The following is a 57,671-nucleotide window of genomic DNA, read 5'->3' as shown; positions in this document are numbered from 1 at the left end:
GCCGCCGTGGCCCTGGTACTCGCCGACCGTCCGGGAATCGCGCCGTCGGGCCGCTGGGCCCGGGCCAGGCACTCGACGGCGGCGACGCCCAAGGGCGTGCGGAGCGGATCCGCTCCCAGGCAGGCCTGGGACATGACGAGTTCCGCGACCAGATCCCACCAGTCGTGCCGGACGCAGTACTCCAGCGTCCGGCGGACCAGTTCCGTCGCGCCCGCCACCGCGTCGTCGGACAGCGCCGGGCCGGTCCGGCCGAAGTCGCTGAAGTAGAAGGCGGAGTGGGTGATGCCGTACGCCTCCGCGATGGTGACCGGCGGCGCGTCGTCCGAAGCCGTGCTGTCCGGCGGCGCGTCACCCGGCGCCGGCTGGTCCGCCTGGTCCGGCCGGTCCGTTCCCGGCGCCGCGGCGGCCAGTGTGACGAGCACGTTCTGCCCGGCGAGCTCCTCGTAGGGTTCGATCGTGTGGCGGACCCCCGCCTTGTCCGCGTAGTACCGGAACTCCAGTCGCTGGTAGGGCGACTTCCCGCGCGGTGACAGGTCGTCGTCGGTCAGCCGCGCCAGCCCGGCCCGGCACTGCGTGTCATCGATCCCGTCGGGTGCCAGCGCGGCGTAGACCAGCGCGTACTGGGCGGCGTACCTGGGACTGCCGGTGATGAGCCGCGGGAAGTCCGGGTGCTGCCAGACCGTGCGGACCACGGCGGTCGCCTTGCCCAGCCGGGCGTCGTCCTCGTCGCCCAGCCGCGCCCAGCAGTGGCAGAGCAGCGCCAGCTCCAGCGCGGCCTTCGCCTTCCCGTGCTCCAGGGGCCGGGCGCTCGCCGAGTACGGATCGAAGTAGTCCAGGTTCCGGACCAGCCAGCCGAGCGCGCCGGCCGACAGCCGGTCGAGATCTGATGACATGTCTACAGTCGCCCCGTCTCATCCAGGTAGTCGAGCAGGGCCGCGTCCACGGTGTCGTGGAAGGCCGCCAGCGTCCGCTCGTCCTCGCCGTGCCGGTACAGGTCCTCGCACCCGACCCACCGCTCCCGGGTCTGTGCGCCGGGCAGGTATCCGCCGGTGACCGTGCCGACCTCCCAGTCGGGCCTGCCCGCGGTCTCCCAGCAGCTCGACAGCGTCCCGTCCGCGCTCACCACCGCGCCGTAGCGGCCGTCACCGTAACCGCAGGTGGAACACGGCTGATGGGACTGCGGGCGGCTCACGCCGAACCCGAGGTCGAGCGCCCGGCGCTGCCACCTGGTGAAGCGGGCCGACAGCTCTCCGCCGTGCAGCAGGTCGTTCCCGTAGCCGACGCCCACGTCCCCCACCTGGGCGAAGTACAGGGTGCACCGGTCGGGGTCGAGCGCCGCGGCGAGCCGGTCGATCAGCGCGTCGACCCCCTGGAAGGTCTCCTGGGAGACGTTCACCCGCAGGATCCACCGGACCGGGGCCGCCTCGGACGCCCGGACGATGTTGCGGACGATCGTGTCGAAGGTCCCGCTGCCGTGCGACCTCCGGACCCGGATCCGGTCGTGGTCGGGGCGGTCGCCGTCGAAGGTGACCTGGATGGACTCCAGCCCGAGCGCGGCCAGTCGGCCGGTCAGCGCCGGGGTGAGCAAGGTGGCGTTGGAGATCATCCAGGCGGACACCAGCCCGTGGTCCGCCGCTCGCTCCAGCAGTTCCAGGCAGCCGCGCGGGTTGAGCAGGGGCTCCCCGCCGAACAGCAGGATCCTGAGCCGCTCCAGGCCGGCCGCGGCCATCTGCCGCTCGGTGAAGTCGAGGATGGAGGTGATGGTCTCCGAGGTCAGACGGGTCTGGGCGATCCGCGGCGGGCGGCTGCCGCCGGCCGGATCCTGCTCGGTGTTCTGGAAGCAGTAGCCGCAGCCCAGATTGCAGTGCGTGCTCGTCAGCACCGTCAGCGCGTAGGTGCGCGGCGGCGCGGCGGGCAGCAGTCCGTGCTCGCGGAGCCGGCGTTCGGTGCCCGGCCGCAGTGCTCCGTCGGCGGTCACCTGCCCGGGACGCAGGCGGGCCACCCCGCCGCCCGGGCCCAGGAACCACCAGTTCCGCTTGCCCTGGAGGATGCGCACGCCGTCGACGCGGTCGGCCTGTGCCCGGCTCACAACGCCTCCCGCACGGCCGGTGACCGCTCCTCGGTGACCACGCCGCCGGCCGGCCGGCCGGCGGCGTGTCCGCGCGAGACGATCACTGCGGCCAGCGCCGTCACCAGGGTCGCCTGGTACGCCACCCGGAAGAACTCCACGGCGGTCGCGGCCGCGTCGGCCCGGTCGGTGGCGGACCGTCCGGGGATCGCACCGCCGGACGACTGGACCTCGGCGAGCATCGACAGACCGGCCGCCCCCGAAGGGGTCCGCAGCGGATCGATGCCGAGGCAGTACTGCGCGAGCACGAGCTTTCCGACGAGGTCCCAGTCCCCGCGGTCCACGCGGTGGTCGGTGAGCCGGCACACCGTGCGGCGGGCCCGCTCCAGGTCCTCGCCGGTCAGTCCGGGATCACGGAAGCCGAAGTCGCTGAGGTAGAAGACGGTGTGGGTCACGTCGCACACGTCCAGGCCGGCCACCGGCCGCCCGTCACCGTGCCGGGCCAGCAGGCTGGCTTCGTACAGCTCCCGGTAGGAGTGCAACCGGTGGCCGACGCCCGCGAGATCGGCGTAGTACCTGGTCTCCAGATGGAGGTACGGCGACTTCCCGCGCGGCGTCAGAAAGCCGTCGTCCTCGACCCGGGCGAGCGCGGCCCGGTGCGGCCCTCCGGCGAGCCCGGCGGGTGCCAGCGCGCCGTATATCAGCTGGAACGCCCGTGCGTAGCGCGGGTCGAGGGTGAGCAGGCGCGCGTGGTCCGGGTTCTGCCAGACCCGTTCGACGGTCGCGGCCACCTGGCCCAGGCCCGGGTCCGACGGCGCGGCCTTCTCCCAGCAGCGGTACAGCAGGGCGAGTTGCAGCAGCGCCTTCACCCGAGGGGTCACCGGCAGCTCGGCACGACCTGCCGCAGAGTCAAGATAGGCCGAGTGCAGCCGTATCCACCGTAGCGCTCCCTCCGACAGCCTCTCCACGGCCGCCTTGTCCAGGCCGGTGGACCGAGTACCCATGCTTCTCCCTAGTCCTGGAGGTCGCGGACCGCTGAGCCGCCCGCTCGATGACATCGGCCGCGCGGACCGGGTTGTTCGCCGCGGCGAGCCGGTGGCCGAGTTCGCGGGCGCGTTCCCGCAACAGGTCGTTCTGCCAAGCCGATTCGAGCGGACCGGAGGGGTCCGGCGTCACCGCTCTCGGGATGTGCGCGGCGACACCGGCCCGCAGACAGGCCCCGGAGAGCAGCGGCTGCTCGGCGCCGTTGGGCGAGACCCCGAGGACCCGGCCGCGCACCAGTGCGGCCAGCACCGGGGCGGACGTGCCGTTGGTCAGCACCAGTCCGGCCAGATCGATGAGCGGCCCCATCCACGGCTTGCGCACGAGCAGGATGTCGGCGCCGGGCGCGGGCCGCGGATCCGTCGACCGCCCCTGCTCGACCACGGCCTGGAACCGGCCGTCGGTGAAGGTGGCGTTGAGGCGGGGCCACGGGGTGCCACCCCCGAAGAAGCGGCCCAGATGCACATAGACGACGGGCTTGCCGGACAGCTCCACCTGGGCCCTGACCGCCGCGAGCTTGGCCTGGTCGGCGGCCGGCTCCCACGCCAGCGGCCCGACGTGGTGCACCCGTTCGGGCAGCACCGCTCCCGGACACTCCAGCACGGGGTCGCCGCGGAGCAGCAGCGCGTCGCCCAGCAGCGGGCTCTCCGGCCACCGGGGACGCCGCCCGGCCAGACCGGCCTGCTCCCGGGTGGCGGTGTACAGCTCCAGGCACGCGTGGGTCCGGTTCTTCCTGGTCCGGCCCAGCTGCGGCTCATCGTCCCCGCCGGTCCGGTAGTTCCACAGGTGGACCGAGAGCCCGATCACCACCACCGGAATGTCCAGCGCCTCGGCGGCGAGCAGGGCGCCGTTGCACAGCACCGAGGTGACCAGCAGGTCGGCCCCGGCCTGCCGGGCGGCGCGCACGGTCGCCCGGTACTGGGCCGGCCCGGTGGTGCCCCAGCAGGCGGCGGAGAAGGCCCGCCGCCCGCCGAAGTCCTCGGCCGCCGCGAACGGCAGGCCGGCCTCGGCCGCGACGGGCGCGGCGGCGGACCGGCCGAGCACGCCAACCTGGTGACCCCGGCGCCGCAGCTCACGCCCGGCCGCGATCGCGGGGTAGAGGTAGCCGCCGTCACTGAGCGGGCAGAGCAGGATGTTCACGGCGCCTCCGGGGCGGTCGGGCGTCGAGCGGGCCACCCGGCCTCCGGCAGCCTGTGCCGGAGGCCGGGCGGCCCGCTCAGTCCTCACGACTCGACGTGTCGGGTCAGAGCGCCGAGCTGTTGTTGACGATGCAGCCGGCGGTGTCGTCGTGCGCACCGTGCGCGACGACGTCGACGTCCTCCTCCTCCGCCTCGACCTCGGTCGGCTCCGGGTTGATGTCCTCGGACATGCTGTCCTCCTCTGCGATGGCGGCGTCCGCTACGCCGGTTCAAGAGAAACCTTGCGGATCTCCGGTTTGACGGCGACTGGTCAGCGGTTTGATATCGGTATGACGATTGGTCAGCGGCTCGACACCGTCCCGCACAACCCGCCCGGCAGGGCCCGGGGATCGACGTGTCGGGTCAGAGCGACGCGGTCAAGTTGACGATGCAGCAGGCGTCGTCGTCGTGCGCACCGTGCGCGACGACGTCGACGTCCTCCTCCTCGGCCTCGACCTCGGCCGGCTCCGGGTTGACGGACTCGGGCATGCTGTCCTCCTCTGCGATGGCGGCGTCCGCTACGCCGGCTCGGGAGACACCGTGCGGGCCCCCGGTATGACGACGGCTGGCCGGCGGTTCGACAGCGGCATGACGATCAGTCAGCGACTCGACGCCGGTACACGGTCGGCCGCGCGGGCCGCCAGCTCCCGCGCGTAGGCGTAGGGCAGCGCCGGCATCTCGTACTGCACCGTGTGCGCGAGCACCTCCACGTTCGGGACGGTGAGCAGGCTGGCCTCCAGCAGGTGCTCCAGCACCCGCACCGCCGTGTCCGGGTCGGAATCCAGCACGGCGGCGGCCTGCTCCAGCGTGAACACCGGCTCCGCGAGCCTGCCGAGCCGCAGGACCGCCCAGTGCGCGGCCTCGGGCAGGTCCTCGATCGACTCGGCCAGCCGGGCGCGCACCGCCGAGTCGCCCCCGCACAACTCGTCCAGCAGAGCCCTGGTGCCCGCCATCCGCGCGCCGTACTCCCGCAAGGGCACATGGCGCAGGAAGGCCAGCCGGTCGGCCACCAGCCGGACGCCGAGGGGCAGCAACCCGGCCGCCCTGACGATCCGCCCGGCGGACTCGCGGTCCGCGTCGACCCGGTCCATGCCGATCACCCGGCCCAGGAACTCCACCGCCTCCTCCGCCGCGAAGGGCGAGAGCCAGAGCCGGTGGGCGCCCTCCAGACCGATCAGCCGGGGCCGGGCCGTCACCACGACGGCGCTCTCCCCGGCCTCCGGCAGCAGCGGCCGCACCTCGCACTCCCGCCGGGCGTCGTCGACGACGACCAGGGCCCGGCGCCCGGTCAGCCAGAGTTGCCAGGCCCACCGCGGGTCCGGCGGGCCCGGCTGTTCCGGCCGGCCGGGCGAGGCCGCGGCCAGCAGCTGGCGCAGCACGTCCTCCAGCGGCCGCAGTCTGCCGTCCTCGCCACGAAGCCGCACGAACAGGCGGCCGTCCGGGAAGTGGTCGCCGAGCCGGTGCGCGACGTGGACCGCCAGCGCGGTCTTGCCCGCGCCGAGCGGGCCGGTCACCACGGCCAGCCGGTTGCCGCCCCGGACCAGCCCGTCCGTCAGGTGCCGGGTGGCCGACACCCGCCCCGTGAAGGCCGGCGGATCGCAGGGCAGCAGGTTCGGCGGGACCTCCCGACGCGGGCGCGGAGCGGCCGGCCGCGGTTCGGCGGGCACCTGCTCGCACAGCAGCGAACGGTAGAACCGGGCCAGCGCCGGGCTGGGCGGCAGCCCGAGCTCGTAGGCCAGCGACTGACGCAGCTCGTCGTAGACCGCCAGGGCCTCGGAGCGCCGCCCCGCCTGGCACAGCGCGGTCATCTGCAGCATGCGCAGCCGCTCCCGGAACGGGTGCTGCTGAGCGATCTCGGTGACGCGCTCGATCGCGGCGGGCCCGCCGCCGGCCGCGATCTCCGCCTCCGTCCAGTCCTCGAAGACCCCGAGGAAGCGCCGGTCCAGCCGTTGAGCGGCGGCGTTGATCAGTGGTACGTCCCGGAACCCGTCCAGGGCCGAGCCGCGCCACAGCGCCAGGGCCTCGGCCAGTTCGCCGGCCCGGGCCCGCTGCTCGAAGCAGAGCGAGTCGAGCTCCCCGACCGCCGCGTGGAGCACGTACCCGCCGGCCTGGTGGCTGATCCGCGAGCCGGACTCCGCGCCGACCAGCCGGCGCAGCGCGGATATGTACACCTGAATGTTCTTGCGGGCCGTTCGCGGCGGCGCGTCGTCCCACAGCGCCTCGACCAGGGCGTCGAACGACACCCGTGAATTCGCCTGGCACAACAGCGCGACCAGGAGAATCTGCTGTTTCCGCGTTCCAGGGTCCACTGAACGGCCGTCGTCCAGCACTCGGAGAGGGCCGAGAATCCCGAAACCAACGGCCATGTCACGCCAACTTGATAGCGGTGGAATGCCCTTCTACCTCGGCGTCCGAAACAGCGTCCAGCCGCTCTTTGACGGAGTTGAGGACCGCCACCTCGTCCTCGGTGAGCCGGGAGAGAACGTCCTGCTGCTCCGGCGTCAGCAGATCGACCGGGTTCCCCGCTTGCCGAAGGGCGGCGAGGGCGTCAAAGGTCATATTCCCCTCCTGTGTCGTGTGCCAGAACGTCATCGTCCTCGGCCCGGGCGACGCCCATGGGACCTCTGGCCACAGGGCGCCACCGGCCGGAGCCGATGCGACAACCAGCGCGAAGAGTCCGGCCTGAAACCTGGACTGAAGTCTCAGTTCCGCCGGCCGCGCTGCCCTCATGCTGACGCCAGTGCCCGGCACCGGCAAGAGGGCGTACCAGCCCTGATCGTGCCAACATATCTGTGAGGCAAAGGGTTTGGGACGTGACCGGACATCCGGAAGGGCCCCTGGACCAAGGCGCGGAGGCCCGCCGGAATCGATCGCGGCTCGTCGGCCGTTCCACACCGGTCGGTGGCGACGAGGGGGGTCAGGAAATGACCTCCCGGCCGGCCCGATCGCCGACTACGGTGCGGTCATGCGCACGCAGCCCCCGGGCGGCGGACCCTCGACGCCCCCGCCGGGCCTGCTCGCGGTCCACGCCCGTCCTGACGCCCCGCACCGGTACGGCCGACCCGCCCGGCCACTTCGCCGGAGGGTGGCCCGGCGGGTGGCCGGACGGGTGGCCCGACGGGTGGAGGCGGTCGGGCATCCCGGCGCCCCCTCGGCCGTTTCACCCGCTCCTTTCCCCCGCGGCCAGAACATGAGGAAAACTCATGTTCGTGATTCGCCGCCGGAACACCGGATGCGGCACAGTGGCCCCATGAGCGCGGACACGAGGAGCCACCAGGCGGCCGGGCGGACCGGGCCTGCCCGGCGGCGGCCGGTGCAACAGCGCAGCCAGGAACGCTACGAGCGGATCCTGGACGCCTGCGCCGGGCTGCTCGACGAGGCCGGCGCCACCGCGCTCACCACCAAGGAGGTCGCGCACCGCGCCCAGGTGCCGATCGGCACGCTCTACCAGTTCTTCTCCGGCAAGGAGGACCTGCTGGCCGCGCTGGCCCACCGCAACCTCGACCACTACCTCCAGCGCCTCGACCGCCGGCTGTCCGCCGGGGCCCCCGCCGGACCGGCCGGGTTCACCGACCTCGCGGTGGACGAGTTCGTCGCGATGAAGCGGGACGTCCCCGGCTTCGGCCAGGTGGACTTCGGCCTGGCCGGCACGAGTGGCCCGACCGGTTTCCAGGGCGACCGGCACCTGCTGGACACCGATCTGGACAACAACGCGGCCGTCGCGCTGCGGCTGCAGGCCCTTGGCGGCGAAGTGTTCGCGGCGGCCGACCCGGTGGCCCTCACCATCGGCCTGCGGGTCGCGCTGGAGGCGGCCGACGCGGTGCTCAATCTCGCCTTCCGGAGCGATCCGGACGGCGACCCGGTGCTGATCGCCGAATGCAAGCGGTTGGTCCGCTGCTACCTTGCGGAGCAGCTGGGACACGATTGAGCCGAGGCGTTGCGAGCCCGCTCCCGCCGCCGCACAGTGGAAGCAGAACGGCCGCCGAGGCGGCCACCGCGACCCGAGGAGCAGACCATGCACGCAGCGGTAGGTGACCAGCTCCACATCCACAGTCGGTCGGTGGGCATGGTGGACCAGAAGGGCGAGATCATCGAGATCCGCGGCACCGAGGGCGAACCGCCGTACGTGGTCCGCTTCGAGGACGGCCACACGGGCCTGATCTACCCAGGCCCCGACTGCGTCGTCGAGACCCGCCAGGCAGGTCACTGACGCGCCCGCCCGCCGGCCGCCGCCCGGTACCACGGAGGCGGCCGGGGGCGGCGGCGTGCGGCAAAGTGGCCGACGTCCGGCGTCAGCGCAGCGGGAACACCTCGAACGGCACGGCGAACCGCACCCCGAGCCGGCAGCCCGCGCCCCGGCCGAAGCCCTCCAGGAACTCCCGCGGGTCGCCCATGGCGCCGCCCAGCCCGGCCAGATAGGCCCGGTGCTCCTCCAGCGAGGCCACACCCCGGTCGAAGTACCCGGTGGTGTCCACCGCGTGCCGCGCCAGCGGCGAGGCGACCGCCCAGATCTCCCGCACCCCGTTCCAGGGCTCGTGGCCCTCGGCGGTCAGCTCGCGGAACACCCACCGGTTGCCGGCGTCCCGCACCGCGTCCAGGGTGGCCCGGCCGACCGCGATGTGGTCGGCCTGGTTGAGGAGCGTCCCGCCGTACGTCTCGCGGAAGTTGCTGGTGATCACGATGTCCGGGCGGTGGCGGCGCACCGCGCGGGCGATATCGCGGCGCAGCGGCAGACCGTACTCCAGCGCACCGTCCGGGTAACCGAGGAACTCGACGGTGTCGACGCCGACCACGGCGGCGGAGGCGATCTGTTCGGCCTCGCGCAGCGGGCCGCACTCCTCCGGGCTCAGCGAGTCGATCCCGGCCTCGCCGCTGGTGACCATGACATAGACGACCTTCTTGCCCTGGGCCGTCCAGCGGGCGACGGCGGCGGCCCCGCCGTACTCCATGTCGTCGGGATGGGCGACGACCGCCAGCGCGGTCTGCCAGTTCTCGGTGACGGGCTCGAACGGCTCGGGTGCCTGCTCGCTCATGGTGGTGCTGCCTTTCCGGGCGGGTGCGGTCGCGCGGTCGTACGGCCTTTCCTTCGGACGGTCGTACCGCAGGTGACTCTAGAAGATCACCGTCCGGTCGGCCGCCGGACACCGCTGCCACCCCGGTGGGCCTGCCCCTGACGCACGGGTCAGGGATTGCGTCCCGGCACCCGCAGCGGCCGGCCGCGCTGAACGCCGAGATCGAGCGGCTCACCCGGCTGCGCGACGGCCTCACCCGCCACGCCGCTACGGGCGGGGCGGGCGAGGCCGACGGGGCAGACGGGGCCGGCCGAGTGGTCGGGGCGGAACCCTAGGAGGCGTCCGGGGTCAGCCGGTCGGCCAGGGCCAGGTCGTCGCCCTGCGTGCCCGCGTCCTTCTCCAGCGACGGCCAGCGGATCTGGGTGGCGCACAGGGAGACGACGACCGCCGAGGCGGCGACCGCGCCCATGCCCCAGACCAGGCTGGTGGCGTTCGCGATGAAGCCGATCACCGCGGGGCCGGCCAGCAGACCGGTCGTCCCCATCGCGGCGACCAGGGCCAGCGCCTCGGAGCCCTGGCGGGCTGCGGCCACGTAGACGCACGGGGTCACGGCCGCGACGCCCAGGCCGACGCAGGCGAACCCGAGCAGCGTCGGCACCACGCCGCCGACCAGCAGGGCGAGCGCCAGCCCGGTACCGGCCAGCACGCTGCCGAACCGGACGATCCGGCCGTCACCGAAGCGGCTGCGCCAGCCGTCGGCGAAGATCCGGGCCAGCACCATCATCACCGAGACGACCGCGATGCCCATCGGGGCCAGCGACGGCGCCGCGTGGACGACGTCCTTGATGTAGAGCGCCGACCAGTCGTTCATGGCGCCCTCGGTGACGGTGCCGAACACCATGGCGGCGCCCATCCAGATCGTCACCCGGGACGGCAGGCTGAGCTTGCGGCGCTCCTTCTTCTCCGCCTTCTCCGCCTTATCGGCCGCCTCGCCGGGCTTCTGATGCTCCGTCAGGAGCCCGGGCCGGGCCAGGCCGAGGAGCAGCACCAGGAGCACGGCCGCCACCGCGAAGTGCACCATCAGGGTGGTGGTGAACGCGTTGACCGCGGAGGCGAGCAGCGCGGCGAGCAGCGAGCCGGCGCTGAACGTCGCGTGCAGCTTGGACATCGCGGTCCGCTGGAACCTCACCTCCAGCGCGGCGCCCTGCGCGTTCATGGCGACGTTCAGACAGCCGACGGCCATGCCGTCGCCGCAGAGGACCAGCAGGGCGACCGGGTAGTTCGGCACCACGGCGAGGGCCAGCAGCAGCAGACCCAGGCAGAGCGCCGACAGCCCGGCCAGGCGCCGGGAGCCCAGCCGCTTCATCAGGACCGCCACGAGCGGGAAGGAGACGGCCGCACCGACGCCGCAGGCCATCAGCAGCAGGCCGATCTCGGCCTCGCTCAGGTCGAGCCGGGTCTTGAGCGCGGGCAGCCGCGACACCCAGGTCGCGTACTGAAAGCCAAGCAGGCAGAACAGTGCTGCGATGGCCAGTAGTGCTCGGTGGAATTCATCGCGAACACGGAACATGTGAATCAGCCCACTTCGTCTTTCGGTGGTGACCCGTACAACGGATCGCTGGTGTGCTTCGAGGGCTCGGCCGGGGCCGCCCCCAGGGCCATGGACATGTAGACCGCGTGGGCGCCGTAGCTCTCCGGGAACGCGACCTCTGGGTGCGCGCTGTACCCCAGCGGGGACCAGAGCACCTCGGTGCCGCCGACCGCCACCATGGAGAGCCGCTCGTACCCCTGCGCCCGGGCGGTCCGGGCGAGGTGGTTCAGCAGCCGCGGGGCCAGCCCCCGGCCGCGCAACTCCTCGGCGATCACCACGTCGTGCACGTGCAGATTGCTCGACCGGAAGCCGGCCCGCTCCTCCCGGGCCAGGTCCGGGCAGTGGAACAGCGGGTAGGGCAGGGACAGCAGATAGCCGCCCAGCCGCCCCCGGCGCTCCACCGCGAAGCAGGTGGTGGGCGAGGAGCGTCCCCGGGACTCCAGCGCGGCCCGCCCCTCGGAGAGACCGCTCGCGCTGTAGGCGCCGGCCTCCAGCGCCGCGACGCCCTCCCAGTCGTCGTCGGCCAGCGGCCGGATGCGGATGTCGTCGTCCATCTACTCAGAACCTCCCGGGGAGTCGCCGGCACCGCGGACGCAGGTGTACGGAAGCGGGTGGAAGCCGTTGAAACCCTGGGTCGCGTAGCTGGTGGCGTAGGCACCGCAGGAGTGGATCCAGACCGGATCACCCGAGGCGGCGGCCTCGGGGACCGGGACCAGGTCGCCCTCGTGGGCGTAGGCGTCGTCGCTGTCGCAGGTGGGGCCCGCGACCACGGCCGGCACCGACGTCCCGCCGGGGTGGGTGGGGAACTCCAGCCGGTACCGCAACTCGTCCATCTCGTACAGGCCGTTGAACTTCCCGCAGCTCAGGTAGAGCCAGTGCTGCCGCTCACCGGTGAGCTGCTGACGGGACGACAGCCGGGACACGTGGGCCCGGATGGCGCCGTGGTCGGCGACCAGGTGCCGCCCCGGCTCCATGAGGAACTCCAGGGGCGACTCCGACACCTCCCGCAGGCGCTGCATGCCCTCCCGGAGCACGGCGAACATCTTGTCCAGCGGCGGGTCCAGCAGCCGGCCCCGCTTGTCGAGACAGCCGAGCGCGGGCAGGCCGCCGCCGAGGTTGACGTGGTCCAGCAGGATCCCGCGCCGGTTCAGCGTCACCAGGACGTCGGCCAGCGAGTCCAGGGCGCTCTGCCAGGCCTCGGAGGTCATCTGCTGCGAGCCGACATGGACCGAGAGGCCGGACGGTGTCAGGCCCGCCGCCCGCGCGGCCTCCAGCACCCGGACGGCGTCGTCGGCCGAGCAGCCGAACTTCTGGCTCAGGCCCCAGAGCGCCCCCTCCCCGGTGGTGGCGAGGCGGCAGAACACCCGGGCGCCGGGGGCGTGGGCGGCGATCGCCGCCACGTCCTCCAGACTGTCGGTGGCGAAGTCCCTGACCCCGAGCCGGTACGCCTCGGCGATGTTCCGGTCGGACTTGATGGTGTTGCCGTAGTGGATCCGGTCGACGGGTACGCCGGTCCGGAGTGCCTGCTCGATCTCGTGCGGGCTGGCCGCGTCGAAGCCGGCGCCCCGCCCCGCGAGGCAGGCCAGGACCTCGTCGACCGGGCACGCCTTCATGGCGAAGCGCACCGCGATACCGGGCAGTTCACGCAGCAGTGCCGCGTACTGGCCCTCGATCCCGGTGAGGTCGAAGACGAGCAGGTCGTCGGTGGCGGCCGCCAGGGCCGCGCGGATGGATGTGTTCTGATGCATGTCGATGCTCCGGGTACGGCTACCGGAGTAGCTGGTCGGTGCCGACGGCCTTGCTCGCCTGCACCAGCGGGCCCCACGCGTCGATCAGCAGCGCGAAGTACTCGATGTCCGCCTGGGCCTCGTCGAGCAGGCGCTCGCGCAGGGACCGCAGGTGGTCGGCGAACTCGGCGTACTTGCCGCCCAGTTGACGGTAGGAACGGTCAAGGACGTCCAGTCGTCGGATGTTCTCCGCCCGGTCCGCCCCGGCGCTGCGCCGGACCGAGCCGGCGATCGCGGCGACCCGCACATGGTGCTGCTCGTCGAGCAGCAGCCCACCGGCCGCCTCCATGTCGTGGTAGACGGGGTAGAAGTAGAGCATCGACAGCAGGAACTTGGTGAACCGCAGCTGATAGGCGGTGAATCCGGGACCGGTCCGCCGCTCGGGGGTGTAGTGGTTCACGATGTTGCGGTTGTGCACGACCCCCGGCAGGGCGGCGTCACGGATCAGGTGCAGCAGGAAGTAGTCGCTGCCGATGGTGGCGGTGGCCGGCGGCAGCGGGACGCGCTCGTAGACCTCGTGGTCGAAGCCGATGTTGCACATGTCCAGCCGCCAGATGTCGGGGCTGCCCAGCGTCGACCGGTCCGCACTGAACGGCTCGGTGCCGGAGCCGACGAACGAGTCGTCGACCAGCTCCCGGCGCTCCTTCTCCGAGGCACCGGCATCGGCCCAGAGGCCGACCACCTCGTAGTAGACGGCGGGGTCCAGCTCCCTGATCTCGCCGATGTCCACCGACAGTTCACCGATGAAGGAACTGCCCACCAGCGACACCGGCCGCTCGGCGAGCGCCGGCTCCAGCTCGACGTCCGTAACGCCCGGCACCGCGTCGGCCGCCCGCTTGCCGAGCGACAGCAGTTCGTGGTGGACCGGGAAGACCGGTTCGCCGTCGAGGACCTGGTAGTCGCTGTCGGAGTCCCGGCGGAGGACGGCCTGGCAGCCGAGCGCGCCGGCGATCAGGAACGCCCGGTTGGTGCAGGCGCCGTAGGAGACGGCGTCCGGCAGCATCAGGTCCAGCACCAGCTCCGGCTCGGCGACCCCGGACCGCTGGATCACCTGCCGCAGGAACGCGCGCTGCCGCTCCTCGTCGACGTGGTGCACGACCACGTTCGCCGCCGCGGGCAACTCGGCGACGGCCTTGGCGTGCAGGGCGAAGGTGGCCTCGTCCGAGGAGTCCAGGATCAGCAGATGCACCTCGACGTCGAAGGTCTCCGCGCCGTACACCGCCTCACCGTGGACGGCCGGGATCGTCGCGACGCACTCCCGGTTGGTCGGAAGAGTCAGGCAGACTCTGCGCATTCCGGCTCCCCCGTCGCCTCGTCGAACTCCTGGCCGCGCCACGACTTCAGCCCCAGCAGCTTCTCGCCGAGCTCGTTCAGCGCGGCGGTGCCGTAGCGGAGGGACTCGTGCCTGGTCGCGTCGCCGACCAGCGTCGCGTTCCAGTCCGGCGTGCTGAGGTGGCGCCAGGAGTCCACCCGGGAGCGGCGCAGCTTCTCGGCCTCCTCCAGGGCGGGCATCATGGACAGGTACTGGACCGAACGGACGCCGCTCTCCGAGGTGTTGCGGGCCACCCCGTGCGCGAGCAGGCCGTTCCAGATCAGCAGGTCGCCGGCCTTGAGCTCGGGCCGCACCACCGGGAACTCGTCCCAGTCGACGGCGGGCCGGATCGGGTCCCGGTCGGCCGGCTGGGAGATCTTCCACGGCTCGAACCGCCGGAACAGCTCGGGCGAGCACTGGAAGCCGCCGTGGTCCGGCTTGGTGTCGTTGAGCGCGATGATGCCCTGCACCCGCTGCGGCAGCACGCCGAGCGTGGTGTCCACGTCCCAGTGCAGCTCGATGTCGAAACCGGTGTCGGTGGGCGCGATCAGCTTGCGGTCGCGGTTCCGGACGTTCGGCGGGTTCAGGTTGAGCCGGTCCAGCGTCACCCACAGCTCTTCGCAGTCCCAGACGTCGACGAACGCGTCGTAGACGCGCCGCGCCTGGCGGCTGTCCCAGACGAGCTGGTGGTGGTAGGCCTCGACGAAGCCGTAGACGTACAGGTCCCGGTCCAGATCGTCGCGGAACTCCCGTTCGGTGTACCAGTCTTCCGGCCGGGTCGGGTCGAGCCCCTGGAAGTCCCAGGTGAACTCCAGCAGGCGGGCCGCCGCCTCGGCGGGGATCGCCTCCTTCACCACGACGTATCCGTAGGTCTGCCAGAACTCGAAGTCCTCTTCGGAGAGCACGCGGAGCGGCCGCGACTTCCGGATGTCCCGCAGCTGCGTCTGCGCCAGGTAGGTCTCGCCGTCCGCGCTGAAGTACGGGACGTCCGAGGCTGCTCGGTGCAGATATCCGTCAGGCGTCGACATGCAATCACTCCAAAGCTAGAAAGTTCTGCGGCCGGACAGCGCGGACCGCTCCCACGAGCGGTACGCGAACGGCCTCGGCACGGCCTTCACCACCAGGCCCGCCGGAAGTACGGTGTTCGAGAGGACGGCTGACACGACATCACCTGTCGCGAAGGGGAATCAGCCGGCCGGGCGCGATCTCATCCGCACACGTTGAAGCAAGGCCCGCCCGAGGGCGGAAAAGGACGGAAACCGACCTGCGGTGGCATATCGCGCCAAGTGGATCGGACCCAGGGACAACGGAATTGCTGGGCACCTCCGGCCGCTTCGGCCGACTGCCCGGTGGAGGTGGCGGTTTTCCGCGCGAAAACAGCCGGAATTCCTACCTCCTCGTACTCGGCGCCCCTCACGGGACGCGGACACCCACAGCAAACTTCGCGAAGCTGGTCGGCCAACTCGCGGATCGGGCAAGGGTCTCGTTCCGTCTTCACCTTGCCGAACTTACGTTCCACTACGGTGGACTAGACCAACTTCCGGTGTCAACCCTCGACCTGGGGAGACTCGGTGACGGGACACCAGAAATCCGGAAACGCACCGCCCCTCATGAACGAACCACGCCCGTCCGCCTTTTGTTCCGTCAAACGACATACACCGGAAGCGGATCGCGCCACTCGACCGGAACCGGGCGGCTCGCCTTTTGTTCCGTTAATCGACATTCATCGAAGACGGGTATGCCATTCACCGCCCATAAGCGGCGAGGCCCGCGTCGCATGCCACGCGCCGCGTGCCGACCGGACGGGCGGAGCGGACGACCTCACCGAACACGCGAAGGCTTCCGCCCCGACGACCGCCACCGCAGGCCTCTCCTCCACAGAGACACCTCTGCAGAGACCTCTATGCAGAGAGTCCTCTGCATCGTAGGATGCCGACATGACCGAGCAACCGGAACAGTCGCCCCCGCCCGCTACCGCCCACCGCCGGATCGACGCCCGCAGCCTGCGCGGGCTCGCCCATCCGCTGCGGATGCAGATCTTCGAACTGCTCAACCTGGACGGCCCCTCCACCGCCACCCGGCTCGCCGAACGCCTCGGCGAGAACACCGGCACCGTCAGCTGGCACCTGCGCCACCTCGCCGAGCACGGCTTCATCGAGGAGGAGACCGGCCGGGGCACCAGGCGCGAGCGCTGGTGGCGGCGGGTGCCCGTCGCCACCCAGCTGAACAGCGCCGACTTCCACGACGACCCCGACAGCCGGGGCGCCCTCTCGCTCTACCTGCACGAGCTGGTGCAGCAGTACTTCACCCGGGTCTCCTCCTACATCAGCGAGGATTGGGAGGACGACTGGCGCAACGTCGGCACCATCTCGGACTGGAGCCACCTGCGACTGACGCCCCAACAACTCAAGGACCTCAACGAGGACTTGGCAGCCGTCATTGCCCGCCACACCCCCGGACCGGGCACCGAGCCCGAGGCCGGCGCGCTGCCGATCGTGGTCCAGCTCCAGTCCTTCCCGCGCAAGCCGCGTGACACCGCATGAGCGCCGACGCACGCGGCGGACTGCTCCGCCGCCACCGGGACTTCCGGCTGCTCTGGTGCGGCGAGACCGCGGGGAGGTTCGGCGCCTCCGTCTCCGGGGTCGCGATGCCGCTGATCGCCGTCACCGACCTGCACGCGAGCACCTTCGAGATCGGCCTGCTGTTCGCCGCCTCCTGGGCCCCCTGGCTGGTCATCGGCCTGCCGGCCGGCGTCTGGGTGGACCGCTTACCGCGCCGCCCGATCATGCTGGCCACGGCCGCGCTCTCGCTCGGGCTGTTCGCCGCCGTCCCGGTGGCCTCCTGGCTCGGTGTGCTCAGCACCGGCCTGCTGCTGGCCGTCGCGCTGCTCAGCGGCACCGCCGCCGTCTTCTTCCAGACCGCCTACACCGCCTACCTCCCCAGCCTGCTCGACCCCGCCGACCAGCCCGAGGGCAACGCCAAGCTGCACGGCAGCGCCTCCGCCGCGCAGATCGCCGGCCTCGGCTCCGGCGGCCTGATCGCGCAACTGGCCGGAGCGGTGAACGGCATGCTCACCAACGCCGCGACCTTCCTGGTCTCCCTCGTCTGTCTGAGCCGCATCCGGCACCGGGAGGCGCCGCCCGCCCGGCCGGACCGGCCCAGGGCGCTCGGCCGCGAGATCGGCGAGGGTCTGCGGCTGGTCGCCGGGGACCGCTGGCTGAGAGCGCTGACACTGTTCGGCGCCGCCTCCAACCTGTCCCTGATGGGGTTTCAGTCCATCCAGGTGGCCTTCCTGGTCCGCGAGGTCGGGCTCGCCCCGGGCACCGTCGGCGGGCTGATCGCGGCCGGGGCGAGCGGCGGCGTCGCCGGGGCCTTCGCCGCCCGCCGGGTCGCCGCCCGGATCGGCACCGCCCGCGCGATGATCCTCTTCGAACTGTGCCTGCCCGTCCTGGCCCTGCTCATCCCGCTCACCACCAAGGGCACGGGCGTACTCGTCTACGTGGCGGGCGGGTTCGGCGTCTCCGCGGGCGTCGTGGCCGGCAATGTGATCAAGTCCGGCTTCCAGCAGCGTTACTGCCCGTCCGATCTGCTGGGCCGCATCACGGCCAGCACCGCCGTCCTCAACTACGGCACCATCCCGCTCGGCGCCCTCCTCGCCGGCGCTCTCGGCACCGCCCTCGGGCTGCGCCCCGCGATGTGGATCACCACCGCCGGAGTCCCGCTCGCCGCGCTCGTCCTGCTCTTCTCCCCGATCGGCCGCACTCGCGACCTCCCGACCTCCCGCACCGGCGAAGCCGCGGCCCCCACCGGCCGGGAAGCGCCCTCGCAGCCGGCGGCCTCGACGTGATCCGCCCCCCGGGACCGGCGTCCGGGCCGCCCCGGGGTCACTTCGGAAGGCACCCCGGGCGGCCGTCGGCCGGGGCGGGGCGCGTAGGCTCGGCGGATGTCCCTGCTCAGCCTGCACGACCGGGCGGCGCTGACCGACCGGTTCCGCGGTGATCCCGGCCTGCATCTCTTCGAACTCGGCGACCTCGACGACCTGTTGTGGCCGCACACCGCCTGGTACACGGTGTCGGACGACGGGCCGGTGGCGCTGCTCTACGCCGTGGGCGAGATCCCGACCCTGCTCGGGTTCGCGCCCGAGGAGCGGTGGCGGTCGCTGGAGGAGCTGCTTCGGGCCATGCTGCCGGTGCTGCCACGGCGGTTCCTGGCCCATCTGTCCGGCCGGGCGGAGGAGGCCCTCACCCCGGTCTACCGCGTGGAGCGGCGGGCGGCGCTGCTGAGAATGACGCTGTCGGACCGGTCGTGCCTCGCACCGCACCTCGATGGCCCGTGGGCCCCGGCTCCGCTGGGGCGGGCCGATCTGCCCGAGTTGCTCGCCCTCTTCTCGGTGGCCTACCCGGGCAACTGGTTCGACGAGCGGATGCTGGACACCGGCCAGTACGTCGGTGTGCGCGAGGGCGGCGCCCTGGTGGCGGTCGCCGGGGTGCACGTCCACTCCCCCGCCCACCGGGTGGCCGCGATCGGCAACGTCGCCACCCACCCGGCGGTGCGCGGCCGGGGCGCGGCCGGCGCCTGTGTCGCGGAGCTGTGCCGCCGCCTGACCGGCACCACCGACCACATCGGGCTCAACGTCCGGGCCGACAACCCGGGCGCCGCCGGCCTCTACCGGCGGCTGGGGTTCACGGTCGTGGCGGAGTTCAACGAGTCGCTGCTCAGCGCCCGTTGACCCCGGTTCCGCCGGGGTGCGGCGGACCCGGGGTCAACGGCAGGTGCTGCGGGGTGGCGCGGGAATCAGGCGAAGGCGGTCAGGGGAGGGTGATCAGGCGAAGGTGTTGGTGCTCCAGATCGCACCGCCGACGCCCTCGCCGCCCTCCTCCTTGTAGATCACGAGGTTGCCGTCGTCCTGGAGCTTCATGAAGGCTCCGGCGCTCCAGAAGGTGCCGGAGCTCCAGACCGAACCGACGCCGTTGCCCTGGCCCGCCGGGTAGACGACCGCGTTGCCGTCGGCCTGCATGACGAAGTAGCCGAAGGTGCTGGCGTAGGTGCCGGTCGACCAGAGGTGGGCGCCGTCGCTCTTGCGGTACAGGGCGAAGTTGCCGTCCCGCTGCATGATCAGCACGGTGGACTTCGACTCGGTCCACTGGGCGGACCAGACCGGCTGGCCGGAGCCGATGGTGCTGCCGATCCGGGTCGAGCCGGCGCCCCAGGCCGCGCCGCCCGAGAGCGGGCCGCCGCCCTTCTTGTAGACGACGATGTTGCCGTCGTCCTGGAGGCTCAGGTAACCGCCCGGGGAGCTCCAGGTGGCGGTGTTCCAGATCGGGTGCTTGTCGGCCGTGTAGACGACGAAGTTGCCGTCGGGCTGCATCTCGGCGTAGGCGCCGGCGTTCCCGCCGGTACCGGTGGCCCAGATGATGCCGTTGGGGGCGTTCTTGTGGGTCAGCGTGAGATTGCCGTCGGCCCGCATGGTCAGCCGCAGGTCGCGGCCGGCGAGCGTCTGGCCGGAGGCGAGCCGCGCGCCGGGGCCGAGCAGGGCCTGGTCGACCGAGGAGCTGTCGAGGATCCACTGGCGGATGTCGTCGACCCGGCTCTCGACCGCGTCGGTGCGGGTCTCGGTGGAGCCGAAGCAGCCGCCCTGCCAGGAGAGGCTGTGGATGCCGGCCAGGACCGCGGTCGCGCCGTTCTCCCGGAAGGTCGGGCCGCCGGTGTCGCCCTTGCAGATCGTGCCGGTGGCCGGGGCCTTGGCGGCGATGCCGACGGTGGTCGCCGCGGTCGACTTGACCGTGACGGCCGCGCCGTGGAGGCGGTTCGGCACCCACTCGTCCTGGGTGCGCCCGTAGCCGGTGGCGCGCAGGGTGTCGCCCACCGCCGGGGCGGTGTCGGCGAGGGTCACCGGGGTGACGCCGAAGACCGGGCCGGCCAGGCGGGCGACGACGAGGTCCCGGTCGGCGCGCGGCTTGAGGTCGATCACGTCGACGGAGACACCGGTCTGGCTGCCCAGGTCGGTACGGCCGACGGTGACGACGGCGTGGTCCTTGGGCTTCCCGGCGGTCACCGTCGAGGGGTCGGCCGGGTCGGCGGCGAAACAGCTGGCGGCGGTGATCACCCAGGTCGGGTTGATCAGGGCCGCCGAGCAGGAGCGCTTGCCGTCGCCGATGTCGAGCTTGGCCGTGAAGGCGTAGCCGCCGTCGGCCACCGGATCGCCGACGACCGCGTTGGCGGGGACCGTGCCGAGGGCACAGACGCCGGCGACGGCGGTGGCGAGAACGCTGGTCATCCACGCGGCGCGTGGACGCTTGAACTGCATCTGTCGATCACCTTCGGGTCGTGGTGGAGGAGCAGGGCTACTGGCATGCGCCTGCCAGACCGGCACTCGGACCGGGGTTCGGACCGGGGAACGGATCAGACGGGCGGGACCTGCTCGTGAAGGCGGCCCGGGGCGCTTCGGAGAACCCTCGGGCGGCGGGGGAACGGAAACGGGCCTACTGCCCCGCGTCCGGCTTTCAGAGAGGGGCGGGCACGGTGGCACGCGTCCGGTCCGGCGACAACCCGGTGTCCGGCGGCCGACCGCCGATATGTGCGTCCATCACGCCACAACCCCCGTTTTCTGGCATGCCGATCAGTGGTGTGGGAGAGCGACGCCCCCCATCACCGGATCGATCTTCATACTGATATCACCCATGACCTGCCCAGCGGCAGATGATCACACGAAATCCATCACCGGCCGGGCGAAAATCGTCCGGTACGTGATCTCCATTCAGATGGGCTCCACACCCGGGCGACTGACCGTTCATCACACTGCGGACGGCCCGGACGCGCGGGGAACCGGCCGGTTCAGGCCACCCGCCGGGCGCTCCACAGCGGCAGGCCCTCGAAGAAGGCCACCGCCTCCGCGCGCCAGTACGGGCGCCAGCCGGCGGCCTCGGCGCGGGCGGCCTCGGCGTAACGGCGCAGGTCCGCGCGAAGGCGCTCGTCCACACCCCGCTGCCGGGCGATGGCGCGGACGCGCTCGACCGTCCCGGGCGGGCAGTGCGGGTCGCCGAGCGCGGACTCCACGACGGCCCGCTCCGCCCCGGCGGTGGCGGCCAGGAGAGCGGTGACGGCGTAACTGCGGCGCCCCGCGCGGAGGTCGGCGCCGGTGGACTTCCCGGTGGCGGCCTCGTCGCCGAACAGGTCGAGGTAGTCGTCGCACAGCTGACCGCCGATGCCGACCAGGGTCGCGTAGCGGCGCAGCCGCCCGTCGTGGGCGGCCAGGTCCTCGCCGGCGGCCAGCAGCCCGAGCCGCAGCGGCGCGAGGACCGAGTACCGGGTGGACTTGTACTCGCAGACGGTGTGCAGCAGTTCCTCGTCCGGCAGGGCGTGGGAGTCGCGCTCCAGGTCGACGATCTGGCCCACGACCGTCTCCGCGCCCGCGCTCAGCTGCACCTCCAGCATGGCGTGCCGCAGCCGCGCCGGCACCTCCGCGTCGAGCAGGACCCGCATGGCCAGGAAGGCCGCGAGATCCCCGGCCAGCACGGCCAGGCCCAGCGCCGTCCGCTCCCCGGCCGGGAACTCCTCGCGGTAGGCGTAGTACGTCGACGGGCCGCCGCGCCGGACGGGCGCGTCGTCGATGATGTCGTCGTGGACGAGCCCGTGCGTCTGGAGCAGTTCGATGCTCAGCGCGGCCTCCGCCAGCCCGGGCACCGGCTCGGCGGTCACCAGCCGGGCCGCCTCGTACAGCAGGGCGACCCGCAGCCGCTTGCCGCCGCGCAGCGAGAGCTCCCGCAGGAGCTCCAGGCAGCGGGGGGTGAAGCGGCTGAGCGCCGGGGTGTCCAGGTGCTCCGGCAGGGCCGCGAAGTACGCCGCGAAGCGGGCGTCGAAGCGGCGCCGGTGGGCGGCGGCCCGTTCGTGGGCGGCGGCCATGATCGTCTCGTCCATGGGCCCACCCTTCCAGCCGGACGGACCGGACCGGCAGCGGGGGCGGGCCCCGGCCGGATGTGTGCCCGGCCGGGGCCCGTCGCGACTACCGCACCATGGCGGCGAGCACGCTGCGCCAGTCCTCGCCGGGCTCCGGGCGGAGCAGGTCCGCCAGCGCCTCGGCCCGGTAGTGCCAGGGTCGCCGCAGCTCCGGTTCGGCGTCCGCCCGCAGCTCGACGGCGCTGGGCGAGCCGAGCAGCCGCACCAGCTCGGCCGCCAGCTCGGCCCAGGCCACCTGGCCGGTGACGGCGTTGACCGTCCGCCCGGACGCCCGGCCGGTCCCGTCGGCGCAGCCGACGACGGCCCGGGCGAGGGCGGCGGAGTGCACCCAGGAGGCGCCGTACCAGCCGTGGCCGTCCGCCGCCGGGGCGGGCAGCACGATCGGCCGGCCGGCCAGCGCGGCCTGGTAGAGCGCGCCGGTGGAGCCCCAGCGGAGCTGGTCGCGCAGCCGCCGGTGCGGGCCCCAGACGATCGGGGACCGCACCACCGTGCCCGCGCCGCGCCCGCCCGTCCCGGCGGCGGCCAGCAGGATCCGCTCGCAGTCCAGCTTGGTCTGCCCGTAGGGGCTGACCGGGGCCTCGGCCGGGGCGCCCTCGGGGACGTCGGCGGCGGCCGGTCGGCCGTAGGCGTCGACGCTGCTGACGAAGACGAACTCGCCGCCCCGCCAGCCGTCCACCAGGGTCCGCATGGCGGCGAGGTCGGTCCGGTGCTCGGTGAAGGTGCACGCGGCGTGGATGACGGCGTCGACGCCCTCGACCGCGCGGCACAGGCTGTCGTGGTCGGCCAGGTCCCCCTCGGCGGCCTCGGCCCCGTTCGCCGCCACCAGGTGCGCCGACTCGGGCCGGACCAGCGCCCGGACCGGGCGGCCCTGGGCGATCAGCTCCTGCAGGACGGCGGCGCCGACCCCGCCGGTGGCGCCGGTGAGCAGCACGGTGCCCGCCCGGGTGGTGCGGTGACGGGCGGCCGGCCGGGCGTGGCCGGTCGGCCGGGCGGCGGTGGCGGCGCGGCGCTCGGCGGCGCGGGTGTCGAGCAGCCCGGCCAGGGCGCGCGCGGTGCGCTGCTCCAGGACGTCGAGCCCGGTCAGCGGGAGGCCGGTGCGGGCCCGCAGCCGCTCCGCCAGCTGAACCGCCATCAGTGAGTGGCCGCCCAGGTGGAAGAAGTCCGCGTCCGCCGTCGGCCGGCCGCTCAGCAGTTCGCCGAAGACGGTCCGCACCGCCGCCAGCGCCTCGGACTCGCGGGCGGCGGGCGCGCCGGGCAGCCGGGCCCGGTCGACCGTGCCGTCGGGGTGCCGGGGCAGCGCGTCGACCAGGGTGACGGCGGCGGGGAGCCGGTCGGCCGGGAGGCGGTGGCGCAGGGCGGCGCGCAGCTCGGTGCCGCTCGGCGAGGCGGGGCCGCGGACCACCGCGTACGCGAGGGCCGGCCGGCCCTCGGCGGCCACCACGGCGGCCTCGACGATCCGGGGGTCGGCCAGCAGCGCGCCGACGGCGGGGTGGTCGGGCCCGGCCGCCGGTCCGCCTGTGCGGTCAGGACCGGACCAGCGACCAGGACCGGACCAGGGACCAGGGGCGGCGGGCAGGCCGGCGAGGGGGCGGTCCGCGTCGGCCGCGACGGCCGTCAGCAGGTCGGCGAACCCGGTGAGCAGTCGGCCCGCGGCGGCCTCGTCGAGCGCCGCGACGTCGTGCTGGACGAGGCAGCGCGGCCGTGGGCCGTCCTCGACCAGCAGGGCGAGGCCGAACTTGGCGAGCCCGAGGTCGATGTCGACGGCCTCCGCCGCCAGGCCGGGCAGCGCGAGGGCCCCGGCCGGCCGGACGAGGTCGCAGCTGACGGCGAGCAGCGGATGGCCGCCCTCGCCCCGGGCGGCGGCCCCGAGCCGTTCGACGACCAGGTCGAACGGGACGTCGCGCCGTTCCTGCGCGTCGAGCAGGGCGCTCCGGACCCGGGTCAGCGCCTCGGTGAAGGTCGGCTCCCCGGAGAGGTCGGCCCGGACCGGCAGGGTGTTGACGCTCAGGCCGACCGTCCGGCGCAGCTCGGGCCGGGCGCGGTGGCCGCTGGCGCAGCCGACGGTGAGGTCGGGCTCGCCGGTGGCGAGGCGCAGGGTGGCGAAGGCCGCCGCCAGCACGACGGTGAACAGGGTGGCGCCGTGCCGGGTGCCGAGCCGCCGCAGGCCGTCCAGGGTCTCCGGAGTGAGCGGCGCGGTGTGCAGGGCGGCCGGCCGGGCGCCCGGGCCGGGTGGGACGGGGCGCAGCAGCGGTACCGGCCGGGCACCGGTGAGCCGGGCGGCCCAGGTGCCGGCGGCGGCGGCGAGTTCGGCGTCGCGGGACCGCTCCCAGCGGGCGTAGTCGGCGTACTGCGGCCCGGCCGGGGGCAGGTCGGCGGGCTGCCCGGTGAGCGCGGCCCGGTACAGGGCGGCGAGGTCGGCGGCGAGCACGGGCAGTGAGCCGCCGTCGACGGCGATGTGGTGCAGCGTCAGCAGCAGGGTGTGGTCGTCCTGGCCGTGCCGCAGGAGCAGGGCCCGCAGGACCGGGCCGGTGGCGAGGTCGAACGGGCGCCCGGCCTCGGTGCGCAGCAGGGCGGGGGCGGCCTCGGGGGTGGCGGGCAGCACCGGGACGGGTACCGGGGTGGCCGGTGCGGCCTCCTGGTAGGGGTGGTCGCCCCGCTGCCCGTAGCGGGTGCGCAGGACGGTGTGGCGGGCGGTGAGCGCGGTGAGGGCGGCGGCCAGCGCCTCGGTGTCGAGCGGGCCGCGCAGGCGGGTGGCGAGCGGTACGTGGTAGCCGGCGCCGCCCTGGCCGAGGCGGTCCATCAGCCACATCCGCTGCTGGGCGTGCGAGAGCGGGGCGGGGCCCTCGGCGGTCTGCCCGGCCGGAACGGAACCGGTCCGGGCGGAACCAGCTGGGGCGGAACCGGTCCGGGCGGGACCGGCGCCGACCCGTCGGCGGGCGAGCCACAGCAGGTCGGCCTGCCGGGCGGCCTGGTCGGTGGCGGTCATCGGGCCGACTCCCCGTGCTCCCCGTGCTCCCCGTGCTGCACGTGCTGCACGGGGCCGGCGGCGGCCGCCTCGCCGTGGGCGGCGAGGAGGGCGCGTTCGATCAGGGCGGCCTGGGCGGCGACGGTGGGGTGGTCGAGGAACTCGGCGAGCGAGAGCTCCACGCCGAGGTCCTCCCGGAGGTCGTCGACCACCCACATGGCCAGCAGCGAGTGGCCGCCCTCGGCGAGGAAGTCGGCGTCCGGCGCGGTCACCGGGCGCTCCAGGGCCCGTGACCAGGCCTCGGCGACGGCCTGCTGGATGGGCGTCAGTGGGGCGGTGGCGGCCGGGCCGGTCCCGGCCGGCGGCTCGTCCGCGGCGAGCGCGCGGCGGTCGACCTTGCCGGTGCCGGTGAACGGCAGGGCGTCCAGCACGGTCCAGGCGGTGGGTACCAGGTGGGCCGGCAGCCGGTCGGCCAGCCGGCGGCGGAGCGTCTCGGCCACCGGCCGCGTGCCCTCGGCGGGGACGACGTACGCGGCGAGCACGGCGTCCTCCTGACCGGGGCGGCGGACCACGACCGCCGCCTCGGCGACCTCGGGGTCCTGCCGCAGGACGTGCTCGATCTCTCCGGGTTCGATCCGGAAGCCGCGGACCTTGACCTGGTCGTCGAGCCGGCCGTGGAACTCCAGGGTGCCGTCCGGGCGCTCCGAGACCAGGTCGCCGCTGCGGTAGGCCCGCCCGAGGCCGGGGATGTCCCGGAAGCGCTCCGCCGTCAGGTCCGGCCGGCCGAGGTAGCCGAGGGCCAGCCGGGCGCCGCCGATCCACAGCTCACCGCGGGTGCCGGGGGGCACCGGGGCCTGCCGCTCGTCCAGGACGACGGTGCGGGCCCCGCCGAACGGGAGGCCGATCGGCACCTGCCCGGTGCGGTCGGCCGGGCCGATCCGGTGCAGGGTGGTGATGGTGGTGGACTCGGTCGGCCCGTAGGCGTTGACCAGGTCGAGCCAGGGGAACGCCCGCAGCACGGTGGCCGCGTGCCCGGGCGACAGGGCCTCGCCGCCGACGAGCAGCGTGCGCAGCACCCCGAAGATCCGCGACTCGCGGGCGGCCAGCCGGTGGAAGAGGGCGGTGGTGAACAGGGCGGTGGTGACGCCGAACCGCTCGATGTCGCGGGCGAGTTCCTCGGCGGTGGGCCGCTCGGCGGGCGAGACCGCGACGGCGGCGCCGCGCACCAGCGGGGCCCAGAGCTCGAAGGTCGAGGCGTCGAAGGTGGCGGGCGAGTGGAAGAGCACGCGGTCGCCTGGGCCGAGCGCGATCGCGTCGGGGGCGGCGACCAGGTCGGCGACCGCGCCGTGCGGTACCTGGACGCCCTTGGGGCGGCCGGTGGAACCGGAGGTGTAGATCACCAGGGCGACCGCCGCCGGGCCGGTCACGGCCGGCGCCTCCGGGCTCTCGGGCGCCTCGAAGGCATCCGGTGCCTCGAAGGCGTCAGGGGCGTCGGTGAGCCCGGCGGCGGCCAGCACGAGGACCTGGCCGGCCGGCAGACCGGCCTCCGCGAGCAGCGCCTTGTCGCCGAGGGTGAGCCGGACCCCGGCGTCCTCGATCATCGCGGCGGTGCGCGGACGCGGGTACGCCGGGTCCAGCGGCACGACGTGGCCGCCCGCCCACCAGACGGCGAGCTGGGCGACGACCAGGCGGGTGGAACGGGCGCAGAGCAGGCCGACGGCGCTGCCGGGGACGATCCCGCGCGCGGCCAGTTCACCGGCCAGCTGTCGTGCGGAAGTGATCAGTTGACGATACGTCAGGACAGTGGAGCCGTCCGTCACGGCGAGCGCCCGCGGACATCGGTCGGCCTGCCGGGCGATCAGGACGGGGACGGAGTCGGCCCCGGCAACGGAGCCGCCCGGCGCGGACAGGGCCGCGGGCCTGGCGGGTGCGGGCATGGTGGCTGAGGGCATGGTGGGTGCGGACATGGTGGTTCCCTTCCGGGCGCCCCGGCTTCGCGCCGGGGCGCCCTGCTACGGCGTGTGGTCAGGAGGCGGCGACGGCGCTCGGGCGTTTCTCCTCGACCAGCCGCCCGACGCCGCGCAGGTCGGGCTGGCGCAGCACCTGGGGGGCGCGCAGCCGGACCTCGTACTCCTCCTCCAGAGCCGCCAGCAGACGGGCGGCGGCGAGCGAATTGCCGCCCGCGTCGAGGAAGTTGTCCAGCGGACCGAGGTCGGGGCGGCCCAGCAGCTCCCGGCAGAGCCGCAGCACGGTCCGCTCGGTGGGCGTGGCACCCTCCTCGGCGGCCCCGGCGCCGCGGGTCTCCTCCTCGGCCGCGAGCAGGGCGGCCCGGTCGACCTTGCCGTTGGCGTCCAGCGGGAATGCGTCGACCACCCGGACGACGGCCGGCACGGCCTGCTCCGGCAGCCAGGCCCGGACCTCCGGCAGCAGCTCGGCACCGGTCGGGCCGCCGGTGCCCAGACCGCCGTCACCCGGCGCCGGCTGGACGAAGGCGACCAGCTGGACCCCGCCCGCCCGGTCCGGCCGCGCCGCGACGACGGCCCGGCGGACCCTGGCGTCACGCTCGAACGCCGCCTCGACCTCGGCGGGTTCGATCCGGACGCCGCTGACCTTGACCTGGTCGTCGAGGCGGCCCAGGAACTCCAGCACGCCGTCCGGCCGCATCAGCACCCGGTCGCCGGTGCGGTAGACGCGGTCGGCGCCCTCCACCCCGTCCGGCGCGGGGACGAAGCGGCGGGCGGTGAGCTCCTCGTCCAGGTAGCCGAGGGAGAGGCAGCGGCCGCCGATCCACAGTTCACCGGAGTGTCCGCGCGGCACCGGCCGGCCGGCCCCGTCGGCGACCAGCAGCACCGCGCCGGGCACCGGCCGGCCGATCGGCGGCGCGCCGGTGCCGTGGTCGGCGCCGGGCGCCATGGTGTGCGTGGTGGTGACCACGGTGGCCTCGGCCGGCCCGTACATGTTGTGCACGGTGGCGGTGACGTCCGGGCCGGGGGCGCGGCGCAGCCGGTCGCCGCCGATGCCGAGGTGGCGCAGCGCCAGCCCGGTGGGCCAGGGCCGGTCGAGCACGGGTTCGGCCAGCGGGGTGGGCAGCACGCTGACGGTGATCCCCGCCGAGCGCCACCAGTCGGTGAGCGCGCCCCGGTCCCAGCGGACGGCTTCGGGGGCCACGACGAGGGCGGCGCCGGAGGTGAGGGTGGCCCAGAGCTCCTTCACGTGCGGGTCGAAGGCGACGCCGATCAGCAGGCTGTGCCGGTCGCCGGGGCCCAGGCCGGTGAGCTCGCGGTACCAGTGCAGCAGGGAGCCGAGGGAGGGCTCCCCGACGGCGACCGCCTTGGGGGTGCCGGTGGAGCCGGAGGTGAGGACGGCGTAGTGGGTGCCGGCCGGGGCGCCGACCGCGCCGGCCGGGGCCGGGGCGAAGGCGGCGACCACGGTGGGGTCGGCGACCGCCCCGGCGAGCGGGGCAGAGAGCGGGAGGTGCTCGCCCCCGGCGTGGGCGGGCGGCAGCAGCGCCGGGTCGCCGACCAGGCAGGCCAGTCGCAGGTTGCGGGCGACGGCCTGGAGCCGGCGTTCGCCGGGGCGCGGGCCGAGCGGCAGGTGGACGGCGCCGAGCCGGGCGACCGCCAGGGTGACGGCGACCAGCCCCGCCGAGTGGTCCAGGCAGACGCCGACCAGGTCGCCGGGACGCACCCGGTCGCGCAGGGAGTCGGCCAGCGCGTCGGCGAGGCGGTCGAGTTCGGCGTAGCTCCAGGTGCGCGCACCGTCGACGAGCGCCGGGGCGTCCGGGGTCCGGCGGACCCAGTCGGTGAAGAGGCCGAGCACGGCGCCGTCCTGGTGCGGGCGGCCGTACGCGACGCTGGAATCAACCTGATTGTTCGTCATATCGCGCCCTCCGGGCGAGTGGTGGTCGGCCGGCCCAGACCCATGGCCTGCGCGACGATCACCTTCTGGACCTCGGAGGTCCCCTCGATGATCGTCATCATCCGGACGTAGCGGTACAGGAACTCCAGCGGGTGCCCGCGCACCCAGCCGGTGGCGCCGTGCACCTGGAGCGAACGGTCCACCGCGCGGACGGCGGTCTCGGAGGCGGTGAGCTTGGCGAGCGCCGCGTTCTCGGGCGCCTCGGTGCCGTCGTCGACCAGCCGGGCGCAGGCCAGGGTGAGCAGCTTGGCGGCCTCCACCTCGGCCCGGGTGCTCACCAGGTGCTCCTGGACGTGCTGGTAGCTCCCGATCCGTTCGCCGAAGGCCTGCCGTTCCCGGGCGTACTCGACGCCGAGCCGCAGCGCGTACTCGGCGACGCCGTTGCACATCGCGGCGACCACCAGGCGGCCCCGGGAGAGGCTCTCCATGGCGAGGGCCGTGGCGGCGCCGACACCCTCGGCTCCGCCGATCACCGCGTCCATCGGCACCCGGACCCGGTCGAGCGTCAGCTCGAACAGCGGCTCGCCGGACATGCCCTCGTACCGCTGGCCGATCCGCAGTCCCGGCTGGTCCATCGGGAGGGCGAAGGCGGTGGCTCCGGCGGTCGGGCCGGCGCCCCGCCCGAGGTCGGTGGCGGTGACGACGAGGGCGAGGTCGGCGCGGTCGGCGTTGCTGACGAAGGTCTTGCGGCCGTCGATCACCCAGCCGTCGCCGTCGCGGACGGCGGTGGTGGTGAGCCGGAACGCGTCGGATCCGGCGTGCGGTTCGGTGAGGGCCAGGCAGCGGGCCGCCTCACCCCGCACCAGCGGCAGCAGCCAGCGCTCGATCTGCTCGGGCGTGCCGTGCCGCAGCAGCGGGCTCGGGCCGTCCGAACCGGCCAGCGCGTACGGCGCCAGCGGGCAGCCGCTGCGGCCCGCCGCGTGGTGCAGCAGCACCACGGCCGTGAACGGCATGCCGGAGCCGCCGAGTTCCTCCGGGTAGTCGCCGGCGTAGAAGCCGAGCGCGGCCGAGCGCTTGCGGACGTACGCGCGCAGCTCGGCGGGCGGCTGGTCGGCGGTCTCGGGCAGTTCGGCGGCCAGCGGGACGAGTTCGCGGCGGACGAAGCTCTCGAACGCGTCGACCAGTTCGCGGTGGTCGCGTTCCAGGACGGCGGAGGGTGCGGCGTTCACCGGGCGCCTCCGGTCAGGGCGCGGGCCTGGTCGGCGAGGACGGGGTGCTGGAACAGCGTGCGCAGCGCCGGTCGGCCGCCCAGGTGCGGCTCCAGCCAGGCGGCCAGCCGGGCGGCGAGCAGCGAGTGGCCGCCGACCTCGAAGAAGTGCGAGTCGGCGGTGAAGCGGTCGTGGCCGAGCACCTCGCGCCAGGCCTCGGCGACCAGGTGCTGGCCGGGGTCGGCGAAGGCGGTGGCCGTCGGCGCGGTCCGCTCGCCGGGGGCGGGCAGTTCGGCGGCGATCCGGGCGAGGGCGGCCCGGTCGGGCTTGCCGCCGGGCAGGGTCGGCATGGTGTCCAGCGCCGTCCAGACGGCCGGGACGAGCCCGCCGGGCAGCCGCAGCGCGAGGGCGGCGTGCAGCGCGGCCTGGTCGGGCTGTTCGGTGCCCTCCAGGAACCCGAGCAGACGGGGGCCGACGTCCTGCCCCTGACTCTGCTCCCGGTCCCGGTCCTGGTCCTGGTCCTGGTGCAGCACCACCGCGCAGGACCGGCCGCCGAGTTCGGCCGAGGCGGCCGCCTCGATCTCCTCCAGCTCGATCCGGTGACCGCGGAGCTTGACCTGGTTGTCCCGGCGGCCGAGGAACCAGAGCCGGCCGGTCAGGTCGCGGTACCCGCGGTCGCCGGTGCGGTACACCCGCTCGCCGCCGAGCGCCGGCACCGCGACGAACCGGGCGTCCGTGAGATCGGGGAGGCCGAGGTAGCCGTCGGCCAGCGCGGCGCCGCCGACCGCCAGCTCGCCGACGCACCCGGCGGGCAGCGGCTGGAGCCCCTCGTCCACGACGTGCACCCGCACGCCCGGCAGCTCGACGCCGAGCGGGATCTCGGCGTCCCCGGCCAGGTCGGCCGCGGTGACCTCGTGCACGGTGGAGGTGACGGTCGCCTCGGTGACGCCGTAGGCGTTCAGCACCGTGGTGGCGGTGCCGTCGGTCAGACCGCGCAGCGCCCGGGCGGGCAGCCGCTCACCGCCCAGCACGAGCAGTCGCGGGGACCACCGCCCGTCCGCCAGCGCCTCCCGCAGGTCCTCCCGGACGGCCAGGAAGTAACTGGTCGGCAGGTTGGCGACGGTGACGCCGCGGGCGGCCAGCACCGCGACCAGCTCCGGCCCGGTCGGCACCTCGCGCTGCGGCAGGACGAGGGTGGCGCCGGCCGCCAGCGAGGGCAGTACCTCCTCCAGCGCCACGTCGAAGGAGGGCCGGGCGAACAGCAGCACCCGGTCGGCGGGGCTCAGCCCGTACCGGCGGGCGAGGGCGGCGACCCAGCCGGCCAGCGCCTCCCGGCCGACCAGCACCGGCTTGGGCACACCGGTCGAGCCCGAGGTGTGGATCAGGTACGCGGCGCCGTCGAGCACCGCGGCCGGCTCCGCCTTCGGGAACGCCGGACCGTCCAGCAGCGCCGGGGTGACGCCCTCGGCGGGCAGGGCGAGCGCGCTCTGCCGGGTGGCCAGGACGAGGGCGGGGCTCAGCCGTTCCAGCAGCAGGCCGAGGCGGGCCGCCGGGTCCTCGGCGGACAGCGGGGCGTACACCGCGCCGTGGCGCAGACAGGCGAGCAGGGCGACCACGCTGTCCACCCCGCGCGGCAGCACGGCGGCCACCGGCTGGCCGGGGGTCACTCCGGCGGCGCTCAGCCGGTCGGCGAGCGCGCCGACCCGGCGGTCGAGGTCGCCGTAGGTGAGCCGCTCGGCGCCGGCGACCAGGGCGAGCGCGGCCGGGTCCTGCGCGGCGGCCGGGTCGAGGACGACGGGGGCGGCGGCCTCGACCACGGGCCCGGCGGCGGGGACGGGCCCGGCCGCCAGCTCGGCCAGGGCCGCCTGCGGCCGGTCGAGGTAGCAGCGCAGCAGCTCCAGCAGGCGTTCGGCCAGCAGCCCGGCGGTCTCCTCGCCGAAGAGGTCCGCGTCGTAGTCCCAGACCAGGGTCATCCCGGCGGCGCCGTGCTTCTCGCCGACCACCCGGCGGTCGTCCGGCAGCAGCACCAGGTCCAGGTCGAAGCGGGTGGTGCCGGTGTTGAAGCCCTCGTACAGCGAGACCTCCAGGCCCGGCGCCTGGACGTCGGGCAGCGCCGCGTCGTGCGCGCTGAACATCACGCTGAACAGCGGGTTGTCCGCCCCGGTGGTGTGCAGCCCGAGCAGCCGCGTCAGCTCCTGGACCGGCACGTCCTGGTGGGGCAGGGCGCGGAGCAGGACGTCGGTCGCCTCGTCCACCGCCTCGGTACCGGGCGCGGCCGGGTCCAGCCGCAGCCGCAGCGGCACCGTGTTGACGAACATGCCGACGGTGCCCTCGAAGCCGGGCGGCCGGTTGCCGACGGCGGTGCCGACCACCAGCTCCCGGTGGCCGCTGTGGCGGCGCAGCAGCTCGGCGAAGAGGGTGAGGAGGGTGCTGAACGGCGTGTGGCCGTCCTGCCGGCCGCGGTCGCGCAGCCGCTCGGCCAGGTCGGCGCCGATCGACTGGCGCAGCTGGCCGCCCCGGTGGCGGCGGACCGCCCCCGGGCGGGCCAGCCCGGGCAGGGCCAGGGCGAGCGGGGCGTCCGTCAGCTCGCGGCGCCAGAACTCCAGGCCGCGGGCACGGTCCCCGTCCCGGGAGCCGTCGGTGCCGGTCCGGACGTGCTCCTCGTAGGAGGGGGCGGCGGGCAGTTCGGCCGGCTCGCCGAGGACGTGCCCGCGGTAGACCGTGAACAGGTCGCGCAGCAGGATCGCGAACGAGTGCCCGTCGTGGACCAGGTGGTGTTCGACGTGGATCAGCCGGTGGTGGTCCTCGCCGAGCCGGACGAGGTGCCAGCGCAGCAGGGGCGCCTGCGTGGTGTCCAGCGGCTCCTCGGCCTCGGCGGCGAGCAGCGCGCGGAAGGCGCCTTCGGGGTCGGCCTCGCCGGAGAGGTCGCTGGTGCGCAGCCGCGGTTCGGTCCGGGCGCCGACCCGCTGGCCGGGCACGCCCTCCGGCCGGGCGACGAGCTCCAGCCGGAGGCCGGGGTGGTGGGCGAGCACGGCGGTGAGCCCGGCGCGCAGCGCGTCGGGGTCGAGCGCGCCCCAGAGGTCGAGGGCGGCGGTGAAGTTGTAGGCGCGGCTGCCCGGCAGCATCTGCTCGTGCAGCCAGACGATCTCCTGCGAGGAGGAGAGAGCGAACATGGACGGTCCCTTGGCTGTGGCGGGTGGGTGTTCGTTCGGGATCGGACGGCGGGCGGGCGTGGTGGACCCGCCCCTCGGGTCGGTGCGGGCGCCGGGGGTGGTGGCGCCGGACACCGGTGGTTCGGGCGGACGGTGGTCGCGGGCGGACGGAGGGTCGGAGGAAGGCGGGCGCGCCCGGGTGGGATCAGGCGGCGCCCAGGTGGTGGCGGAGCGTGGACAGCAGCGCCTCGAACGCGGCCTCGGCGGCGGCGTCCGGGCAGCGGTCGCGGTCCCAGGCGAGGCGGACCAGCAGGTCGTCCCCGTGCGAGGCCGAGACCGCGAGCGGGGCGGCGAGCGGCCGCCCGGCCAGGTGGGTCTCCCGGCCCGCCGTCCCGGCGAGCACCAGCGGCGGGCGCCGGTCCAGGTCCTCGAAGGTCAGCGCCGCGTCCAGGGCTCCCGTCCAGGGCGCCCCGGCGGACCGGGCGGCGCGCACCAGCTCGTCGAACGGGGTGTCGGCGTGGTCGAGGTCGTCCCACCAGGCGGCGCCGAGCGCGCCGAGGTCGCCGGCCGTTCCGGCGGCGGCCGGGTGCACCAGGGTGTTCAGGAAGCAGCCGAGGACCGGCGGCGCACCGGGCGGACGGCCGCCCCACGGGTAGCCGAGCGCGAGCGCGCGGTCCGGGCGGAACGCCCGGTGCGCGGCGACCGAGACGGCGTCCAGCAGGGCGGGGAAGAGCGCGGCGCGGGCCGCGCCGGTCACGGCGGGCAGCCGGTGGACGACCATGCCGGTGGGGCGCGGCGCCGCGCCGGAGGGCGCCGGGCCGCCGCTCAGTCCGCCGAGCCGGGCGGCCCAGTGGGCGTGCGCGGCGGGGCTCGCGGCGGCGGCCTCGGCGGCCAGCTGGAGCTCCACCGCCTCCCGGTAGGCGGCCAGGCCGTCGGCAGCCGGCCCCGGCCCGGACAGCCGCCCGTCCTCCGCGGTCTCCGTGGCCGCTGTGACCGCCGCGCCGTCCGCCGTGTAGGCCGCGCCGAGTTCCGCCGTGGCGAGGCCGAGCGACTGCTCGTCACAGACCGCGTGGTCCAGCGCGAGCGCCAGCAGTTCCTCGTCGTCGTCCGGCCCGGCCGCGAGCAGCAGGCGCAGCGCCGGCCCGTCGGCCGGCCAGTCGAGCAGGGCGCGGCGCAGCGCCTCCCGCGCCGTGTCGCCGGGCCCGACCGTCACCCGGGCCACCTCGACGGACGGTTGGCCGAGCCGCAGCACGGGCGTGCCGCGGACGGTCGCGAAGCCGCCGCGAAGCGCCGGGTGGCGGGACGCCAGCCGGGTGGCGGCACGGCGCAGCCGGGGCAGGTCCACGGCGCCGCGCGGATAGCCGAAGAACAGCGGCACGACGTCCGGGCAGCCCTGCGGGTCGAGCCGGCGGGAGATCAGGAAGCGGCGCTGGGCTCCGGTGAGCGGAAGCAGGCCGGCCGGCCCGCCGGAGGCGGCGACGGACCGGTACCGGGCGAGGTAGGCGGCGGTGATGCTGGGCTGCACGGAAGGGTGCCCGCTTTCGGTTCGAGGCGTGTCGGGGCGTGTAAAGGCGTGTCGGGGCGGCCACCGGGCCGTCCGGCGGCACGCGGCCGGTCGGAGTCGGCGGGCGGGCGGGTCAGCGGATGTGGCCGGTGAACGTGGTCAGTGGGCAGGTCCCGCCCCGTCGGCGCCGGTCGCCGGCCCGGCCACGGTCTCGGCCACCGGCCCGGTCTCGGGCCCGGCCGCCCCGGAATCCGCCGGCCCCGCCCCGTCCGCCCCACCGGTCGGCAGCTCCCGCAGGCCGCGCAGCGGCGACAGCAGCAGCGGCACCGGGACGGCCAGGAACCCGACGGCGCAGACCCAGAGGGCCGTCCGCGGTCCGGCCGCGGCGGCGACGGCGCCCCCGGCCAGGGCGCCCAGCGGCAGGGTGCCCCAGACCAGGAAGCGCATGGTGGCGTTCATCCGGCCGAGCAGCTCGGGCGGGCAGACGCTCTGGCGGAAGCTCACCTGGGCGACGTTGTAGACCACCGCGCCGAACAGCACCACCCCCGAGCCCAGCCCGAACAGCACCGCCCCCGCTCCCCCGCCGGACAGCGGCCAGAGCATCGCGAACGGCGCCGTGGCAACCGCCGAGAGCCAGATCAGCCGGGCCTGGCCGACCCGCCCGGCCAGCCACCCCGCGCACAGCGCGCCGGCCAGGCCGCCGACGGCCGAGACCGAGAGCAGCGCGCCGATGGCGGCGGGCGAGAGCTCCAGCACCCTGACCCAGAAAACGGTCTGAACGGCCATCAGCACGGCGCCGAAGAGGTTGGAGACGGCGGTGGCGGTGGCGATCGCCCGCAGCAGCGGGTGCCGCAGCACGAACCGGACGCCTTCGGCGACCTCCGCGCGCAGCGACCGCCCGGGCACCGGCCGGGGCGCGGGTTCCTCGGTCCGGATACCGGACAGCAGCACCGCCGAGGCCAGGTAGCCGACCGCGTCCGCGGCGATCGCGAGCGGCGCGCCGAGCAGCTGGACCAGCCCGCCGCCCAGTCCTGGGCCGGCCACCTGGGCGGAGGAGCGGACGGTCTCGATCGCCCCGTTGCCGCCGACCAGGTGCTCGCGCGGGAGCAGCGCGGGCAGGAAGGACTGGTGGGCCACGTCGAAGAAGACCGTGGCCACCCCGGTGACCAGGGCAACCAGGTAGAGCTGGGTCATCGTCAGCACGCCGAGCGCGGCGGCCGCCGGGATCGACCCGACGGCGAGGCAGCGCACCACGTCCGCGCGGATCAGTACGGGCCGTTTGCGCGTCCGGTCGAGCCAGGCGCCCGCGGGCAGGCCGACCAGCAGGAAGGCGGCGGTCTCGGCGGCGGTCAGCAGACCGACCTGGAACGGTGTGGCGTCCAGCTCCAGGACCGCGGCCAGTGGGAGCGCGACCAGGGTCACCTGGCTGCCCACCTGGGCGGCGGCGGCGCCGGAGAGCAGGAGGCGGAAGTCGCGGTGGCCCAGCAGGCGGTCCCGTGCCGGACGACGAGGAATGTCGTTCATCAGTACGACTCTCGGTGACGGATCCGATACGGAGCAACCGGCGGGAATGTTTCCGGACGCCTCCCGGAACGGCCGGATCGCGCCACCGTCCCCAGCTGCCCCAGGGGTCGCCTCCGCCCCAGCCGCCCCACCGGGGCCGTCCGCGCCGCCGGGACCAGCAAGGTCATGACTTGGCAAAGGAAACGGCCCGACGCCCAACAGCGGGTCCGATATTCGGACATGCGTGTTCACGCCACCGGACACACTCCCGCAACTTGGCCGGATCCGGTGAATCCCTGACGGAGCATCACCCTCCGTTGGCGCTGCCGTGATACCGGCGCACGCCCGCGCGAGCGCCCCCGGCCGCATCCCGAACGTGCGGCTGTCTGGCCGTCAACTGCCTCCCCGACCTACCATGTTGGTGGTCGGAGGAGGTGGCGCCGGTGGCACGCGGAGACGGGGAGCCCGGACGGCGACTGGAGGCCGCGATCGCCTGGGCGCTCAGGAACTCGGACGGTGTGATCGCCTTCTGCGGCGCCCTGGTCGTCGGACTCCTCGACATGCTCGGGGGCGCCATCGACGACAACGTCGTCTCCGGGGCCACCCTGCTGGTGCTGGCGGCGGTGGTCTACGGATCGCTGGCCGAGCGCAAGCGGCGGATCACCGACATCCGGGAGGCGACGGCCGGCGCCAGGCAGGCGCTGGACAGCCTGGCCTCGGTGCGCGAGCTGGCCGGCGTGGACCTCGAACGGGCCCTGGAGCTGGCGCGACAGGACACCGACCGCTGGGTGTTCAAGGGCGGCACCGGCACCTACCTGCGGGCCGTCACCCTGCCCGAGTGCGTGCGCGAGGCGCAGCGCAGGCGCCGTTCCCTCACCGTCAAGATCGACATCGTGCACCCCGGAGACGAGCGGGCCTGCGCCTCCTACGCGCGGTTCCGGCAGACCTTCGGCCACCGGCCGGAGGTCCTGCCCGCCGACGGCTGGAGCGTGGAGCGCACCCGCAAGGAGTCGTACGCCACGGTGTTCGCCGCGTGCTGGTACCGGCAGCGGCTCGACACCCTGGAGATCGACGTCCACCTCTCCGCCGTCGTCCCGACGCTGCGCTTCGACCTCTCCGCCTCGTGCCTGATCATCACCCAGGACGATCCGCGCCGGGTCAGCCTGTACGTGGAGCGCGGCCGTCCCCTGTACGACTACTACCTCACCGAGCTGCACCACTACCGGGAGCAGGCCGTCAAGCTCGACCTGCGGGACACCGAGCCGCTCAGCGACGACCCGACCGTCGACGAGGCCCGGCGCCTCTTCGAGCAGCTCCGGCTCCCGCTCCCCGCGGCCTTCGCCGACCGGGACGTCAGCGACATCATCGACCGGGCGCTGCGCGCGGAGAACCCCTACCGCAGGTAGGGCTTGTCTGACAATTCCCGCCGCGCCGCGAACTGTCGGACAATCCCCAGCCCTCGAAGGCAGGAGACGATGGAGGACCTCTTCACCACGCTCGACCGGGCCACCGGCCGCGACCGGGCGGCCCCCGGACTGGAGGGGCTGGTCCGCGGGATCCTGGCGGACGTCGCCTCGGGGGCGCTGGCCCTGCGCGCGGTGGCCCACCCGCTCGGGTTCTACTGCCTGCCGGTCCTGCGCGAGGGGGCGCACGGGGTGTGCGTGCACGTCTTCGGCCGCGCCCCGCAGGACCCGCGCCGGGCCGCCGACCCCCAGCAGATCCACTGCCACAGCTGGGAGTTGACGAGCAGCGTGCTCTACGGCCGGGTCGGCAACCTGCGGATCGGGGTGTTCGACGAGCCGCGGCGGCCGACGCACCGCGCGTTCGAGGTGCACAGCGCGGCGGGGACGGACGAGATCCGGCCCACCCCCCGGCTGGTGCGCTGGGAGCCCGGCGAGGAGCGGACCAGCGCGCGCGGCGAGACGTACACGCTGCCGGCGGGTGACTTCCACGCGACCCTGTTGCCGGGCGGCGCACCGGCCGCCACCCTGCTCCTGGGGCGGTCCGTGCCCGGGCCGGTGGACATCGTCCTGGGGCCGGTCGACGGCCCCGCCCACCGGGTGGTGCGCCGGCTCTGCAGCGTCGCCCAGACGGTTCGAATCGCCGGCGAGACAGCCAGGAGGATCAGTGAACACGCTCCGGCCGAATGACCCCGCACCCGATCTCTCGTTCGAGTGCCGGATCGCGGTGAAGGCCGCCGAGGAGGCCGGCACGCTGCTGCGGCGCCGCTTCCGGCGGGACTTCGGCGTCCGGCCGAAGGGCGCGGACGGCGATGTGGTCACCGAACTCGACCTGCTGGCCGAGGCCCTGGTCACCCGGCGGCTCGCCGAGTCCTTCCCCGACGACCTGATCGTCGCCGAGGAGGGCGGCCGGACCGACGGACGGAAGGAAGGCCCGCCCTCCGGCCGGACCTGGCTGGTGGACCCGCTCGACGGGAGCAACAACGTGGTGATCGGCCTGCCCGCCTATGTGGTGGGCATCGCGCTCTGCGTCGACGACCTGCCCGTCCTCGGCGTCGTCCACGACCCGGTGGCCGGTCGGACCTGGCGGGCGGTGCGCGGCGGCGGCGCGTTCGGCCCGGGCGGGCCGCTGCGGCCGGCGGCCGGTCCGGTCGCCGCGCCCAGACCGCTGCTCGGCTGGACCCAGGGGCACGGGGTGCCGGCCGGCGATCCGGTGGTCCGGTCGCTGAAGGCGGAGCTGGAGACGGGCTCGCGGCGGCTGCTCCAGCTCTGGGCACCGCTCCTCACCTGGTCGATGCTGGCCCGCGGGGACATCGACGGTTTCGTCGGCTACCGGGCGGAGGAGATCGACCTGCCCGCCGGATACCTGCTCGCGGCGGAGGCCGGCCTGGTGGTCCTGGGGCTGGACGGCACCGGGTTCAGCCCCCGGATCGGACAGCCGGAGACCGCGCGCAGCTTCGTCGCGGGGCGGCCCGAGGTGATCCCGTACCTGCTGGACCTGGTGGCCCGCACGGCCGCCCCGGACCAGGGCTGACCGGAGCAGGGCCGACCGGAGCCGCCGGGCCGCGGGGTCAGTTGGCGACGGCGAGAGCGCCGGTCGCCAGCAGCACCGCGCCGGCCGCCAGCACCGCGCCGGTCCCGGCCACGCTCCGCAGCGGCACCCGCAGGCCGTGCGCGCGGCACCGCTCGTACCAGAGCAGGGTCGCGAGGGAGGCCCACGGCGCCACCAGCGGACCGACGTTGGTCCCGATCAGCAGCGCCAGCAGCTGCTGGTGGTTGCCGGCCGGGACGGCGGCCTCCCCGGCCAGGTACACCGGCAGGTTGTTGAGCAGGTTGGCCAGGCCCGCGCCGACCGCCGAGGCCCGGAACATCCCGACCACCCCGCCGTCCGTCCCGATCGCCCCGGCCAGCACCCGGTGCAGCCCGTGCGCGTCCACCGTCTGCACCACCAGGAACATCCCCGGCACCATCACCAGCAGCCGCCACGGCACCAGGGAGGTCCGCAGCGCCGCCGGCCGCCGCACCGCGAAGGCCAGCACCGCGACGGCCGCGGCCACCCCCGAGGCCGCCCAGAGCGGGAGGTCGGCCAGCAGGGTCGACAGCAGGAAGCCCGCGCAGGCCAGCCCGCAGATCCCGAACAGCACCCGGTCCGCCGGCCGGTGGGCCGGCGGCGGCAGGTAGTCGGCCGCGCCCCGGCGGCCGCGCCGCCAGTAGAACAGCCAGAGGCAGACCATGGTGACCAGGACGGAGGCCAGTTGCGGCGCCCACATCACCCGGGCCAGCCCGGACGGCGACAGCGCGACCCGCTCGGCCGCCAGCAGGTTGGTCAGGTTCGACACCGGCAGCAGCAGGCTCGCGGTGTTGGCCAGCCAGACCGTGGTCATCGCCAGGGGCAGCGGCGCGATCCCCACCCGGGACGCCAGGGCCAGCATCACCGGGGTCAGCAGGACGGCCGTGGTGTCCAGGTTGAGGGTGACGGTGGTGACGGCGGCGAAGGCCACACAGAGCAGGAACAGCAGCGGGTAGCTGCCCCGGCCGGCCCGCGCCACGCCCGCCGCCACGACGTCGAACACCTCGGCGGCACTGGTGAGTTCGGCGAGCACGATGACCGTGCCGAGAAAGGCCAGCAGCGGCGCGATCCGGGAGAGCGCCGACCCGGCCGCCGCGGTCGGGAGCAGGCCGGTGGCGAGGCAGAGCAACCCGCAGGCGAGCAGCCCCGCGGCCACCCAGTCCAGCGGATGAAGGCGTCTGACGGCAACGGGGTAGGCGAACACGGGGGTCAGGGTCGCACACGAGCGGACATTGGTCGAGAGCGCCGAACCTGGTGTAAGGGCGGCCGATTGGTCATAGTCTGTGCCCATGGCGGCTCTTGACGCGATCCCGGGTGAACCCGGACCGATGGACTTCTTCATCAGCTACTCGCCGGCCGACGAACGCTGGGCGGCCTGGATCGCCTGGACGCTGGAGGAGGCCGGCTACCGGGCCTTCCTCCAGGCGTGGGACTTCGTCCCCGGGACCAACTTCGTCGACTTCATGGACCGGGGCGTCACCGAGTCCGCCGCCGTCATCGCCCTGCTCTCGCGCAACTACGAACGCTCGCGCTACGGCCGGATGGAGTGGCAGGCCGCCCTGCGCGCCGACCCCGACGCGCCGGAGCGCAGGCTGCTGACCGTCCGGATCGAGGACATCCCGGTGGACGGTCTGCTCGCCACCCTCACCTACATCGACCTGGTGGGCGTCACCGAACCCGCGCGCGCCCGGCAGCTGCTGCTCACCAGGGTCACCCAGGCGCTGGACGGCCGGGCCCGCCCGGAGCTGCGGCCGGGTTACCCGGGCGGCGGTGCCCCCGGCGGCCCGTCACCCGCCGCGCTGCCGCCGCTCAGACCGGTCGGCGGTACCGGCTGGGCCGGCCGGCGCAGGCCCTCCGTCCAGCCCGAGTACCCGGTCGCGGCCGCCGGCGCGGGCGGGCGCGAGGCGGTCACCGTCCTCCATGTGGCCGGTCCCTCGTTCGGCCGCGGCCACGACCCGGTGGACCTCCAGGCCGCCATCTGGGGCGACCTGGTGGAGCTCGCCGACGCCGGCGCCCCGGCCCCCGAACTGGTCGTCGTCACCGGCGATCTGACCGCCTCCGGCAGCCCCCGCGAGTGCGAGCAGGCGCTCGCCTTCCTGACCGGCCTGCGCGCCCTGCTCGGCCTGGAACCCCACCGGGTGGCGATCGTGCCCGGCGGCCAGGACGTCAGCCAGGCGGCCTCGCGCGCCTACTTCAGCACCTGCGAGGCCGACGAACTGCGGCCCACCCCGCCCTACTGGCCCAAGTGGCGCCACTACGCCCGGCTGTTCCAGGAGTTCTACCAGGGCCTGGACGTCGTCTTCGACAGCGCCCAGCCGTGGACGCTCTTCCCCGTCCCCGAACTCGGCACGGTGATCGCGGGCCTGAACTCCTCGATGGCCTACAGCCACCGGGCCGACGACCGGTACGGCTGGCTCGGCCCCGAGCAGGCGGCCTGGTTCGCGCAGGCGCTGCGCCCGTACGAGGCGGAGGGCTGGCTGCGGATCGGCGCGGTGCGCCACCCGGTCCTCACCCGGCCCGCGGCCGCCCGCCCGGGCCGCGGCGGACAGGACCTCGAACCGCTCAGGGACCTCGACCGCTTCACCCGGCTGACCGCGCCCCGGCTGCATCTGCTGCTGCACGGCCCGGCCGCCGGACGGACGGCGCTCCAGAGCCTGCCCACCTCCGTCGGCGAGGTGCGCGTGGCCGGCGCCGCCGCCCCCGGCACGCACCAGTTGCTCCGGCTCACCCGCGACGGCCTCACCCACTGGGCGGCCCCGGACGCCGGACCCCAGCGGCTGACCGCCGACTGGCACCGGGCCCACCGTGCCTTCCCGCAGCCGCCCGACCCGGCCGGGGCCACCGCCCCGCCGCAGCCGCCGGACGGTGCCGGACCACCCACCGAGGCGGAACCCGAGCCCCGGCGGCTGGCCTCCGCGCTCGACGCCCTGCTGGCCCGGGTCGCCGAGGTCTGCCGGACCCGCCACGAGGGCGCCCAGCTGCGCACCGTCCCCGGCTCGCCGCCCCAACTGCTCGTCACCTGGACGGAGTCGGGGTTCGTCCGGCAGCAGCGGGTCGCCGTCTGCGCGCACACCCCCACGGTCGAGGACGTCGACCGCTTCGTCGACGAGGTGCACGCCGCCGGCACCGACCCGGACGCCGAACTCGTCCACGACGGCCCGCCGCCCGCGCGCGAGCTGCGCGACCGGGCCCGGCGCCGCGGCGTCCGGCTGCGCAGCTTCACCGAGTTCCAGGGCCTGCTCGACCTGCGGGGCTACGTGGCCGCCCAGACCGAGCGGCTGCGCGCCGACGGCCAGTACCCGCCCGGCCTCTATCTGCCGCAGCGCTACCGCGAGGCCGAGCGCCCCGGCGGCGAGGAACGCGACGGCCTGGTCGACGAGATGCTGCGGCTGCTCGACTCCGACCACGGCCGGTTCCTGCTCCTGCTGGGCGACTTCGGGCACGGCAAGACCTTCGCCCTGCACGAGCTGGCCCGCCGCATCCCGGCCGAACTCCCCCATCTGACACCACTGTTCATCAACCTCAGCACCCTGGACCGGGCACACTCCTTCGACGGTCTGGTGGCGGCCCACCTGACCGCCCACGGCATCGACACCATCGATCTGCGGGCCTTCCGCTACATGCTCAGGCAGGGCCGGATCGTCCTGCTGTTCGACGGCTTCGACGAGTTGCTGAACCGCGTCAGCTACGAACGGTCCGCCGACCACCTCCAGGTGCTCCTGGACGCCGCCGTGGACAGCGCCAAGATCGTGGTCAGCAGCCGCACCCAGCACTTCAGCTCCCAGGAGCAGGTGCTCACCGCGCTCGGCGAGCGGGTCGGCCTGCTCCCGCAGCGCCGGCTGCTCGCCGTCCAGGACTTCACCACCGGTCAGATCCGCAGCTATCTGGCCAACCGCTACGGCGACGGGACCGCCGCCGACCGCCGGCTTCGGCTGCTCCAGGCCATTCCCGACCTGCTCGCCCTCTGCCGCAACCCCCGGCTGCTGAGCTTCGTCGCCGACCTCGACCACGACCGGCTGCGGGCCGTCGCGGGAGCCGGCCGGGCGCTCAGCGCCGCCGGCCTCTACCAGGAGGTCTTCACCGCCTGGCTGCGGTTCGAGGAGCAGCGCGGCCACGGCGGCCCGGGCGCCGCGCCCGGACTCGACCTCGACCAGCTGTGGGAGGCGGTCACCGCGCTCGCGCTGCGCCTGTGGGAGAGCGGCCGCAACGCCATGCCGTACGACGAACTGCTCGACGTCTCAAGCGTGCTGACCGGCCTGGCGGAGAGCAGGCTGCCCGCCCCGCAGGCCGCGCACGCGGTCGGCTCGGGCTCCCTGCTGGTCCGGACCGACGACGGCGTGTTCCAGTTCATCCACGGCTCGGTGGTGGAGTGGCTGGTGGCCCGCGCGGCGGCGGCCGGCCTCGGGCGGGGCGAACCCGACCTGCTCGCCCGGCGGCCGCTCAGCCGGCTGGCGGTGGAGTTCCTCTGCGACCTCGCCGACCACCGGGTCTGCCAGCAGTGGGCGCAGGACGTCCTGGACGGCACCGCCCCCGCCGACGAGACCGCGCGGCTCAACGCCGTGAAGGTGCTGGCCCGGCTCAGGGTGCCCGCCCACACCGACCTGCGCGGGGCCGGCCTGGCCGGCGAGGACCTCTCCCACCGGGACCTCTCCGGCGTCGACCTCGGCCGGGCCGACCTCACCGACGCCCGGCTGATCGGCGCCAACCTCGCCGGGGCCTCGCTGCGCGGCGCCCGGCTGTCCGGCGCCCGGCTGGACGCGGCCGACCTCACCGGCGCCGACCTGCGCGACGCCGACCTGCGCGGCGCCCGGCTGATCCGCACCGACCTGCGCGGTGCCCGCCTCCAGGGCAGCCACTGGCAGCGGGCCGCCCTGATCTCCGCCGTCACCGACCCGGCGGTGCTGGCCGCCCCCGAGCTGCGCGCGGCGGCGATCGCGCCCGGGCTGCCGGTCGAGGCCGGCTTCCGGCCGTCGGAGGTCGGCGTCCCCTACGGCTTCGACGTCCGCACCACCCGGCTGCCCGAGCCGGTCGCCTTCAGCGCCGACGGCCAGCTGCTCGCCGTGGGCAGCGACGACGGCAGCGTGCTGGTCTGCGACGCCGTCACGGGCGTCGCCCTGCGCACGCTCAAGGACCACATCGGCCGGGTCTACGCGGTGAAGTTCGCCGGGCCGGTGCTCGCCACCGGCAGCGCCGACGGCACCGTACGGCTCTGGGACCCGGTGTCCGGGGAGTGCCGGCACCGCCTCGACGTCCACCCCGGCGGGGTCTGGCCGGTCTCGCTCGGGCCGGCGGGCGCGCTGCTCGCCACCGGCGACGCCGAGGGCACCGTCACCCTCTGGTCCACGGAGACCGGCCGGCCGCTGCACCGGCTGCCCGGCCACGCCGCGCCGGTCTACACGGCGGTGTTCAGCCCGGACGGCTCCCTGCTGGTCACCGGCGACCGGGCCGGCGGCGTCCGGCTCTGGGACACCGGCCGCGGGCATCGCGTCGCCGAGCTGGCCGGCCATCAGAGCACCGTGTTCCGCGCCCAATTCAGCCCGGACGGCACCCTGCTGGCCACCGGCGACGCGGGCGCCGACGGCGGCCCGGGCGGGACGGTCCGGATCTGGGACGTCGCCGGCCGGCGGCTGCGGCACGCCCTCAGCGGCCACGGCGGCCGGGTCTACACGCTGGCCTTCCACCCCGACGGCACCCTGCTCGCCAGCGGTGACACCACCGGGCGGATCAGCCTCTGGAACCCCCTCGACGGCACCCCGGCCGGCCGGCTGGAGGGCTGCACCGGCGCGGTGTACCAGGTCGCCTTCGCGCCCGACGGCACCCGGCTCGCGGCCGGCGACAGCGACGGCGTGGTCCGGGTCTGGCGGGTCGGCCCCGCGACCGCCGGCGGACACGAGGTGACGGCCCTGCGCCGCCAGCCCCCCGAGCACCGGGGCTCGGTGTGGGCCTGCCGGTTCCGGCCCGCCGGCGATCCGGCCGCCCCGGGCGGCGCCGAGGCCGACGCGCTGCTGGTGACCGGCGGCAACGACGGCGCGGTCCGCCTCTGGGACCCTTCCTCCGGCCGCGGCCGGCACCTGCTGCGCGGCCACGGCCGGCGGATCGGCTCGCTGTCGTTCAGCGGCGACGGCACCATGCTGGCGGCCGGCGGCAACGACGGCGTGGTCCGGATGTGGGAGCCCGCCACCGGCCGCCGGACCAGGGAGCTCTCCGGCCGGAGCAGCCGGCTGGTCTCCGCGCGGTTCAGCCCGGCCGGACCGGTCCTCGCCACCGCCAGCAACGACGGCGACCTGTACCTGTGGAACGCCCTGACCGGCGAGTACCTGCGGGAGATGGACGTCGAGACGGAACACGTCTGGGCGGAGGCGTTCAGCGCCGACGGCGTCTTCGTGGCCACCGCGAACGACGACGACACGGTCCGCATCTGGTACCGCAGCACCGGCGCGCACCTCACCACCCTGCGGGAGCACCGCGGCCGGGTGCGCTCGATCGCGTTCAGCTCGGACGGGCGCCGGCTGGCCACCGGCTGCGACGACAGCGGGGTCCGGATCTGGGACATCGCGGCCGGCCGGGTCGAGTCCCAGCTCACCGCGCACGGCGACCGGGTGTACACGGTGGCGTACGCCCCCGACGACTCCTGGCTGGCCAGCGTCTCCTGGGACGGCCGGGCCGTGGTCTGGGCCGACGGAGCCGCCCGGCACGTGCTGCACGGCCACGCCGGCCGGCTCTGGACCGCCGCCGTCCACCCCCGGCGGCCGCTGCTCGCCACCGCCGGGGACGACCGCGTCGTCCGGCTCTGGGATCCGCTCACCGGGCAGGGCCTCGGCGAGCTGCGCGGCCATACCGGCCGGATCCTGGCGGTGACGTTCAGCCCGGACGGCTCGCTGCTGGCCAGCGGCGGCGAGGACGGCACCGTACGCCTGTGGAACGTTCCGGACGCCGGCCCGCCCACCGCGCGGGCCATCCTGCTCGGGGCCCCGGCCGGCTGGGCGGCCCTTCTGCCGTCCGGCGCCTACAAGTACGAGGGCGACGTCGTCGGCGAGTTCTGGCACGCCGTCGGGATGTGCCGCTTCGAGCCGGGTGAACTCGACACCCACCTCCCGGGCGTCCGCCGGCTGCCGCCGGAGGCGGAGCTGTGACACCGGGCACCGGGCTCCGCGGCTGAGGCCTGTCTGACATGCCCTGGTACAGCCAGGACTTCGCGTGCCCGGCGGGGAACGCCGGGCGCGCGCTGCCGTCCGGGGGCCGAGGCGCGGCCTCCCCCGGCCCGTCCGGCCGTCCGCCGGGGTGATCCAACTGCCGGTGTTGTGCCGAGAGTTCTGCCGCTGCTGAGCGGCCCCGCCACCTATCGTTGACGACCAGTGGGGCGTCGGCGGGCCGTGCCGTCCTGATGGCCCGAGGCCGTCGGACCCTGCGTGCGCGGGTGCTCCGGGCGGACTCGTGCGCCCTGTCGCGCTTGGCGAGAAAGGGGTTTCGGTGATGACGGATCCGCTGGACGGCGCACCAGCGCACCAGGGTGGAGAGCTTCCTCCGGACGAGGCCGACGTCCCGTCCGCGTTCCCCTTCGGCGGTTCGTGCTCCCGGCGGAACTGCGGGACGCTGCGGCGGTCGAGCCGGCTGACCGCCGACCTTGCGGCGGCGCTCGGCGACCGGGCGGACGAGGCCGTCCTCGCGGCGCTGCTGATCCTCGCCCGGAAGTACAGCGACGGCACCGCGTTCCGGATCGGCGTCCGGCGGGCCTCCTGGCCGGCCCAGGAGCCCACCGCGTCGCTGGTCGGCTCGATGCCGTCCGCCCTGACGGCGGCCCGGCACCGCCGGACGGTGGTGGCCGGGCTCGCCGGGCTCACCGCCGCCCCGCGCCCGGCGGACGCCGTACCGCCGAAGCTGCTCTGCGTCCTGGACGGGCCCGCCGACGGCAGGTACGGAGCCGACCTGGTGGTCTCCGGCGAGATCACCGCCGACGGGATCACGCTGCACGCCGACTGCCACGACCACGTCCACGACGCGGCCTTCGCCGACCGGCTGCTCGGTCATCTGGCCCACCTGCTGCGGCAGACCGCCGACCGGCCGGACACGCCCATCGGCGACCTGCGGCTGCTGACCGGGGCCGAACGCGAGCAGCTCGCCGGGTTCAACGACACGCGCCGCCCCTATCCGCGGGACGCCCCGGTCTTCCCGCTCTTCGCCGCCCAGACGGCCGCCCACCCCGACCGGATCGCGGTCAGCCACGCGGACGAATCCCTGACGTACCGTCAACTGGAGGAGCGAGCAGCGGAGCTGTCCGCCCGGCTGCACCGCCGGGGCGTCGGCCGGCACAGCCGGGTCGCGTTCCTGCTGGAGAGGTCCCCCCGGCTGGTGGTGGCGGCGCTGGCCATCCTCCGGCTCGGCGCCGCGTACGTGCCCCTCGACCCGGACGTTCCGGCCGCCCGCCGGGACTTCCTGCTCGCGGACAGCGGCGCCGCCCTGCTGCTGACCGAGGACGCGGCGGTGACGGCGGACATCGCCGTCCTCGACCTCTCACAGCCCCATGACGCACCGCGCGAAACCCCGCCGCCCGCCGTCGCCGCCTCGCCGTCGGACGCCGCCTACGTGATGTACACCTCGGGCACCACGGGCCGGCCGAAGGGCGTGCTCGTCAACCAGCGCGCGGTCGTCCGGCTGGTCCTCGGCACCGACTACGTGGACCTCTCGCCCGAGACCAGGATCCTGCAGACCGGCGCGATCGCCTTCGACGCCACCACGTTCGAGTTCTGGGGCGCGCTGCTCAACGGCGGCACCCTCGTACTGGTGCCGGACGGCACCGTCCTGAGCGCGGCCGGCCTCGGCGCCGCGATCTCACGGTACCGGGTCAACACCATGTTCCTGACCTCCTCACTGTTCAACCAGATCGTCGAGCAGGACCCTTCGGTACTCGCCGGCTGCCAGGTGCTGGTCGGCGGCGAGGCGGTGTCCGCTCGGCACGTCGCCGAGGCGATGGACGCCTGTCCGGACAGCGTCTTCGTCAACGCCTACGGCCCGACGGAGAACACCACCTTCTCCGTCGCCCATCGCATCACCCGCCGCTACACCGGACGGGTTCCGATCGGCCGCCCGATCGCCAACTCCACGGCCTGGGTGCTGGACCGCGACGGCCATCCGCAACCGATCGGCGTACCGGGCGAGTTGTGCGTGGGCGGCGACGGGCTGACCGACGGATACCTCAACCGACCCGATCTGAACGCCGGTTCGTTCTTCCTGAGCGGCTCCGGGCCGACGGCCGAACGGCTCTACCGCACCGGCGACCGCGCCCGCTGGACCGCCGAGGGGCTGCTGGACTGCCTCGGCCGCGCGGACACCCAGGTCAAGATCCGGGGCTTCCGGGTCGAGCTGGCGGAGGTGGAGAGCCGGCTGGCCCGACTGCCCTCGGTACGGGAGTCCGTCGTACTGCTGTGCCGGCGCCCGGGCGGGCTGTCCGTCCTCTGCGCCTACGTCACCGCCGACGCGGCACTGAACGGCGCGGACCTCCGCACGGCGCTGCTGGAGCTGCTTCCGGACTACATGGTCCCGTCCTCGTTCCGGCAGCTCGACACGATGCCGCGCACCCGGAACGGGAAGGTCGACCGGGCCGCGCTGGCGGCACTCGAACCGGTCGGCCCCACGGCGTCCGACCGGCCGCGACGGGCGCCGCGAACGCCGCTGGAGACGACCGTGGCCGCGGTCTTCGCGGAGGTGCTGGGCCTGCCCTCGGTCTCGGTCGACGACGACTTCTTCGACCTGGGCGGGCACTCGCTGCGCGTGATGCGGCTGTGGAACCGGATCCGGGCGGTCACCGGCACGGCCGTCGAACTGAAGCAGATCCTCGACGCCCCGACGGTGGCCGGCGTGGTGGCCGCCCTGGAACGGGGGCCGGCCTCGGCCGTCACCCGCCCGAAGCTGGTCCGCCGGTCGTGACGGCTCACGGGACGGCTCACGGGACAACTCATGGGACGACCCGGGTGGCACCGGTCCCGACCGCGGTCGTGGTGCGTCCGGTTGCCAAGGATGGTGAGGAGTGAACGTGTTCCCGTTGTCGTTCGCCCAACAGGGTCTCTGGTTCCTGGACCGGCTGGAGGGCCCGGGCTCGACGTACAACGTGCCGGTGATCGTACGGCTGGCCGGCCCACTGGACGCTCCGGCCCTGGAGGCGGCGCTGAACGATGTCGTCGGGCGGCACGAGAGCCTGCGGACGGTGTTCGGCGAGCGCGACGGAGAGCCCTACCAGCGGGTGCTGCCCGCGGCGGCCACCGGCCCGCTCCTGACCGTGCTGGACCGCACCCGGAACCACCTCGACGAGGCCCTCGACGAGGTGATCCGGCGGCCGTTCGACCTCGGCGCCGATCTGCCGCTGCGGGCCTGGCTGATCCGCCTGGCCGCCGACGAACACGTGCTGGTGCTGGTCGCGCACCACGTGGTCTGCGACGGCTGGTCGCTGACCCCGCTGCTGCGCGACCTGAGCGCCGCCTACACCACCCGGCGCAGCGGTCTCGAACCGGCCTGGGAGCCGCTGCCGGTCCAGTACTCCGACTACACCCTGTGGCAGCGCGAGCTGCTGGGCGGCGAGGACGACCCCGGGAGCCTGGTCAGCGAGCAACTGCGGTACTGGCGCGAGGCCCTGGCGGGACTGCCCGAGGAGCTGGCCCTCCCCTACGACCGGGCGCGTCCGGTGGCGGACGGCCAAACCTGCACCGACCGGGGCGGCGACGGCCGGGGCGGCACCGTCGACCTCCTCGTCGAACCGCGGCTGCACGCCCGACTGCTCACGGTGGCGCGGCAGCACGGGTGCACGCTGTTCATGCTGCTCCAGGCCGCCGTCGCGACGGTGCTGACCCGGTGCGGGGCCGGTCCGGACATCCCGCTCGGCACCCCGGTGACCGGCCGCGCCGACGAGGCGCTGGACGACCTGGTCGGACTCTTCGTCAACACCCTGGTACTGCGCACCGACACCTCCGGCAACCCCACCTTCGGGGAGCTGCTGCGCCGCGTCCGCCGTACGAACCTGGAGGCCTACGCCCACCAGGACGTGCCGTTCGACCGGGTCGTCGAGGCGGTCAATCCCCGGCGGTCGCCGTCCCGGCACCCGCTGTTCCAGGTGATGATCGCGCTGGCCGAGGGACGTCCGGGCGACGGACTGAACCTGCCCGGCCTGCGGGCCTCCCTCCTGCGCCGGACGACGGACACCGCCAAGTTCGACCTCTCCGTCGACTTCGAGGACCGGCGCGACGGCCACGGCGAGCCGGTGGGGCTGCGCACCGCCCTCGAGTACGCCACCGGGCTCTTCGACGAGGCCACCGTCCGGAGCATCGGCGACCGGCTGGTCCGGCTGCTCGGGGCGGTCGCCGGGGATCCGGCGCTGCGCATCCGTGAGCTGCCGGTGCTGTCGGCGGCCGAGCGGCACCAGCAGCTGGTGCGGTGGAACGGTCCCGACCGGGCGGAGGCCGCGGTGGATCTCGGCCGGCAGGTCCGCCGGTGGGCGGCGGAGCGGCCGGACGCCGTCGCCGTCTCCGACGACGGCGTCCGCTACACCTACCGGGACCTCGCCGAGGCCGCCGACCGGGTCGGCCGCGCGCTGTCCGCGGCCGGCGGCGGACCGGACGTGCTCACCGCGATCCTCTCCGACCGCAGCGCCTGGTTCGTCGCCACCGCGCTCGGTGTGCTCCGGTCCGGGGGCGGATACCTGGCCCTGGACGGCACGCTGCCGGCGGACCGGGCCCGCCGGATGCTGGCCGACAGCTCCACCCGCTTCCTGGTGGCCGCGCCGGAACTGCGCGAGCGGGCGGCGTCGATCACCGCCGGCGGGCCCGCCGGCCTGACCCTGCTCCCGCTCGACCCGGCCCCGGGCCAGGCAGGCCACGGGGCGCCCGACCAGGCGCCGGCCTGGGAGCCGCCGGAGCCCGGCGCCCGCCCCGACCGGCTCGCGTACGCCGTCTTCACCTCCGGCTCGACCGGCCGGCCCAAGGGCGTCCTGATTCCGCACCGCGGCCTGTCGAACCACCTGCTCGCGGTGGCCGAGCTGTACGGCCTGGACGAGCGCGACACGATGGCCTTCAACGCGCCCCTGACCTTCGACGTCTCGGTGTGGCAGGCCCTGACCATGTCGCTCGTCGGCGGCCGGGTGCACGTCCTCGGCGAGGACACCACCCGCGATCCGCTGGCGCTCGCCCGGTGCGTCGCCGAACAGGGCATCACCGTCCTGCAGATCGTGCCGCAGGTGCTCCGCGCGGTCCTGGACATGTGGGACCTCGACGACGCCTCGGTGCACCTGCTCAAGGGGCTCCGGTGGATGCTGGTGCACGGCGAGGAGCTCCCGCCCGACCTCGTCGACCGGTGGTTCGCGAGGCACCCCCGAATACCGCTCGCCAACGTGTACGGCCCGGCCGAGTGCTCGGACGACGTGTCGGTCTCGGTCATCACCGCGGGCGACGGGTTCCGGCGCGGCCGGGCCGCGATCGGCCGGCTGCTGCGCAACACGCGGGCGTACGTGCTGGACGAGTTCCTGCAGCTGCTGCCGGCCGGCGCGGTGGGCGAGCTGTACGTCGGGGGCGCCGGCCTGGCGCGCGGATACGCGGGCCGGCCGGACCTGACCGCCCAGCGGTTCGTGGCGAATCCGTTCGGCGCCGCCGGTGAACGGATGTACCGCACGGGCGATCTGGTGCGCTGGAACGCCGGCGGCGAGCTGGAGTTCCTCGGCCGGGTCGACCACCAGGTGAAGATCCGCGGCTTCCGGATCGAGCCGGGCGAGGTCCAGGCGGTCGTCGAGCAGGATCCGCAGGTGCGTCAGGCCTTCGTGGTCGCCAGGGAGGACCGTCCGGGCGACAAACGGCTGGTGGCCTATGTGGTGCCGGCGGGGGCCCCGGCGCTGGACGAGGCCGGGGTGCGGCGGCGGGTGGCCCGGGTGCTGCCGGAGTACATGGTCCCGTCGTTCTTCGTGGCGCTGGACGAGCTGCCGGTGACGGCCAACGGCAAGCTGGACCGCCGGGCGCTGCCGGCCCCCGACCTGTCGTCGGCCGTCGCGGGCCTGCCCCCGCGCACCCCGCGTGAGCAGGTCCTGTGCGGGCTGTTCGCCGAGGTGCTGGGCCTGCCCCGGGTCGGTGTCGAGGACGGCTTCTTCGACCTGGGCGGGCACTCGATGCTCGCGATGCGGCTGCTGAGCCGGATCCGCGCGGAGCTGGGCCTGGAGGTCGGCGTCCGCGCGCTGATCGCGGCGCCCACCGTCGCCGGGCTCCTGGACGCCGCCCGGCAGCAGGGCGCGCCCGACGACTACGACGTACTGCTGCCCTTGCGCACCGGCACCGGCACCGGCCCGCGCCCGCTGTTCTGCGTGCACCCCGCGACCGGGCTCGCCTGGAGCTATGCCGCGCTGGCGGAGCGACTGCCCGCGGAGGTCGCCGTGTACGGCCTCCAGGCCCCCGGGCTGGCGGCGGGTACGGAGCTCCCGAAGGACCTGGACGAGATGCTCGACCGGATGCTCGCGGAGATCCGCCGGGTCCAGCCCGCCGGACCGTACCGCCTGCTCGGCTGGTCGCTCGGGGGCACCATCGCCCACGCGCTGGCCGGCCGGCTGCAGGCCGACGGGGCCGGGACCGAGCTGCTCTGCCTCGTCGACGCGTACCCGAACGAGGTGTGGCCGTACCCGTCGTTCGCGACGCCCGAGCAGTGGGACGAGTTCAGCCTGCTGGCCACCCTGGCGCCCGGGGCGGTCGGCCGGGAGGAGGTGGAGCGCGACATCCGCGCGGCGCTGACGGAGCTGCGCCGCGCCGCGCGGGAGCGGCTCGGCCTCGACCCCGCCACCATGGCCAGGCTGGTCGCCGTGGGCGTCAACAGCAGCCGCCTGGTCGCGCGGCACCGGCCCCGCCGCGTCCGCGGCCGGACCGTCTTCTTCACCGCGGCGCTGGAACGCGGCGCGGCCCGCCCGTCTCCGCTGACCTGGTCGCCCTACCTCGACGGGTTCGAGAACCACGACCTCCCGTGCCGGCACGAAGAGGCGATGGACGCCGAACACCGAGGACGCATCGCCGAGATCATCACCGCCGAGCTGCTCCGCCGCTGACGGCCGAGCCCCACCGACAGACCGGAAGGCGAAGACCTCCATGACTGACCTGCTGGGCCCGGTGCACCGGGAATCCGCCGAATCCTCCCTCCGCCGGCGGTTCGAGGGCCGGCTCGTCGGACCGGACGACCCGGCGTACGACGAGGTCCGTGCGGTGTGGAACGGCATGCACGAGCGCCGGCCGAGCCTCGTCGCCCGCTGCTCGAACGCCGCGGACGTCGGTGCCGCACTGCGGTACGCCGCCGCGACCGGCCGCGCGGTGACCGTGCGCGGCGGCGGTCACAACGTCGCCGGCACCGCGGTCGCCGACGACGCCGTCATGATCGACCTGTCGCTCATGCGCGGGGTCGACGTCGACCCGGGGGCCCGGATCGCCCGGGCGCAGGGCGGCTGCCTGCTGCGCGACCTCGACGCCGCCACGCTGGCCCACGGCCTGGCCTGTCCGGCGGGCGTGGTCTCGCACACCGGGCTGGGCGGTCTGGCCCTGGGCGGAGGGTACGGCTGGCTGGGCCGCAAGTGGGGCCTGACCTGCGATCATCTGCTGGCCGCCGAGGTGGTGCTCGCCGACGGCACGGTCGTCGAGGCCACCGAGGAGGAGCATCCCGAACTGCTCTGGGGCCTGCGCGGCGGCGGCGGGAACCTCGGCATCGTCACCCGCTTCACCCTTCGCCTGCGGCCGGTCGGCCCGGTGTCCTACCGGACGGGTGTCTTCCCGCTGAGCGAGGCGGCGGCGGCGCTCGCCGACTACCGGGCATTCGCCGAGGCCCAGGGCCCCGATCTGCATGCCGTCGGGGCGCTCAAGCACGCCGGCCGGCAGGACTGGATCCCGGCCGAACTGCGGGGCGCGCCCGCGCTGTTCCTCACCGCCGCCTGGTTCGGCGCCGAGGAGCTCGGTCCGGCGCGCACCGCGCCGCTGTTCGCGCGGGCCGCGCCCGGCGCCACCGCGTCCCGGGTGATGTCGTACGCGCAGCTGCAGGCGCTGGGCGACCACGGTGAACCGCACGGCAACCGCTACTTCACCAAGTCCTGCTACCTCACCGGCCTGTCCGCCGGTCCGGTCGGCCAACTGATCGGATCCGCGAGGGAGATGCCCTCACCCCGGTCCTCCGTCGACTTCGAGTACCTGCGCGGGGCGATCTGCGACGTGCCGGACGCGGACTCCGCCTTCCCGCGCCGGGACGCGCCCTACATCTGCACGGTGTCGGCCCAGTGGACCGATCCGGCCGAGGACGCGGCGAACGCGGCGTGGAGCCGGCGCGGCGTCGAACGGCTCGCCGACTGGCAGTTCGGCGGCGCCTACGTCAACTACCTGCAGGACGAGAAGCCCGGCAAGGTCGCCGAGGTCTACGGCGCGGCCCGCTACGAGCGGCTGGCGGCCGTCAAGCGCCGTTACGACCCGGACAACGTCCTGGCCGGCAACCAGAACATCCCTCCCGCGGCACACCCGCACGCCTAGAGAGAGGACCACCATGTCGCAGCTCGTCTCCGCCCAGCCGACCGTCACCGCTCCGGCCACCTTCGCACGCAACGAGCCGGGCGCCTTCCTGGCCGCCCTGCGCTCCCCCTGGTACGCGCTCATCGCCGACCTGCAGGACACGGTACTGACGACGACGGTCGCGTACGCGAAGTCACGCGGCCTCAAGGCGCTCTACCTGCCGCTGACCACGCGGACCATCACCTGCCCGTCGGGGCTGGGCAGCGACACCAGTCCGGTCCCCGTGACGGTCAACGGGGTCGACACGTATCTACCCGACTCCCTGCAGTTCCTCTTGGAGTACGGAAGCCAGATCGCCACCGAGGGCGGGTACACCATCATGCCCTCGTTCCGGAACGAGATACCGGACAAGACCCATCTCGGCCAGTTCACGCACAGCGAGGCGGAGTTCCCGGGCGGGCTCGACGATCTGATCGACTACGTCGAGGGCTACGTCAAGGCCCTGGCCGGCGCCGTCCTGGACCAGCACGGCGGCCGGCTCGCCGGGGCACGCGGCGACATCTCGCACCTGGAACGCATGGTGACGGCCGGTCACTTCGCGCGGCTCACCTTCGACGAGGCCGCCCGGCTGCTGGCCGACGAGCCCGGCTGCGTCGAAGACGAGGGCGAAGGGCGCAGCCTCACCCGCAAGGGCGAGCACCAACTGATGTCCAGGGTCGGCGAGTTCCTGTGGGTGACGCACTTCGACCACCTGACCGTCCCGTTCTACCAGGCCTTCGGGGACAGTGAGGGCAGGACGGCCCGCAACGCCGACCTGCTCTTCGGCATGGGAGAGGTCGTCGGCTCGGGCGAACGGCACACCGGGGGCGAGGAGGTGCGCAAGGCGCTGGCCATGCACAACGTTCCGGAACACGACTACGCCTGGTACGTGGACATGAAGGAGCAGATGCCGCTGCGGACGTCCGGCTTCGGCATGGGCGTCGAGCGGTTCCTCATGTGGGTCCTGAACCACGACGACATCCGCGACATCCCGCTGGTCTCCCGGGTCAACGAGCCCGGCGCGTGGCCCGACGCCGTCATCCGGCCGTAGCCGGCGCCCCTCTCCCCGACCACCGCCCGCTCCGCCCCGTTCCGCCCCGCGCCGCGCCTCCGCGCGGCCACCCCACCGGCGGTGCGGCACGACAACGAAATCAGGTGTGCCATGGCCCCAGAGCCCCTCTCCCTCCTGTGCCTGCCGCATGCCGGTGCGGGCGCCGGCTTCTTCTGGAAGTGGCGGCAGCAGGCGCCGCCCGGTCTGCGGCTGGTGCCGCTGCAACTGCCCGGTCGCGAGGAGCGGACCGACGAGGAGCCGCACCGCGAAGTGGCCGACGCGGTGCGCGCCCTGCTGCCCGAGGCGACCGCCGCCGTCGCGGGCAGCCCTCGGATCGCCCTGTTCGGGCACAGCCTGGGCGCCGTCCTCGCCTACGAGCTGGGGCGGGCACTGGAGGAGCGGACCGAACTGCCGGTCGCCCACGTCTTCGTGAGCGGATCTCCCGCGCCGGACCGGGGGCGCGCCCGGCAGGCGGCCGCGCTGGACGACGACGAGTTCCTCGCGCGGGTGGAGGAGCTGGCCGGCTACCGCCATCCGGCCTTCGAGTCCGCCGAGTTCCGGGAGCTGCTGCTGCCGACGCTGCGCGCGGACGTGGCGATGCACGAGGCGTACCGGCCGCCGTCCGACGCTCCGATCCAGGCTCCGATCACCTGCCTGCGCGGCGACGGCGACGCGCTGGTCCCGGAGCGGGACGCGCTGCGGTGGGACGCGGCCACCCACGGTCCCTTCAGCTACGCCGAGTTGCCGGGCGGACACATGTACCTCGCCGACTCCGCCGCCCCGGTCGTCGGCCTGATCGCGGAAACCCTCGGCTGCGACCGGCGGCAGCCCGCCGCAGCCGGGCCCGGGACGGGGGCCGGTGACACATGCGGCTAGCGGGCAAGACCGTCGTGATCACCGGTGCCGGGCGCGGACTGGGCCGGATGTGCGCGGTGCGCTTCGCCGGGCAGGGGGCGGACCTCGTGCTGGTGGACACCGGCGGGGACATCCCGGGCGTGCCCTACCCCCTGGCCACCGAGGACCAGTTGGAGCGCACCGCCCAGCTCTGCCGGCAGGCGGGCGCCGGCACCCTGAGCGTGCTCGCCGACGTGCGCGACACCGCCGCCGTCACGGCGGCCGTCGATGCCGCCCTGCGCCGCTTCGGCCGGATCGACGTCCTGGTCAACAACGCCGGCATCGCCGCGCCCTCCGGCAAGCCCGTCCACGCCATCGCGGACGACGAGTGGCAGCTGATGCTGGACGTCGACCTCTCCGGCGCGTGGCGGATGATCCGGGCGGTCGCCCCCGGCATGGTGCGGCAGCGCGGCGGCAGCATCGTCAACATCGCGTCCACCGCCGGTCTGGTGGGGTACCGGCACTTCGCGGCCTATGTCGCCGCGAAGCACGCGCTGGTCGGCCTCACCAAGGCCGCCGCGCTGGACCTGGCCCCGATGCGGGTCCGGGTCAACGCCGTCTGCCCCGGATCGGTGCGGGACGCGACGCACGTCGAGGGCCGGATGCTGTCCGAGATCGCCCGCTGCCTCGACGTCGGTCCCGACGAGTACGAGCAGGCCTTCGTCACGGCGCAGCCCATGAACGCGCTCGTGGAGCCGGAGGACGTGGCGGACGCCGCCCTCTGGCTGGCCGGTGACGAGTCCCGGCAGGTGACGGGCACCACCGTCGCCGTGGACGGCGGATTCTCCGCGCGATGAGCGAGACCTGGACACGGCCGATTCGGATGGAGACATGACTGATCAGCCTGGACCCCGGAGCGGGGTCGACACCGTCCTCGGCGACGACGCCGGACACGGCATCGTGCTGCGGCTCACCGACGCCGGGCGGATCGGCGCGGCGCAGGCCGCCGTCGACCGGGCCAACACGCCGGCCGCGGCGCGGGACGCGGGCAGCTTCTGGGTCCAGTGGGCCGGGGCCGGATCCGCGTC

At 74.6% G+C, this 57,671-nt stretch carries 39 protein-coding genes and 1 pseudogene (2 of these 40 running past the window's edge); 16 read left to right on the top strand and 24 right to left on the bottom strand.

The genetic code is table 11. The features are described 5' to 3' along the window. From ACIO5D_RS00590 to ACIO5D_RS00555, 8 genes are all read right to left on the bottom strand, one after another. Positions 1–893: the 5' portion of a DUF6895 family protein gene (locus ACIO5D_RS00590; protein WP_400793438.1), read on the bottom strand. Its footprint begins 94 nt before the window's first position; the window shows 893 of its 987 coding nt (coding positions 1–893); it begins with the start codon at positions 891–893; the stop codon falls past the left edge of the window. Positions 894–895: 2 nt separating this feature from the next. Next, entirely contained in the window at positions 896–2,089 is a 1,194-nt protein-coding gene (locus tag ACIO5D_RS00585) for a radical SAM protein (protein WP_400793435.1), read from the bottom strand. Next, a complete protein-coding gene (locus tag ACIO5D_RS00580; RefSeq protein WP_400793432.1) occupies positions 2,086–3,072 on the bottom strand; it encodes a DUF6895 family protein in 987 nt (328 codons plus the stop codon). Before ACIO5D_RS00580 ends, ACIO5D_RS00585 begins: the two co-directional genes overlap by 4 nt. Then, positions 2,978–4,249, bottom strand: coding sequence for a glycosyltransferase (locus tag ACIO5D_RS00575; protein ID WP_400793429.1), 1,272 nt, complete (start codon positions 4,247–4,249; stop codon positions 2,978–2,980). Before ACIO5D_RS00575 ends, ACIO5D_RS00580 begins: the two co-directional genes overlap by 95 nt. A gap of 103 nt (positions 4,250–4,352) precedes the next feature. After that, positions 4,353–4,478 carry a hypothetical protein gene (locus tag ACIO5D_RS00570; RefSeq protein WP_363608127.1) on the bottom strand — a complete coding sequence of 42 codons (126 nt, stop codon included), beginning with the start codon at positions 4,476–4,478 and terminating at the stop codon, positions 4,353–4,355. Between the two features lie 172 nt (positions 4,479–4,650). After that, positions 4,651–4,776, bottom strand: a complete 126-nt coding sequence (locus tag ACIO5D_RS00565) for a hypothetical protein (protein ID WP_363608128.1) — start codon at positions 4,774–4,776, stop codon at positions 4,651–4,653. Between the two features lie 110 nt (positions 4,777–4,886). Further along, the gene (locus tag ACIO5D_RS00560; protein WP_400793426.1) at positions 4,887–6,653 is read right to left on the bottom strand and encodes a BTAD domain-containing putative transcriptional regulator; all 1,767 of its coding nucleotides are present in this window, start codon (positions 6,651–6,653) and stop codon (positions 4,887–4,889) included. A gap of 1 nt (position 6,654) precedes the next feature. Beyond that, positions 6,655–6,846 (bottom strand): aroma-sacti cluster domain-containing protein, encoded by a 192-nt coding sequence (locus ACIO5D_RS00555; protein WP_363608130.1) that lies wholly within the window; start codon positions 6,844–6,846, stop codon positions 6,655–6,657. A 691-nt stretch (positions 6,847–7,537) separates the two neighbouring features. Between ACIO5D_RS00555 and ACIO5D_RS00550 the strand changes: the two genes are divergently transcribed. Both ACIO5D_RS00550 and ACIO5D_RS00545 read left to right on the top strand, forming a co-directional pair. Continuing rightward, complete coding sequence (locus tag ACIO5D_RS00550; protein WP_400793423.1) at positions 7,538–8,215, top strand: TetR family transcriptional regulator; 678 nt, start codon at positions 7,538–7,540, stop codon at positions 8,213–8,215. An 87-nt stretch (positions 8,216–8,302) separates the two neighbouring features. After that, a complete protein-coding gene (locus ACIO5D_RS00545; protein ID WP_400793420.1) occupies positions 8,303–8,497 on the top strand; it encodes a DUF1918 domain-containing protein in 195 nt (64 codons plus the stop codon). A gap of 82 nt (positions 8,498–8,579) precedes the next feature. On the opposite strand, the gene ACIO5D_RS00540 is transcribed toward ACIO5D_RS00545, so the two are convergent. The 6 genes from ACIO5D_RS00540 to ACIO5D_RS00515 all read right to left on the bottom strand — a co-directional run bounded on the left by ACIO5D_RS00540 (position 8,580) and on the right by ACIO5D_RS00515 (position 15,017). Then, on the bottom strand, positions 8,580–9,320 hold the full coding sequence (locus ACIO5D_RS00540) for a PIG-L deacetylase family protein (protein WP_363608133.1): 741 nt from the start codon (positions 9,318–9,320) through the stop codon (positions 8,580–8,582). A 310-nt stretch (positions 9,321–9,630) separates the two neighbouring features. Beyond that, entirely contained in the window at positions 9,631–10,869 is a 1,239-nt protein-coding gene (locus tag ACIO5D_RS00535) for an MFS transporter (RefSeq protein WP_400793418.1), read from the bottom strand. 5 nt (positions 10,870–10,874) lie between these two features. Continuing rightward, the gene (locus tag ACIO5D_RS00530) at positions 10,875–11,444 is read right to left on the bottom strand and encodes a GNAT family N-acetyltransferase (RefSeq protein ID WP_363608135.1); all 570 of its coding nucleotides are present in this window, start codon (positions 11,442–11,444) and stop codon (positions 10,875–10,877) included. Continuing rightward, the gene (locus tag ACIO5D_RS00525) at positions 11,445–12,638 is read right to left on the bottom strand and encodes a type III PLP-dependent enzyme (protein WP_400651490.1); all 1,194 of its coding nucleotides are present in this window, start codon (positions 12,636–12,638) and stop codon (positions 11,445–11,447) included. Positions 12,639–12,657: 19 nt separating this feature from the next. Continuing rightward, on the bottom strand, positions 12,658–13,971 hold the full coding sequence (locus tag ACIO5D_RS00520) for a DUF6271 family protein (protein ID WP_400793415.1): 1,314 nt from the start codon (positions 13,969–13,971) through the stop codon (positions 12,658–12,660). Continuing rightward, positions 13,953–15,017 (bottom strand): phytanoyl-CoA dioxygenase family protein, encoded by a 1,065-nt coding sequence (locus ACIO5D_RS00515; RefSeq protein ID WP_400793413.1) that lies wholly within the window; start codon positions 15,015–15,017, stop codon positions 13,953–13,955. Before ACIO5D_RS00515 ends, ACIO5D_RS00520 begins: the two co-directional genes overlap by 19 nt. A gap of 909 nt (positions 15,018–15,926) precedes the next feature. On the opposite strand from ACIO5D_RS00515, the gene ACIO5D_RS00510 reads away from it, so the two are divergent. From ACIO5D_RS00510 to ACIO5D_RS00500, 3 genes are all read left to right on the top strand, one after another. Continuing rightward, on the top strand, positions 15,927–16,532 hold the full coding sequence (locus ACIO5D_RS00510; protein ID WP_400793411.1) for an ArsR/SmtB family transcription factor: 606 nt from the start codon (positions 15,927–15,929) through the stop codon (positions 16,530–16,532). After that, entirely contained in the window at positions 16,529–17,836 is a 1,308-nt protein-coding gene (locus ACIO5D_RS00505) for an MFS transporter (RefSeq protein WP_400793409.1), read from the top strand. The genes ACIO5D_RS00510 and ACIO5D_RS00505 overlap by 4 nt, the downstream gene beginning before the upstream one ends. A gap of 96 nt (positions 17,837–17,932) precedes the next feature. Continuing rightward, positions 17,933–18,718, top strand: a complete 786-nt coding sequence (locus tag ACIO5D_RS00500) for a GNAT family N-acetyltransferase (RefSeq protein ID WP_400793406.1) — start codon at positions 17,933–17,935, stop codon at positions 18,716–18,718. Positions 18,719–18,811: 93 nt separating this feature from the next. Here ACIO5D_RS00500 and ACIO5D_RS00495 read toward each other — a convergent pair whose 3' ends face one another. The 9 genes from ACIO5D_RS00495 to ACIO5D_RS00455 form a co-directional block, all read right to left on the bottom strand. After that, a complete protein-coding gene (locus ACIO5D_RS00495; RefSeq protein WP_400793404.1) occupies positions 18,812–20,296 on the bottom strand; it encodes a trypsin-like serine protease in 1,485 nt (494 codons plus the stop codon). A 527-nt stretch (positions 20,297–20,823) separates the two neighbouring features. Then, positions 20,824–21,906, bottom strand: coding sequence for a polyprenyl synthetase family protein (locus tag ACIO5D_RS00490; protein WP_400651471.1), 1,083 nt, complete (start codon positions 21,904–21,906; stop codon positions 20,824–20,826). Between the two features lie 85 nt (positions 21,907–21,991). Continuing rightward, complete coding sequence (locus ACIO5D_RS00485) at positions 21,992–24,931, bottom strand: condensation domain-containing protein (RefSeq protein ID WP_400793402.1); 2,940 nt, start codon at positions 24,929–24,931, stop codon at positions 21,992–21,994. Further along, positions 24,928–26,877 carry an amino acid adenylation domain-containing protein gene (locus ACIO5D_RS00480; protein ID WP_400793400.1) on the bottom strand — a complete coding sequence of 650 codons (1,950 nt, stop codon included), beginning with the start codon at positions 26,875–26,877 and terminating at the stop codon, positions 24,928–24,930. The genes ACIO5D_RS00485 and ACIO5D_RS00480 overlap by 4 nt, the downstream gene beginning before the upstream one ends. 58 nt (positions 26,878–26,935) lie before the next feature. Next, a complete protein-coding gene (locus tag ACIO5D_RS00475; protein ID WP_400793398.1) occupies positions 26,936–28,789 on the bottom strand; it encodes an amino acid adenylation domain-containing protein in 1,854 nt (617 codons plus the stop codon). Continuing rightward, the gene (locus tag ACIO5D_RS00470; protein ID WP_400651460.1) at positions 28,786–29,997 is read right to left on the bottom strand and encodes an acyl-CoA dehydrogenase family protein; all 1,212 of its coding nucleotides are present in this window, start codon (positions 29,995–29,997) and stop codon (positions 28,786–28,788) included. The genes ACIO5D_RS00475 and ACIO5D_RS00470 overlap by 4 nt, the downstream gene beginning before the upstream one ends. After that, positions 29,994–33,149, bottom strand: coding sequence for an amino acid adenylation domain-containing protein (locus tag ACIO5D_RS00465; protein ID WP_400793397.1), 3,156 nt, complete (start codon positions 33,147–33,149; stop codon positions 29,994–29,996). The genes ACIO5D_RS00470 and ACIO5D_RS00465 overlap by 4 nt, the downstream gene beginning before the upstream one ends. A gap of 184 nt (positions 33,150–33,333) precedes the next feature. Beyond that, positions 33,334–34,653 (bottom strand): non-ribosomal peptide synthetase, encoded by a 1,320-nt coding sequence (locus ACIO5D_RS00460; RefSeq protein ID WP_400793394.1) that lies wholly within the window; start codon positions 34,651–34,653, stop codon positions 33,334–33,336. A gap of 138 nt (positions 34,654–34,791) precedes the next feature. Further along, entirely contained in the window at positions 34,792–36,156 is a 1,365-nt protein-coding gene (locus ACIO5D_RS00455) for an MFS transporter (protein WP_363608150.1), read from the bottom strand. A 422-nt stretch (positions 36,157–36,578) separates the two neighbouring features. Between ACIO5D_RS00455 and ACIO5D_RS00450 the strand changes: the two genes are divergently transcribed. The 3 genes from ACIO5D_RS00450 (at position 36,579) to ACIO5D_RS00440 (ending at position 39,129) form a co-directional block, all read left to right on the top strand. After that, positions 36,579–37,541 carry a hypothetical protein gene (locus ACIO5D_RS00450; protein WP_400651452.1) on the top strand — a complete coding sequence of 321 codons (963 nt, stop codon included), beginning with the start codon at positions 36,579–36,581 and terminating at the stop codon, positions 37,539–37,541. Positions 37,542–37,610: 69 nt separating this feature from the next. After that, a complete protein-coding gene (locus ACIO5D_RS00445; protein ID WP_363608152.1) occupies positions 37,611–38,285 on the top strand; it encodes a hypothetical protein in 675 nt (224 codons plus the stop codon). Then, positions 38,263–39,129: an inositol monophosphatase family protein gene (locus ACIO5D_RS00440; protein WP_400793391.1), complete on the top strand. Its 867-nt coding sequence runs from the start codon at positions 38,263–38,265 to the stop codon at positions 39,127–39,129. The genes ACIO5D_RS00445 and ACIO5D_RS00440 overlap by 23 nt, the downstream gene beginning before the upstream one ends. 37 nt (positions 39,130–39,166) lie before the next feature. Here the strand turns inward: ACIO5D_RS00440 and ACIO5D_RS00435 are convergent, their stop codons facing one another. Further along, positions 39,167–40,369, bottom strand: coding sequence for an SLC13 family permease (locus ACIO5D_RS00435; RefSeq protein ID WP_363608154.1), 1,203 nt, complete (start codon positions 40,367–40,369; stop codon positions 39,167–39,169). Positions 40,370–40,454: 85 nt separating this feature from the next. Here ACIO5D_RS00435 and ACIO5D_RS00430 point away from each other — a divergent pair, with 85 nt between their 5' ends. From ACIO5D_RS00430 to ACIO5D_RS00395, 8 genes and pseudogenes are all read left to right on the top strand, one after another. Further along, positions 40,455–46,298, top strand: coding sequence for a TIR domain-containing protein (locus ACIO5D_RS00430; protein ID WP_400793390.1), 5,844 nt, complete (start codon positions 40,455–40,457; stop codon positions 46,296–46,298). Positions 46,299–46,638: 340 nt separating this feature from the next. After that, positions 46,639–49,089 carry an amino acid adenylation domain-containing protein gene (locus ACIO5D_RS00425; RefSeq protein WP_400793388.1) on the top strand — a complete coding sequence of 817 codons (2,451 nt, stop codon included), beginning with the start codon at positions 46,639–46,641 and terminating at the stop codon, positions 49,087–49,089. 100 nt (positions 49,090–49,189) lie between these two features. Then, positions 49,190–53,224: an amino acid adenylation domain-containing protein gene (locus ACIO5D_RS00420; protein WP_400793386.1), complete on the top strand. Its 4,035-nt coding sequence runs from the start codon at positions 49,190–49,192 to the stop codon at positions 53,222–53,224. A gap of 40 nt (positions 53,225–53,264) precedes the next feature. Further along, positions 53,265–54,680: an FAD-binding oxidoreductase gene (locus ACIO5D_RS00415; RefSeq protein WP_400651442.1), complete on the top strand. Its 1,416-nt coding sequence runs from the start codon at positions 53,265–53,267 to the stop codon at positions 54,678–54,680. 13 nt (positions 54,681–54,693) lie between these two features. Beyond that, complete coding sequence (locus tag ACIO5D_RS00410; protein ID WP_400756720.1) at positions 54,694–55,749, top strand: amino acid--tRNA ligase-related protein; 1,056 nt, start codon at positions 54,694–54,696, stop codon at positions 55,747–55,749. A gap of 111 nt (positions 55,750–55,860) precedes the next feature. Then, positions 55,861–56,625: a thioesterase II family protein gene (locus tag ACIO5D_RS00405; protein WP_400756722.1), complete on the top strand. Its 765-nt coding sequence runs from the start codon at positions 55,861–55,863 to the stop codon at positions 56,623–56,625. Continuing rightward, the gene (locus ACIO5D_RS00400) at positions 56,616–57,440 is read left to right on the top strand and encodes an SDR family oxidoreductase (RefSeq protein WP_400756725.1); all 825 of its coding nucleotides are present in this window, start codon (positions 56,616–56,618) and stop codon (positions 57,438–57,440) included. The genes ACIO5D_RS00405 and ACIO5D_RS00400 overlap by 10 nt, the downstream gene beginning before the upstream one ends. A gap of 34 nt (positions 57,441–57,474) precedes the next feature. Continuing rightward, positions 57,475–57,671, top strand: a pseudogene (locus tag ACIO5D_RS00395) (amino acid adenylation domain-containing protein); its annotated part runs 2,284 nt beyond the window's last position; the annotation flags it as partial.

This window comes from Kitasatospora sp. NPDC087315 (assembly GCF_044744345.1).
Classification (GTDB): domain Bacteria; phylum Actinomycetota; class Actinomycetes; order Streptomycetales; family Streptomycetaceae; genus Kitasatospora.
Note: the sequence above shows the minus strand (reverse complement) of the source record. Positions and strands in the feature narration are given on the sequence as shown.

Coding starts and splice junctions, on each gene's coding strand:
- ACIO5D_RS00580 (WP_400793432.1), bottom strand. CDS start 3,072: ATGGGTACTCGGTCCACCGGCCTGGACAAGGCGGCCGTGGAGAGGCTG.
- ACIO5D_RS00570 (WP_363608127.1), bottom strand. CDS start 4,478: ATGTCCGAGGACATCAACCCGGAGCCGACCGAGGTCGAGGCGGAGGAG.
- ACIO5D_RS00565 (WP_363608128.1), bottom strand. CDS start 4,776: ATGCCCGAGTCCGTCAACCCGGAGCCGGCCGAGGTCGAGGCCGAGGAG.
- ACIO5D_RS00560 (WP_400793426.1), bottom strand. CDS start 6,653: ATGGCCGTTGGTTTCGGGATTCTCGGCCCTCTCCGAGTGCTGGACGAC.
- ACIO5D_RS00555 (WP_363608130.1), bottom strand. CDS start 6,846: ATGACCTTTGACGCCCTCGCCGCCCTTCGGCAAGCGGGGAACCCGGTC.
- ACIO5D_RS00550 (WP_400793423.1), top strand. CDS start 7,538: ATGAGCGCGGACACGAGGAGCCACCAGGCGGCCGGGCGGACCGGGCCT.
- ACIO5D_RS00545 (WP_400793420.1), top strand. CDS start 8,303: ATGCACGCAGCGGTAGGTGACCAGCTCCACATCCACAGTCGGTCGGTG.
- ACIO5D_RS00540 (WP_363608133.1), bottom strand. CDS start 9,320: ATGAGCGAGCAGGCACCCGAGCCGTTCGAGCCCGTCACCGAGAACTGG.
- ACIO5D_RS00535 (WP_400793418.1), bottom strand. CDS start 10,869: ATGTTCCGTGTTCGCGATGAATTCCACCGAGCACTACTGGCCATCGCA.
- ACIO5D_RS00530 (WP_363608135.1), bottom strand. CDS start 11,444: ATGGACGACGACATCCGCATCCGGCCGCTGGCCGACGACGACTGGGAG.
- ACIO5D_RS00525 (WP_400651490.1), bottom strand. CDS start 12,638: ATGCATCAGAACACATCCATCCGCGCGGCCCTGGCGGCCGCCACCGAC.
- ACIO5D_RS00520 (WP_400793415.1), bottom strand. CDS start 13,971: ATGCGCAGAGTCTGCCTGACTCTTCCGACCAACCGGGAGTGCGTCGCG.
- ACIO5D_RS00515 (WP_400793413.1), bottom strand. CDS start 15,017: ATGTCGACGCCTGACGGATATCTGCACCGAGCAGCCTCGGACGTCCCG.
- ACIO5D_RS00510 (WP_400793411.1), top strand. CDS start 15,927: ATGACCGAGCAACCGGAACAGTCGCCCCCGCCCGCTACCGCCCACCGC.
- ACIO5D_RS00505 (WP_400793409.1), top strand. CDS start 16,529: ATGAGCGCCGACGCACGCGGCGGACTGCTCCGCCGCCACCGGGACTTC.
- ACIO5D_RS00500 (WP_400793406.1), top strand. CDS start 17,933: ATGTCCCTGCTCAGCCTGCACGACCGGGCGGCGCTGACCGACCGGTTC.
- ACIO5D_RS00495 (WP_400793404.1), bottom strand. CDS start 20,296: ATGCAGTTCAAGCGTCCACGCGCCGCGTGGATGACCAGCGTTCTCGCC.
- ACIO5D_RS00490 (WP_400651471.1), bottom strand. CDS start 21,906: ATGGACGAGACGATCATGGCCGCCGCCCACGAACGGGCCGCCGCCCAC.
- ACIO5D_RS00485 (WP_400793402.1), bottom strand. CDS start 24,931: ATGACCGCCACCGACCAGGCCGCCCGGCAGGCCGACCTGCTGTGGCTC.
- ACIO5D_RS00480 (WP_400793400.1), bottom strand. CDS start 26,877: ATGTCCGCACCCACCATGCCCTCAGCCACCATGCCCGCACCCGCCAGG.
- ACIO5D_RS00475 (WP_400793398.1), bottom strand. CDS start 28,789: ATGACGAACAATCAGGTTGATTCCAGCGTCGCGTACGGCCGCCCGCAC.
- ACIO5D_RS00465 (WP_400793397.1), bottom strand. CDS start 33,149: ATGTTCGCTCTCTCCTCCTCGCAGGAGATCGTCTGGCTGCACGAGCAG.
- ACIO5D_RS00455 (WP_363608150.1), bottom strand. CDS start 36,156: ATGAACGACATTCCTCGTCGTCCGGCACGGGACCGCCTGCTGGGCCAC.
- ACIO5D_RS00445 (WP_363608152.1), top strand. CDS start 37,611: ATGGAGGACCTCTTCACCACGCTCGACCGGGCCACCGGCCGCGACCGG.
- ACIO5D_RS00430 (WP_400793390.1), top strand. CDS start 40,455: ATGGCGGCTCTTGACGCGATCCCGGGTGAACCCGGACCGATGGACTTC.
- ACIO5D_RS00425 (WP_400793388.1), top strand. CDS start 46,639: ATGACGGATCCGCTGGACGGCGCACCAGCGCACCAGGGTGGAGAGCTT.
- ACIO5D_RS00415 (WP_400651442.1), top strand. CDS start 53,265: ATGACTGACCTGCTGGGCCCGGTGCACCGGGAATCCGCCGAATCCTCC.
- ACIO5D_RS00410 (WP_400756720.1), top strand. CDS start 54,694: ATGTCGCAGCTCGTCTCCGCCCAGCCGACCGTCACCGCTCCGGCCACC.
- ACIO5D_RS00405 (WP_400756722.1), top strand. CDS start 55,861: ATGGCCCCAGAGCCCCTCTCCCTCCTGTGCCTGCCGCATGCCGGTGCG.
- ACIO5D_RS00400 (WP_400756725.1), top strand. CDS start 56,616: ATGCGGCTAGCGGGCAAGACCGTCGTGATCACCGGTGCCGGGCGCGGA.